The sequence below is a fragment of the Streptomyces sp. So13.3 genome, from assembly GCF_005860785.2.
In the GTDB taxonomy this organism is placed as follows: domain Bacteria; phylum Actinomycetota; class Actinomycetes; order Streptomycetales; family Streptomycetaceae; genus Actinacidiphila; species Actinacidiphila fildesensis.
Map to the genome: position 1 here is coordinate 6,591,564 of NZ_CP048835.1, position 57,671 is coordinate 6,649,234.

Below are 57,671 nucleotides of genomic sequence, written 5' to 3' on the forward strand. Positions count from 1 at the left end.
TCAGGAACTTGTCCCAGCCCGTGGATGCCTCGGCCTCGGGGCTGGTCGCTGCAGTGGAAGAGGTCACGGGGGCGGCGGCTGCGTCGGTGTTGCCGGGCAGGAGCAGCAGGTCGCCTTCCTTGGAGGGGGCGATCAGGTCGGGGATTCCGTCGCCGGTGAGGTCACCGGAGGTGACCTTGGTGGCGGGATTCCACGGGGCGTAGAAGCTGTAGGTGGAGGGGTCGGCGTTGCCGGCGCCGTCGACGGCCTGGACGTACAGGGTGTGTGTGCCCCATTGCTGGGCGGTGACGCTGATCGGGATGTCGGCTTGGGCGGCGCCGACGCTGTCGGCGGTGACGTTGATGGTGTGAGCCGTGTCGGCGCCGGTCGCCGGGACGGGGGTGTCCATGGACCATTCGAACTTGCGGATGTCACTGCGGACGCAGGACAAGGGCGCGCAAGTGCCGGTGGGCATGGGGTCGGTGCTGGTGGTGTGGATCGTGAGGCCGGTGTCTCCGGCGTGCTTGGTCGGTGCGGTGCCGCTGCCCAGCGGCGGGAAGTCGGAGGAGTCGGTGAACGCGGCTTGGGTGGGCGGGGTGAGGTCGGTCTTGAAGTGGCAACTGGTGGTCCATGGCCCGTACAGGGTGCCGTCCCAGGCGCGGACGCCCCACCCGTATTGGTGGCCGTCCTGGGCGGCGAAGCCGAGGTTGTGGTGGACGGTGGTGCCTGAGGCGACACCGGCGGTCAGGGGCGGGTTGATGACCGTGGCCTGGCCGTTGGCCTGCGGGAGCATGTTGTCCCACATGGCGTACTGGCCCTGCAGGTTCACCCCCTGCATGGGGGTGGTGAGGGTGGCATTGAGGGTGATGTTGCTGGTGCTGCCGGCCAGAGTGGTCTTGCCGATCCACCCGTCGGGGCCACCACCGCACGCAGCACCGGCGGGGTTCTGGCTGTCGGGGGTCGTGCTGGGAGCGCTGGGCGCGGCCGGGGGAATGTCGAAGACGGTCACGATGTATGGGTTGCTGTTGAAGCGCATGAACCCGTAGTTCGTCTCGTACTTGGTCTCGTTCCCGCGCAGGGAGAACGCCCAGGTGTCCTTGTCGATGGCGGCGTTGCCCTGGATACCGGCGGTGACATCGAAATTGACGTACCGGGTGCCGCAACCGGCGGCGACGTTGGCGCTGGCGACGTTTTGCGCGCCCAGGGCTGCGCCGACACTCGGCTGGTTGTCCCAGTCCAGCTTCCCTACGAATTGGGGGGTGTTGATATCGGCCGTCCCGTACAGCGTGACGGGCCAGGTGTGGGAACAGTCACCGTCGGCGCCGTAGACCTCGGCCAGCACCAGGGTGGACTTGGAGATGACCATGTTCTTGTGCAGATTGCTGGTGTTGATCTCGAAGAACGACCGCTCCAGCCCGTAGCAGGTCGAGGCGTAGTGCTGGTAGCCGATGCCCTCGCCGCCGTACTGCTGCGGGGTATCCCACTGCGGCGTGTCATGGCAGCCCTCCTGCGCCTCGGCGTAGTGGTTGGTGCCGCTGGAGACGGGGCTGACGGTCGGGTCGATGAACACCGGATACGTGGTGGTGGCTCCGGTCAGCAGCCCGGCATCCGGGGTGAGGGTGACCGCGTCCGGGGTAGCGGTCAGCGCGACCGGCTGGACCTGGGCGCCCGTGCCGGGGCCGTCGGTTGACGACACCGGCGCCGGATCACCTCCTGTTGCGGAGGTGGTGGCGGTGCGCGCGGACAGGGCGGACTTGGTGCTGGCCGGAGCCACTGCGGTGGTCGAGGAGTCCCACATCGTCGGGGTGGGGCTGGTGTAGGCCAAGGTGCCGTCGGGGGTGGTGGCGGCCAGGCGGCCGTGGGCGTCGGCGGCCAGGTTCAACCCCTGGGTAGTGGTGGCCAGGCGCAGGGTTTTCAGTGCGGGGTTCGCGGCAGCGGTCGCGTTGTGGACGATCAGCACTTCGCTGAACGCGCCCTGGTCACTGACGGACGCCTCCAGATCCACACCAGGCAGGACGTTTACGTACCGGGCGGTGTCACCGGTGACGGTGGGCGCGGGCAGGGTAGTGGGGAACGACAGGGCCAGGCGGTGCCCGTTGGTATCGGTGAGGGTAGCCAGCGGCCCGTTGCCGCCGCCGGACAGTGCCACGCGGGCCGGGGTGGCGGACGGCGAGTAGGTGCCGTCGCCGTTCCGTCCCAGCGTGGCGTCCACTGCGGCCCAGGTGTCGTTCTTCTTCACCCGCACGGCCTGCAGGTTGGTGGTGGTCGCCAGGGTGCCGTCGGGATTGGCGACGGTCTGCTCGGTCTGCGTGGTGAGCGAATCGACAACGACGGGTTTGCCGGTGGCCTTGGCCTGCAGCAGAGCTGCTTGCATGGGTCCGCCGGGTGTGAGCGGCGGGGCGGTGGTCATATCGGCCGGGACGGATGGCGGCACATCGTCGGCCGAGGCCGGGCCGGCCAGTGATAGGACGAGGCCGCTGACTGCGAACAGTGCTGCTAGTTGGATCGGGCTGCGGCGCCGGAATCGGCGCGCGCTGATGGAACCCCCCACGATTACCCCTCTCCAGGGTAAAGACTTGACCACTCACGGATAGGCCGTAATGGGTGTGATGGCTGAGCAGCCGCATTGGCGATGCTGTTTGTGAACCCCCGCATCCTCCTATGTCCCAGTGACACTCCCCCGGTGGCGAGTCTGAAGTGACTGATGTGACATCTGAGGATGCCGAGGAAGGCTATTGCGGCTCGTACGGGTGTGGCAATACGGTTCCGGAGGATCGTGGAGGCGCACCCGCCTCGCGAGTGGACGGCTCTTCACGGGCTGTCGGGGTGGGCTGGGGGGTCTGCGAAGTGCGTTCCAACGTGCGCTTGTTCACTGATGTCCGGACACGGGCTCGGCTACGTGGGGGGATCGTGGCTACGGCCACGCTCGCTGCGATGTCGTTGATCGTTCCGCTGGCGCAGGCGGACGTGATCGGCGGCTACCACTACACGGGCCAGGTCTGGGCTGACGGCCAGCTCCAGGCCCAACCAGTCGTCGACGGCCGGCCGGTATCTGCTGGGGCAGGTGTCCCGCGAGGGGCAGTGCCCAAGGGAGCACGTGCGCTGGTCGCCCATGCTCCCGTCGCCACAAAATGGCCGCCCGCCAGTGCCTCCACGGTCACCCTGGCCCCAGCAGCCGTAGTTACCCCACGCGTCGGTGCTGCCAGCCCTTCCTTCGGATCAGTCACGCCGCCCGGCGGACTGGTGCGAGCAGGAACATCACCAGTCTGGATCGCACCCGTCAGTGCTTCCGGAACATCAGCCCGAAGCACGCAGAGCGGCACGGATCCCGCCAGCGCCCCTTCGGCGGTTCGCGTACAAGTGGCCGGACAGGCCCAGGCGCAGTCCGCCAACATCGATGGACTCCTCATCGGCCTGACCCCCACCGGCGCGGGGAAGGCCGCCGTCACATTGGACTACAGCTCCATCGCTCAGGCGTACGGTGGTGGCTGGGCCTCGCGGCTGCACCTGGTGGAAATGCCGGGCTGCGCGATGACGACACCGGATGTTCCTGCTTGCCGGGTGCAAAAGCCACTGGCCACCACCAACGACACCACGAGCCGGAAACTGACGGCCACCGTCAGCCTGCCCGCCACGTCCCCAGGGCACAACGCTGCTGCTTCTCGCACCAGCACAAGCCTTGCGCCGCAACAGACATCTGTGTCGGTTGCGGCGGTATCCGGTACTGGCGGTTCCCAGGGCGACTACACCGCCACCTCCCTGTCGGCTTCCGGTACGTGGTCCCAGTCGTCCTCCGGAGCGTTTGTCTACAGTTACCCGGTCGCCAGTCCATCGGCATTGGGCGGGGGCGCACCGAGCGTGGCGCTCTCCTACGACTCGCAGTCCGTCGACGGGGAGACTTCCGCCCGCAACGCGCAGTCCTCGTGGATCGGTGACGGCTGGTCGTACTCTCCAGGTTTCATCGAGCGCTCGTACAAGTCGTGCAAGACGGACGGGATCGCCGACTCCGGAGATGAATGCTGGGGCGGTTACAACGCTGTCCTGTCTCTCGGTTCACGGACCAGCGAACTGGTACGTGGCAGTGACGGGATGTTCCACCTGGAAGGCGATGACGGAACCAAGATCCAGCGGATGACCGGGGCGGGCAACGGTCTGTGGGACGGCGAGTACTACAAAGTCACCACGACCGATGGCACCGCCTACTACCTGGGTCTGAACCACGCCCCTGGCACCACCGCCGACGCCGAGACCAGCAGCGCGTGGGGAGTTCCGGTCTACCACCCCAAGTCCGGCGACCCGTGTTACGACGCAGCCAAGGGCAACAATTCACAGTGTGACAAGCCGGTTGGCTACCGCTTCAACCTCGACTTCGTCGTCGATCCACACGGCAACGTGCAGCGCTACGACTACGCCACCGAATCCAACTACTACAACATGGGCTTGGGGCAGGTTGCCGCGTCTGGCGGCGGCGGCACACTGACCCCCTACATCCGCAGCGGCTATCCCAAGCGGATCTCCTATGGCTACAAGCTGGCCGACGCGGTGGCGGGCAGAGACCCGGCCGCCCGCATCAACTTCAACACCGCTCAGCGCTGCACGACCTCCGACACTGTCTGCACCTACGCCAATCTGTCCCCCACGACGGCCAACAACTGGCCGGATGTCCCGTACGACACCAACTGCCCTTCAACGGACAAGACGTCCGGCGAAGGCGATGATGTCTGCAAGGTAGCCGGGCCCACATTCTGGTCCACCTACCGGCTCAAGTCGATCTCGACCCAGGTCAAGGTCGGCGACGGCTACCAAGACGTCGACTCCTACAACTTGACCCACGTCTTCTCCGACGCGGGCGGCGTCATGGATCCGGTCACAGGTATGGAAGGGGACGCCAGTAACGCCGGGCACCTTCAGGCGATCATGTGGCTGTCGTCGATCCAACACACCGGCCTGGACACCACAGCCGGCGGCTCTGACCCCCTCACCTTGGACCCGGTGACTTTCGCCGGCATCGAGACAGACAACCGCGTTGACGGTCTGACGCCAGCCGCACCCCCGCTCTACCACCCGCGGATCGCCAGCATTCGCACGGAGAGCGGCGAGTCCACCGCCGTCACCTACCGGACCCCGGAGTGCTCGCGCGTCAACCACACCATGCCCGCATCGCCTGACAGCAACACCATGGCCTGCTTTCCGGTGAACTGGTACCCGGCAGGTGCCGCGACTCCCATCGCGGACTGGTTCCACAAGTCTTTGATCACCCAGGTCACCAACAGTGATCTCACGAAGGCCGGCTCGCACGCGAAGGTCGCCAACTACGTCTATGACACCCCCGCCTGGCACCGCGACGACTCGGATCTGACCGACGACCAGTACCGCACCTGGAACAACTTCCGCGGCTTCCGCACCGTGACCGTCACCTCGGGAGCCGTCCCGGATCCAGTCACCAAGAAAGTCACCACCTACCTACAAGGCATGGACGGCGACTACAAGGCGGACGGCTCCACGCGATCCGTCATCGTCAAGAACTCCCTCGGTGACGCTGCGACCGACCGCAACCTGCTGGCCGGCAGCATCCTGGAATCCGACACCTACACCGCAGACCAGGGCACGGTTGTCAGCAAAGTCATCAACGAACCGCTCGACACTGTTCAGACTGCGAGCCGCACGCGATCGGCCTGGACATCGAAGGAACCGGCCCCCTCGGCCTTGTCCACACTGCCGCCGCTGTCTTCCCAGCGATTGCAGTCCTCCGCTAGCCGCGTGCTGGTCCAACTGGCCAGCGGCGCCTGGCGCACCACGCGTGCGACCACGACGTACGACAATGCGGGTCGCATTACGCAGGTGAACAATCAGGGCGACATCGCCGACCCGAAACAAGCAACCTGCACCACAACGAGTTATGCCTCGGCTCCTGCCAGTAATCCGATGATGCTTACCTATCCGTCCCAGGTACTCACCGTTTCCGGGCCTTGTGGCACCGCCGCCGGCACCAGCACCACGATTGCCGATCAGAAGATCTACTACGACGGTGACGGCACCATCACCAACCCGGGCACCTTCGGGACCATAGGTCAGCTCTGGGCATCCGACGGCAAGACACACAGCGTCGGCTATGCCACGGCCACACAGTCGGTCAAGTCCTACAACGCTTCCGGCAGCCCGGTCTACACGACCATCGGCGCCTCCTCCTACGACGACTATGGGCGCATCACCAAGTCTGTGGACCCCGCAGGATCGGCCACCACGACCACGTTCTCGCCGGCAGCCGGGACACTCCCCACCACGGTCACTACCACTAACGCGCTGGGCTGGACCTCGCACCTTCTCCTGGCACCCGCTCGTGGGCTGGCCGTCGAGAGCGTGGATAGCAACAGCCGCGTGACCGACACGACCTACGACGCACTCGGCCGGCGTACCGCCGCCTGGCTGCCCGGCCGCGACAAGACCGAAAACCCTGACAGTCCCGACAAGAAATTCCTCTACGCTATCCACGGTGCGGGCACCAGCCCCGACCCGTCCGCCGTCACGACTCAAACACTCCGCGAGAACGGCAGCTACAGCACCTCGGTGACCCTGTACGACGGGATGCTGCAGATGCGTCAGCAGCAGTCCACCACCGCGGACGACTCGGCTGGGCGGCTGATCACGTCCAACTCGTACGACAGCCACGGCTGGCCCGTGTCCAGCATCGCGGCGTACTCGGACCCCAATAGCGGGCCGTCGACCACGATGTTCGCGGAGTTCGAGAACACCGTGCCGTCGCAGAGGAAGACGGTCTACGACGGGCTCGGCCGCCCGACCGCCAACCAGCTGTGGTCGCGCGCTTCGCTGCAATGGCAGTCCAGCACCGCCTACCCCGGCGCGGACGAGACCGACAGCACCCCGCCCAAGGGTGGCCAGGCCACCGCGACCTTCACCAACGCCCAAGGCCAGACCACCGCCAGCCGGGTCAAGGACACTACCCCGGACAAGACCCTGCCCGCTGGTAGCGTCATCGCCTCGGGCAGCACGGTGTCGTCCAACAGCGTGCGGCTGACCATGCAGGCCGACGGCAACCTGGTCCTGACCGGCATCACCAGCGGCGCCGTGCTGTGGGCGTCCGGCACCTCCGGCAAGCCCGGTGCCAGCGCCACCATCCGCACCGACGGAAGCTTGGTAGTCACCAGCACCACCGGCGCGGTCCTGTGGTCCTCCAACTCGGGGACCACCGGAACGACCGGGGCCTACGCCGTCATCAAGGACGACGCCAGCGTGCAGGTATACAACGCCGCAGGCACCAGCCGCTGGAGCACCGGCACGGCCGGCAAAGCAGCCGCAGCCGACATCACCACCCGCTACACCTACACCCCGGCCGGCCAAACCGCCTCGATCGCCGACACCGTCGGTAACACCTGGACCTACCAGTACAACCTGCAGGGTCAGAAGATCTCCCAGACCGACCCCGACTCCGGCACCAGTGCTTACGCCTACGACCAACTCGGACGCCTGACCCAGAGCACCGACGGCCGCCAGCAGACTCTCTCCTACACCTACGACATCCTCGGCCGCAAAACGGGCGAGTACGCGGGGACCAGTACCACCGACGCGACCAAGCAACTCGCCGGTTGGAGCTACGACGCCCTGGCAAGGGGCCTGCCCGCCTCCTCCACGCGTTACGTCGGCGGCTCCGGTAGCGGCGGCAGCGCTTACGTCAAGAGCGTCACCGGCTACACCACCTCCTACCAGCCCACCGGAACTACAACCACGATCCCCCCCGCCGAGGGGAAACTGGCCCGTACTTACACCGCCGCCGCTCACTACACGCCGACCGTCGGGCTTCTCGCTTCCACCGACTACGGCTCGGACGGCGGGTTGCCCACGGAATCGGTTGGCTACGGCTACGACCTGCAGGGCCTGCTCCTGGAAACAGGGTCGGAAGACAACCCTTACCTTGACACCGCCTTGTACAGTCCCCTCGGGCAGATCCAGCAGTCCACCTACGGCGTGTACGGCAAGCAACTGCGCACCGCGCAGACCTACGACGACGCGACTGGCCGCCTTGCCACCAACACCGTCAGCCTCCAGCCCAACGAGTTCGGCCCGATCGACGCCACCACCTACGGCTACGACCAGGCGGGCAACCTCAAAGCGGTCTCCGACACCCAGTCCAACGGCACCGCCGTCACCGGCACCGACACCCAGTGCTTCTCCTACGACGGCATCAACCGCCTGTCCGAAGCCTGGACCGACACCAAGGGCACCAGCACCCCCACCACCGGACAGCTGTCCCACTGCAACACCGGTGCCCCCACCCCCGCCACCATCGGCGGACCGGCCCCGTACTGGCAGTCGTTCACGTACAACCTGCTCGGTGACCGCACCCAACAGGTCAAACACGACACCACCGGCAATGCGCTGAAGAACACCACCCAAACCAGCAGCTACCCCGGTGGAGGCACCACCACCGCCACGCAGCCGAACACCGTGACCAGCGTGACGACCACCGATGCGACCGCCACCACCACGCTGACCCCGCACTACGACACTGCAGGCAACACCAGGAGTCGTGACACCAAGGTCGGCGCTGCGGCCGCCACCACGCAGACCTTCACCTACGACGCCGAAGGCCGCACCCAGAGCGTCACGCCCAAGGCGGGCTCCGGCACGGTCGCCTCCAGCTACCTGTATGACGCCGACGGCGGCCTGCTGATGCAAAAGGGCTCCGGCAGCAACATCCTGTACCTGTTCGGCGGCGCCGAACAACTCACCCTGGACACAGCCAAGAACACCGTCTCCGGGCTGCGCTACTACTCCCACCCCGACGGCACCAGCATCACCCGCTCCTCGACCGGCACTCTCGCCTACCAGCCGGCTAACCCCCAGCACACCGCCCAACTCCAGGTCGACCGCACCAGCCTGGCCGTCACCCGCCGCGCCTACGACCCCTACGGAGCCCCCCGCGGAACCACTCCCGCCAGCTGGGCCGACAACCACGGCTACCTTGGCAAACCCGCGGACACCACTACCGGACTCAACCTCTTCGGCGCACGCAACTACGACCCCGTTCTCGGCCGCTTCCTCACCGTCGACCCCGTCTTCGAAGCCGGCGACCCCAATCAAATGGGCGGCTACACCTACGCCGGCAACGACCCCATCAACGGCAGCGACCCCACCGGCCTTAAGAACGGAGACACCGGCGGCGGCGGCTGCTACGCCTCCTGCGCAGGGGAAGGAGCCGGCGGCGAACTCGGTGGCGGCGGCGCCCCAATGAGCCCCAGCGGCGACGACAGCGGCGACGCCGCGGCGCTTTACCGCGGCGGCAGCCCTCTCGGACAGTACACAGCCGGCTACGGGTCCAACGTCGACGAGGCTCTCAACGCGAAGGGGACCTTCAGCCAGGGTCCGGATGTAGTCCAAAAGTTCATGAAACTCAGCGCGGACGCGCTCGGTATCACGGACCTCAACAACTGCATCTACGGCTCCGGGAAAGAGCAACTACAGGCGTGTACCTCAACGGCGCTCATAGTTGTGCAATACCAGAAGATGAAACTAGCCAAGATGGCGGCAGAAAGGGCTGCCACGTACGCGCTGCAGCACGCGGCCAGAGAATATGAACAGGGCGCCGGTGCGATTAGAACTCACACCGAGCCCGAGGCTCCCGGAAAACCCAGTACTCCGAAGACAGGAACACCCAAGGACCCCGAACCGGGAGGGGCGCCGGCACGAAACGAAGAAGTCCCTGCGAAATCTGGCTGCAGTTTCAGCCCTGACACACAGGTCCTGATGGATCAAGGGCAGACCAAGCCCATCGCGGACATCAAACTCGGCGATCAGGTTGAGACCGCAGACCCCGACACGGGTCAACACGCCAGCACTCATACCGTCACTGCCCTGATCGTGAACTACGACACCGACCTAGTCGATGTCACCGTCCATGGCCAGGATGGCAAGGATTCAACGCTCCATACAACGTCAAAACATCCCTTTTGGGATGAAACAACTCATTCGTGGGTCCCGGCTGGGAAGCTTGAATCCGGGCACGTGCTTGCAACTGCTGAGAACCGACACGTACCTGTTGTTTCCGTCCACGTAACCCCCGGCGCGGCCAACCGCTACAATCTCACCGTCGCGGAACTGCACACGTACTATGTGCTGGCAGGGACCACGCCGGTGCTCGTTCACAACGTCTGCCCGAAGCGGGCGAATTATGATGGCGCCGAAGGGACGGGCTATGGACCAGCCGACCCTCCCACGAGGGTTGCCGGGCCATGGGTCAAGAACGATATCGGTCGCGGGACTCGCGGGTTGCGCCCGGATAGCTTGGGTGACCGCCTGCAGATACATCACGCGGATCAAGAGGCGGGATCCCCAACGCATGAACTCGATGAGAGCTTTCACCTGAATGCCGATATTCATCGAAACAAGTACAATCAGGGCGTCAGTAAGGGAATGAGAACGGAAGATACTCGACTTCACTGGTGGTATCGCTCCATGGAGCAAGGCTGGGATTCGACCTACGGACCAGAGGCATGGTTCGATAATTGGCCCGTTGCGGATGGGTGAGGGGTGACGCAAATGGAATTCGCTGAGTTCGTGGCGCTCATCGACGAGACGCGCAGGTCAAACCCTTGGTGGCTAGAGGGATTTGAGCCAGTGTATGCAACAAATGACGATTTGATCGATGTTCAACGACGACTCTCCGTCTCGCTTCCATCGGATTATTTGAGATTTTTGGCTGAGATTGGCGGAGGGGCATTTGGTTTCATGGATATTCTGCCGGCGCGGCTCGACTCTAATCAGGGTGACGACGCAATTAGCGTAAATGCGCGTCCCTGGTGGCCGGTGGACTTCTATGCGGTCGCACCCGTAGGAACCGGCGACCTGTGGGGATTCTCCTGCCCCAATGGTGCCGCATCCGACGAGATCTTTTTCCTGGATCACGAGGATGGATCATTGACAAGCGAAGAAATGGGCTTCTTGGACTTTCTTGCCGCGAAGGCATTGCGGCCAAGATAGAGATATTGGGAAGAATCCCTTCCTTAAAAATTCTTGAATCCTTGCAATTAGTAGACTGTGGCGAGCTATGGCGACGTAGCGGCTTGTACCAGTTCCAACTGGTCCGGTGTATTGTCACCGGCCATCAGGGGCGATTTGGCGTGGAGGTTGGGATAATCTCCACTGATTCCCGGAGAGACCCTTCGGGCTGCTTTTGTCGACTTTGTTCTTCTCGTGCAGGCTGGAGTCCCAGTGTCATCTGAGGATTTTCCCTGCATCCGGCACCATCCTGGACGCAAGGACCGTAGATTTTGGGCCTGGAATCGCATTCATCCACTTGTGTACATCTGGCGGCATTGTTGCGGCCCTCGAACGGGCCGCTGGGGTGTCTGACGGCAGTGGTTGAGCGATCGAACCTACGTGGCGGATGCTGCGCTCCGCACTGCTGCCGGGAATATCCAAGCGGTTCGAGGACTTCGACCTGGTCGGCCCACCGTCCCATCTGGTACGCCGACGCTGCCTGATCACTGCACGGCCGATGAGGCCGGGATATACGACCATACCTATGGCTACCTCGGCCTCGTCCGATGCCAGGTCCCGGGTCAGGCCGAGGGGGTGGCGTCGGCGGAGTGTGGGGCGGGGACGGCGGATCCGGCGGCCATCCTGAAGCCGCAGATGAAGGGGCTGGCGTGGGGCAGGGCGGAGTGCTTGGGCTGGGTGGAGGCGCGATCGCTAGTCGTTGACGTGCTGTTCGGGGCCATCAGGGGCCATTTGGGGGCAGTTAGGGGCGGCGGGTCGGGGCCGGGGATCCAAGCGCCGCCGGCTGGTCTGGTCCGGCTTCGAATGGTGTGGGCGTTGCGGTGGCGTCGGCGGATACGCGGGCTCGGGCCGAGTGAATGAGTACTTCGTCTGAAGCTGGGCGTCGTTGACTGACAAGCCGTTGCGCAGAGGCTCCAGGGCCGGTGGGCTGGCACATCAAGGACAAGTCGCCGGTTGAGTCGGGCGGTCACCATGGGTGCGAAGTGCCCACCTGGGCCTGGTCAGATTTTGATCACTCGGATACCGGGTCCGCACAGCACCAGGAGATCCTCGGGGTCGGACGTCAGGACGGTCACGGGAGCGGGCGAAGCGAGTGCGGTGACGGCCACGATGGCGTCGAGCGCGTACTTGTGGCCGTGCAGTCCCGCCGAGGCGAGCAGCTTGCTCGCGTGGCGGGCGATGGCCTCGGTGGGCGGGATGATGTTCACGCGTGAGACGGCGTGGTCGAAGCGGGCCTGGTTGGTTTTGGGGTCGCGGGCTTCGACGAGTGTGACGGAGCTGGTGACGACGCGGATGTCCTCGGCCTCGGCCGCGGCCAGCCATTCGGTGAGTTCCGGGGTGCGTTGGACGAGCTTCGACAGACCCTCGCAGTCCAGGACGAGGCTGCCGCTCACGCGGCGTCCGCCGAGCCGGACGGGGCGCCGCGCAGCAGCGCCCGCTTGGCCTCAACCGCGGCCTGGTCGACCGCGCCGTGCTCGGCTTCCGCGTCCTCGATGAGCTCGCGCAGCCGGTCCCGTTCCAGCTGGCGCTGGATGAGAGCCTCGACATACGCGGACATGCCCCGGTTGCCGGTGCGCGCCTTGAGGGCTGCGATGGTGCCTTCATGGAGCGAGACGGAGACCGGGCGGACGGGTCCTTCTCCGGGCGCTGGCGAGGTGGTCATGGCGCTACATTAACAAAAGTCTTGTTATTGAGTTCGGGTGATTCTGGGCGCCTATACCGCCAGACCCTCATTCCCGAGAGACCGGGGCTGGCGGAGGTGGAGCTCGAACAGCCTGGTCAGGTACCAATCCGCCAGGGATCTCCCAGGGACTTTTCAGGGACTTTCAGCTCTGTCACAGGGACTTTTCAGGGACGATCCGCCGTGCAAACGGAGATGGCCGTGACAGAGCTGAAAGAACCGAAACCGCTGATCAGGGGTGGTCCCGTCAGCACTCGATGACGTTGACCGCGAGGCCGCCGCGGGCCGTCTCCTTGTACTTGACCTTCATGTCGGCGCCGGTCTCCTTCATGGTCTTGATGACCTTGTCGAGAGACACGTGGTGCCGGCCGTCGCCGCGCATGGCCATTTTGGCGGCCGTGATGGCCTTCACCGCGGCCATGCCGTTGCGCTCGATGCACGGGATCTGGACGAGGCCGCCGACCGGGTCGCAGGTGAGGCCGAGGTTGTGCTCCATGCCGATCTCGGCCGCGTTCTCGACCTGCTCGGGGGAGCCGCCCAGCACCTCGGCGAGGGCGCCGGCCGCCATCGAGCAGGCGGAGCCGACCTCGCCCTGGCAGCCGACCTCGGCGCCGGAGATGGAGGCGTTCTCCTTGAAGAGCATGCCGATCGCGCCGGCGGCGAGCAGGAAGCGGACGACGCCCTCCTCGTCCGCGCCGGGCACGAAGTTCATGTAGTAGTGCAGAACGGCCGGGATGATGCCGGCCGCGCCGTTGGTGGGCGCGGTGACGACGCGGCCGCCCGCGGCGTTCTCCTCGTTCACGGCCATCGCGTAGAGGGTGACCCACTCCATCGCGAGAGCGGCCGGGTTGCCCTCGGCGCGCAGCTGGCGGGCCGAATTGGCGGCGCGGCGGCGGACCTTGAGGCCGCCGGGGAGTATGCCCTCGCGGGACATGCCGCGCGAGACGCACGCCTGCATGACGCCCCAGATCTCCAGCAGCCCGGTACGGATCTCGGCCTCGCTGCGCCAGGCCTTCTCGTTCTCCAGCATCAGGGCGGCGATCGACAGGCCGGTGTCGCGGGAGAGCCGCAGCAGTTCGTCGCCGGTGCGGAAGGGGTGGCGCAGCACGGTGTCGTCGAGCTTGATCCGGTCCTGGCCGACCGCGTCCTCGTCGACGACGAAGCCGCCGCCGACCGAGTAGTACGTCTTCTCCAGGAGGGGCGCGGCGTCCGCGTCGTAGGCGAAGAGCGTCATGCCGTTGGCGTGGTACGGCAGCGAGCGGCGGCGGTGCAGGATCAGCTGGGACGAGGCGTCGAAGGGGATCTCGTGGGCGCCGAGCAGGTTGAGGCGGCCGCTGGTGCGGATCCGCTCCACCTCGGCGTCGGCGGTCTCGACGTCGACCGTGCGGGGCGAGTGGCCCTCCAGGCCCAGCAGGACCGCCTTCGGGGTGCCGTGGCCGTGGCCGGTGGCGCCCAGCGAGCCGAAGAGCTCGGCGCGGACGGCGGCGGTGTGGGCGAGCAGGCCCTCGTTCTTGAGCCGGTGGGCGAAGATCCCGGCGGCACGCATGGGTCCGACGGTGTGCGAGCTGGACGGGCCGATACCGATCGAGAACAGGTCGAAGACCGAGATGGCCACGAGAAACTCCTTGGTTGCGCAGACGCCGTTGTCTGCCGGGTGGTGCGCGGGACAGGTGGTGCGGGAGGCATGGTGCGGGGCACCGGCTCACCTTCCAGTGTGCGCGGTGCCCCGACCTGACGCGTACGACGGTCCGATTACAGTCCGGGGTACAGCGGGTGCTTCGCCGCCAGTGCGGAGACGCGGGCGGACAGGCTCTTGGCCAGGTCCTCGTCGAAGTCCGGCTTCAGGACCTCGGCGATGATGTCGGCGACCTCGGTGAAGTCCTCGGTGCCGAAGCCGCGGGTGGCCAGCGCCGGGGTGCCGATCCGCAGCCCCGAGGTGACCATCGGGGGACGCGGGTCGTTCGGGATGGCGTTGCGGTTGACCGTGATGCCGACCTGGTGGAGCCGGTCCTCGGCCTGCTGCCCGTCGAGCTCGCTGCTGCGCAGGTCGACCAGGACCAGGTGCACGTCGGTGCCGCCGGACAGCACCGAGACGCCGACCTCGGTCAGGTCCGGCTGGACCAGCCGGTCGGCGAGGATCTTGGCGCCTTCGAGGGTACGGACCTGGCGGTCCTTGAACTCGTCGGTGGCCGCGGCCTTGAAGGCCACCGCCTTGGCCGCGATCACGTGCTCCAGCGGGCCGCCCTGCTGGCCGGGGAAGACCGCGGAGTTGATCTTCTTGGCGTACTCGGCCTTGGAGAGGATCACGCCACCGCGCGGGCCGCCCAGGGTCTTGTGGGTCGTGGTGGTGACCACGTCCGCGTACGGCACGGGCGAGGGGTGCAGCCCGGCCGCGACGAGGCCCGCGAAGTGGGCCATGTCGACCATCAGGAGGGCGCCGACCTCGTCCGCGATCCGGCGGAACTCGGCGAAGTCGAGCTGGCGGGGGTAGGCCGACCAGCCCGCGATGATCAGCTGCGGACGGTGCTCCCTGGCGAGGCGCTCGACCTCCTCCATGTCCACGAGGCTGGTCTTCTCGTCGACGTGGTAGGCCGCGACCTTGTAGAGCTTGCCGGAGAAGTTGATCTTCATGCCGTGGGTGAGGTGCCCACCGTGCGCCAGATCCAGGCCGAGGATGGTGTCGCCCGGCTTGATCAGGGCGAACATCGCGGCGGCGTTGGCCTGGGCGCCGGAGTGCGGCTGCACGTTCGCGGCCTCGGCGCCGAACAGCGCCTTGACCCGCTCGATGGCGAGCGTCTCGATGACGTCGACGTGCTCGCAGCCGCCGTAGTAGCGGCGGCCGGGGTAGCCCTCGGCGTACTTGTTGGTGAGGACCGAGCCCTGGGCCTCCAGGACGGCGACCGGCGCGAAGTTCTCCGACGCGATCATTTCGAGGGTGGACTGCTGACGGTGCAGCTCGGCGTCGACGGCGGCGGCGACGTCCGGGTCGAACTCATGAAGGGAGCTGTTCAGGAGCGACATGGGATCTTCCTGGTCGAGGTCGGTTTCGAGCTCCGGACCCGGGGGCCCGGATCGAGGTCCGGGAGGGATCAGCCGCCGGTGAAGGCGGAGTACTCCTCGGCGGAGAGCAGGTCCGAGGGCTCCTCCGTCGTCTTCACCTTGAACAGCCAGCCGCCCTCGAAGGGGGCCGAGTTGACGAGGGAGGGATCGTCGACGACGTCCTGGTTGACGTCCGTGACCTCGCCGGTTACCGGGGAGTACAGGTCGCTGACCGACTTGGTCGACTCCAGTTCGCCGCAGGTCTCGCCGGCGGTGACGACGGCTCCGACCTCCGGGAGCTGGACGAAGACGACGTCGCCGAGCGCGTCGGCGGCGTGTGAGGTGATGCCCACGGCGGACACTCCGGCCTCAGAGGCGGAGAGCCACTCGTGCTCCTTGCTGTAGCGCAGCTGCTGGGGGTTGCTCATAACGGAATTCTCCCGGATGTGAAGGGGTGCTCGCGCAGGGGTGGGCGGGTCGGTCAGCGCTGGCGCTTGTAGAAGGGCAGCGCAACCACCTTGTGCGGCTCTTGAGCGCCACGGATGTCGACGGCCACGCCCTCGGTGCCGGGCGTGGCGTGGGCCGCGTCGACGTAGGCGATGGCGATCGGCTGTCCGAGGGTCGGGGAGGGCGCACCGGAGGTGACCTCGCCGATCACGGCGCCGCCGGCGGCGGTGACCGCGAACCCGGCGCGCGGGACCCGGCGGCCCTCGGCGACCAGGCCGACCAGCTTGCGCGGCGGCTGCGCGGCGGCCCGCTCGGCGGCGGCGGTGAGCGCGGTGCGCCCGACGAAGTCGCCCGGCTTGTCGAACTTCACGACACGGCCGAGCCCGGCGTCGAACGGCGTGGTGGCGGTGGTCAGCTCATGCCCGTAGAGCGGCATGCCGGCCTCCAGGCGCAGCGTGTCGCGGCAGGACAGGCCGCACGGGATGAGGCCGACGCCGGCACCCGCCTCGGTGATCGCCTTCCACAGCGCCTCGGCGTGCTCGGGCGCCACGAAGAGCTCGAAGCCGTCCTCGCCGGTGTAGCCGGTACGGGCGATCAGCGCGGGGACGCCCGCGACGGTGCCGGGCAGGCCCGCGTAGTACTTGAGCCCGTCCAGGTCGGCGTCGGTCAGGCCCTTCATGATGCCGGGGGACTCGGGGCCCTGGACGGCGATCAGCGCGTACGCGTCGCGGTCGTCGCGGACCGTGGCGTCGAACGCCGCGGCGCGCTCGGTGACGGCGTCCAGGACGACCTGGGCGTTGCCGGCGTTCGCGACGACCATGTACTCGTCCTCGCCGAGGCGGTAGACGATCAGGTCGTCCACGATCCCGCCGTCCTCGGCGCAGATCATCGTGTAGCGGGCCCGGCCGACCGCGAGGGCCGAGATGTGGCCGACGAGCGCGTAGTCCAGCGCTTCGCCCGCCTCGGGACCGGTGACGGTGATCTCGCCCATGTGCGAGAGGTCGAACAGCCCGGCGCGCGTGCGGACGGCGGTGTGCTCGTCGCGCTCGCTGGCGTAGCGCAGCGGCATGTCCCAGCCGGCGAAGTCGGTCATCGTCGCGCCGAGCGCACGATGCAGGGCGTCGAGCGCGGTACGGCGCGGGGCGTCGGTGGGCGGCTGGCTCATCAGTCGGGCTCCCGGTGCAGGCGTGGCGAGACTCTCATGGCAATGACAAAGAATGACGAAACCCCGAAGGAAGGGGCCTCCCCATCTGTCATCGGAACCTGAGAGGTTCACCGCGGCCTGGTGGGGCCCCGGCTTGCACCTTGGGTGGGTCGGACCGTGAACGGGCCCGACCGCTTTTCAGATGTGCCTCGCCCGCGCGGTGACTGTGCCTGAGAGATTCAAGGGAGGACTTGCTCCTTCGGCGCCCTGCTCATGATGGCAGGGACTCTCCCGCGCGGCCTCGAACGGCCAGTATGCAAGTTGTGGCGCTCATCATTGCATGCGGCGGAAGCCACCGGGCCTCTGGGGAAACCCTTTGCTTGCCATTACCCTCTCTTTACTGACAGTGGCCGGGTTCCACCGGGGCCCGGTCGAGGCCGAGGCCGGCAGGCCGGCCTCGGGGAGGTGGGGGCTGTGCAGGGGGACGAGCGGTGGGCCGGGACGACGCTGCGCTACCCGGCGGGGGACGTGCTGGTCGTGTCGGGACTGCCGGGCAGCGGCAAGAGCACGCTCATGCGGCGCGCGGTCGACGAACGGGACGGCGCAGGGGATCCCGGAGGAGCGGTCCGCCGGATCGACTCGCAGGACGTACGGCTGCACTGGGAGGCGCTGATGCCGGCCCTGCTCCCGTACGCGGCGTACCGCCCGCTGGTACGGCTCGACCACTACGCGAGGCTGCGCCGGGCGCTGCGCACCGGCGCCAGCCTCGTCGTCCACGACTGCGGCTCGCTGGCCTGGGTACGGCGCTGGCTGGCCCGGGACGCCCGGCGCCGCGGCCGGGGGCTGCACCTGCTGGTGCTGGACGTCCCGGAGGACGCCGCCCGCGCCGGCCAGCTCGCGCGCGGGCGGATGGTGTCCGGGTACGCCATGGCCCGGCACCGCAGGGCCGCCCGGCGGCTGGTGGCGCTGGCCGGGCCCGGCGGACGGCCCGACGGCTGTGTCTCCGCGCTGCTTCTGGACCGGCCCGCGGCGGGTGCGGTGCGGCGGATAGTCTTCGGCGGCGGCCGGGCCGGATCCGAGGCGTCACCGGTGGCCGTTACCGCGGATCAGGGCAGTTGCCAACCGGGTTACCGCTAGGGTTCCGGCAGGGCGGCAGACGTCGGGAACGGCGGTCGCCGGCCGCACGCAGCAGACACTCAGGCCCTATCCCGCGAGGCACAGCGCAGTGAACACGCAGCTTCCGCCGCCCCCGGCCACCGCTGGAGGCGCCCCCGGCCCGGCCGACGCATGGCCGGCCAACGAACTCGAAGCCGTCCTCGCAGCGAGCGTCGGCACTCCGGGTGTGAACGCCCGGCTCCTCGAAGTGCTCGGCCGCTCCCAGCTGTGGGTTCCGCTGCCCAACGGCGGCGGGCCCGGCAGCCGGGACCTGGACCTGCCGTCCTTCGAGATCGACGGCACCCTGTACATACCGGTGTTCAGTTCCGAGCACCAGTTCCTGCGGGCCGCCCAGGGGATGGCCTGCACCGTCGCACCGGCCCGCGAGTTCGCCCGCGGGCTGCCCCCGGAGGTCGGCATCGCCGTCAATCCGGGCGGGACGGCCGGGATCCCGCTGCCGCCCCCCGCCGTCCAGGACCTCTGCCGGTCCGACCGCGACCCGCGGTCGGCGACCGGCGGCCGGGTCCGGCTGTGGGAGCCCGAGCCGGACGACGAGCCGGTCGACTTCCTCGCCGCCGCCGCGGGCGAGTTCGCGGTCACCCCGGTGGTGCTCTCCGCGCGGCGCGCGGTGGCCAGCGTCGAGGGCGCGCCCCCGCAGCTGTTCGTCGGCGTCGAGCTGGACCGCTGGCAGGACGAGGACCGGGCCGCCGCGATGGACGCGCTGGGCCGCGCACTCGGCGCCGTACCGCTGCCGCTGCCGGTGCAGCTGGTATTGCTGGACATCGCCCAGGACCCCGTCGGCGACTGGATGCTGGAGCGGGTCCGGCCCTTCTTCGGACGGGACTGAGCCCGTGCGCTGTCTGCGGGGGCGCACAACCTGGTTTGATGGCGGGCGGTGCACAGGCGTGCGCCGGACCCGGTGACACCGGTGACGGAGAGAAGGGGCGGACCCACGTGATCGCGGGCGCGCAAGGCGGTGCGGCGGCAGCCGGCCACGTCGAGCAGATGCTTCGACAGGTGGCGCCCGGACGATTCGACGCCTACGAGGATCTGCTCGTGTCGCTGGCCGGCGGCCAGGTCTGGATGCTGCTGTGGCACGGCTCACCCGGATCACCGGACGCCCAGTACGGGAACATGGAGATCGACGGCTACGGCTACGCGCCGGCCGTCACCTCCCCCCAGGAGCTCGCCACCAGCGGCTGGAACCGGGCCCATGAGATCGTCCAGGGCCGCGACATCGCGACCGCCCTGTTCCCCGAGCGCTGGGGACTGTGGCTGAATCCGCACGCCCCCGGCGGCGGCGTCGGCATCCCCTGGCTCGACCTGCGCCGGATCGCCACCGGCCTCGAACGGCTGCCCGCCGGACCGCTGCAGATCGGCGAGCCCGCCCTGCAGATCCCGCAGTTCTACGCCCTGCTCTCGCAGCACGCCCACCGGACGCCGGCCGTACGGTCGCTGCGCCGCGCCTGGGTGCAGCCCGCGCTGGGCGAGCCGTATCTCGCCATCGGCCTGGACATGTACGACTCCTCGCCACAGGCGGTGGAAGCGGTACGCCTGATGATGCAGCAGTCGATCAGCGGAGTGCCGGACGGGCTGGCCGTCTCCACGGTCGCCATGGCGGACGAGTACGACCCCGTCGCCATGTGGATGCGGATGAACGGCCAGCCCTTCTTCGACCGTGAGGCGCACGCCGCCTCGGGCCCGGCCCCCGCGGCCGCCTGGGGCTGGCCGCAGCAGGGCTGGCCGCAGGGCCAGGCGCCCCGCTAGGGGCCGGTCGAGGGTTCGCTACGCGCCGCTGAGCGCCGCGCCGATGAGGCCGAGCGGCGGGCTGCCGAGGTCCAGCAGCGCGCCGTGGAAGCGTTCCAGCGAGAAACCGGACCCCCAGTCGCGGCGGGCCCGCTCGCGTAGTCGCATGATCTCCAGCTTGCCCCAGGTGTAGCGCCCGTAGGCGGCGTCGAAGGTGCCGCGGCGGGCCTCGGAGGCGGCGCCGGCGCGGGCCAGGTGGGCATCGCGCATGAAGAGCTCGGTGGCCTCGTCGACCGTCATCGCGCCGGTGTGCAGACCGATGGCGCAGGACAGCCGGGTGACGCGTACCAGCGCCTCCAGGGCCACCCCGATGGCGAACCGCGGGTCGCGGGCCCGGAAGCCCTCTTCGAGGCAGACCTCCTCGACGTAGTGCGCCCAGCCCTCGCAGAAGGACAGCGAGTGCAGGACCCGCCGGACGGGCGTGGGCGCGCGGCGCAGTGAGCGCCCGTGCGCGAAGTGGCCGGGGGCGACCTCGTGCACGGTGATCGAGGGGAGGCTGGTGCGGCTGAAGACGGTCAGCCACTCCTCACGCTCGGAATCCGGCCAGTCCGGCTCCGGCGGGGTGACGTGGTACCAGGAGGCGGCGTCGGGTTCGCCGGGCGCGGCCCAGGACATCATCGCCATCGCCCAGCGGCGGGAGGGCGGTGCGGGGCCGACCAGGCAGTCGCCGTCGAGATGCGGCACCAGCCGCTTGGCCCGGGTGAACTCGATGACCTCCTCGGTCAGCCGGGCGGCCTCCGGGATGACGCCGTCGGCCGCCGGGTGGTCGGCGAGGAGCTCCGCGATCAGTTCGTCGACGTCGCGGTCCGGGTCGAGCGCGCGACAGGACTCGGTCAGCAGCTCCGTCAGCCGGTCCCGTTCGCGGGCCGCCTCGTCCGCCAGCGCCGTCAGGTCGACGGGCAGGCCCTCCTGACTGCCCATCAGGGCGGCCAGCGCGGCGCCGCCGAGCCGAGGGTCGGGATCGCCCGTCTTCGCCGCCCGGGCCACATGCGCCACCAGCCGCTCGTGCGCGGGGAGCGCCGCGGCGGCCTCGGGGCCCTGGTCCGGGTGGAGTCCCGCGGCCAGCCCGCGTACGGCGCCGAGGAGCGCGCCCGCGACCGGGGCGCTCACCCGGTCGAGCGAGCTGATCGCGGCGTCCACCGCCTCCGGCCACTGCGCCAGGTGCTTGAGCCGGGCGGCGGCTCGCTCCTGCCGGGGGGCGTACTCGCGGTCGTAGGAGGCCAGTTCCAGGTTGGACAGATGGGGGTACGGGTCGCGGCGGTGCAGCTCCAGCTCGCCGTACTGCACCTTCAGCGCGTTCTCGAAGACGGACAGGTGCGCGTCGTCATGGCGCTCGCGCGCGCCGTGCGGGGCCGGGCGCCCGCGCCGCGCGTGCGCGAGGGCGGACAGTCCGCGCCGGACGCCGGCGGGTGACAAATCCTGCACCCGCCCGTCGTACTCGTGCAGACCGGCCATTTCCCGGACAGTGGGGATCATCAGGTCGCACACCGCATGCAGCCGATCATTCATGTGCCGACGTTACATCCGGCGCGAGCCCCATAACGGACGATGATTCACCAGATCACAGTTGCGCATCCATTCGTTGTGAGGTCTGGCGGGTGATCGCGGACTGGATGAAGACTCTCGCCGCAAGGGGCTCGCGGCCCCGGCGAACACCTGCTCCGCCTGCACCAACAGCACCGCCTGCACCGCCTGTTTTCCCTGCAATTGAGCATGGCACAGCACCAGCAGCACGACTGATGAGTGAAGAGTAAAGCCGCTACAGCGGCGGGCGCGCGCCGGTTATCCGCCGGCGAGAGGGGTCAGTTTCACCATGACCGCACCGATCGAGACCACTGCCGCACAGGCCGGGGCGCAGCCCGAAGCCATTCTCAGTGGGGTCAAGAAGAGTCAGATCGAGGGACGTTCCCTCGGCCAGATCGCCTGGCTGCGCTTCCGGCGCGACAAGGTGGCCGTGGCCGGCGGCATCGTCGTGATCCTCCTGGTGCTGCTGGCCGTGCTGGCGAAGCCGATCGAGTCGATCTTCGGCCTGGACCCCAACGCGTTCCATCAGGACCTCGTGGACCCGGTGCTTCTCGCGCCCAAGGGCGCCTGGGGCGGCATGAGTTGGGAACATCCGCTCGGGGTCGATCCACAGTTCGGCCGCGATCTGCTGGCCCGGGTGATCGAGGGATCATGGGTGTCGCTGCTCGTGGCGACCGGCGCGACGATCCTGTCCAACGTCATCGGTACGGTGCTCGGCGTCATCGCCGGCTACTACGGCGGCTGGGTCGACAGCGTGATCAGCCGCATGATGGACACCTTCCTGGCCTTTCCGCTGCTGCTCTTCGCGATCTCCATTTCGGCTTCGCTGCAGGACGGCGCGTTCGGACTGGACGGACTTCCGCTCCGCATCTGCGTACTGATCTTCGTCATCGGATTCTTCAACTGGCCCTACATGGGTCGAATTGTGCGCGGGCAGACCCTCAGCCTGCGTGAACGTGAGTTCGTGGAAGCCGCCCGCAGCCTGGGTGCCCGCGGTCCGTTCATTCTTTTCCGTGAGCTGCTCCCCAACCTTGTGGCGCCGATCCTCGTGTATTCGACGCTGCTGATTCCGACCAACATCATTTTCGAGGCCGCACTGAGCTTCCTCGGGGTCGGAATCGCCCCGCCGCAATCGTCCTGGGGCGGCATGCTCACCAGCGCGATCGATCTCTACGAGGCCGATCCGCAATACATGATCGTGCCCGGCCTGGCGATCTTCGTCACGGTCCTGGCATTCAACCTGCTGGGCGACGGGCTGCGCGACGCCCTCGATCCCCGCAGCAAGTGACCCCGCGGCGCGACCTTCCGCGCGCGGCTGTGTATCTCCACCGAACGAGGGGGCTTTCCTCGGCATGAACAGCAGAAAAGCGACAGCGGTGCTGGCGCTTGCCACGGCTCTGGCCTTGGGAGCGTCCGCTTGCAGCAGCAGCGACAAGACCACCGACAAGGGAACGGGGACGAGCGCGGGTACCGACGCCGCCCTCACCCAGGTCGTCAACAAGAGTGACAAGGCCGGTGGGACGGTCTCGTACGAGCACTCCGACGTGCCCGACTCGCTCGACCCGGGGAACACCTACTACGGCTGGGTGCAGAACTTCTCCCGGCTGTACGGCCGCACGCTGGTCACCTTCAAGCCCGCCGCGGGCGCCGAGGGCCTGCAGATCGTCCCGGACCTCGCCACCGGTCTCGGCAAGGCCAGCGCCGACGCCAAGACCTGGACCTACACGATCCGCAAGGACGTGAAGTACGAGGACGGCACCCTCGTCACCTCCAAGGACGTCAAGTACGCGATCGAGCGCAGCAACTTCGCGCCCGAGGCGCTGTCCAACGGCCCGACGTACTTCAAGGCGTACCTGGTCGGCGGCGACGCGTACAAGGGTCCGTACAAGGACAAGAGCCCCGGCGGGCTCGCGTCCATCGAGACCCCGGACGACTCGACGATCGTCTTCCACCTGAGCAAGCCCTTCGCGGACTTCGACTACCTGGCGACGTTCTCGCAGACCGCACCCGTGCCGCAGGCCAAGGACACCGGCGCCCAGTACGTGAAGCACATCATGTCGACGGGCCCGTACAAGTTCGAGTCCTACGACGACGGCAAGAGCGCCGTCCTGGTGCGCAACCCGATGTGGTCGAAGGCGATCGACCCGCTGCGTCCCGCGCTCCCGGACAAGATCACGATGAAGTTCAAGGTGAACGGCGTCACGATCGACAAGGACCTGCTGGCCGGCACCATCACGGTCGACGCGGCCGGCGCGGGTGTGCAGCCCGCGAGCCAGCCGTCGGTGCTGAGCGCGGCGAACAAGAAGAACACGGACAACTCGTACGCGGGAGCCACGTCCTACGTGGCGCTGAACGTGAACGTGAAGCCGTTCGACAACCCGGACTGCCGTAAGGCGGTCCAGTGGGCGATCGACAAGACCTCGGTGCAGACCGCCGCGGGCGGCAATGTGAAGGGCGACGTCGCCACCACGCTGCTGCCGCCGTCGGTCAACGGCTACAGCAAGTTCGACCTGTACCCGACCCCGGGCAACAAGGGCGACACCACGAAGGCCAAGGCCGCGCTGACCGCCTGCGGCCAGCCCGGCGGCTTCACCACCAACCTGTCGGCGCGTTCCGACCGGGCCTCCGAGATGGCGGCGGCGACGGCGATCCAGAACTCGCTGAAGGCTGTCGGCATCACGGTCAACATCAAGAGCTTCCCGGCCGGTAAGTACTTCTCCAACTTCGCGGGTGTCCCGGACTACGTCCACTCGCACGGCCTCGGCATGATGATGATGGCCTGGGGCGCCGACTGGCCGACCGGCTACGGCTTCCTCGACCAGATCATCGACGGCAGCGCCATCAAGCCCTCGGGCGGCAACAACCTGATGGAGCTGAACGACCCGACGATCAACAAGGCCCTGTCGGACGCCATCGCGAACACGGACAGCGCCGCCCGCACCAAGGCGTGGGGCGACATCGACAAGCTGACCATGGAGAACGCGTCCGTGGTGCCGCTGCTGTACCGCAAGAACCTGCTCTACCGGCCGCCGTCCGCGACCAATGTCACGGTCACGCAGGCCTTCCTGGGCATGTACGACTACCTGCTGATCAGCTCCTCCAAGTAATCGGAAGGCAGGTGAAGGCATCGGTGTCCGCCGGGCCGGGTGACCCCCGGCCCGGCGGGCCCGGCGCCGCACGGCTGTGACTGCGTACATCATTCGACGCGTGATCGCCGCTTTGCTGCTGCTGCTGGTCGTCAGCGCGGTCACATTCGCGATCTTCTTCCTTCTGCCGCGCCTCGGCGGGCAAACCACCACCCAGTTGGCCACCCAGTACGTCGGCAAGGACGCCAACCCCGAGAGCATCGCGGCGGTCAAGAAGAACCTCGGCTTCGACCTGCCGCTCTACGAGCAGTACTGGCACTTCATCAAGGCCATCGCCGTCGGGGCGAACTACAAGTTCGGCCCGGACGCGTCGGTCTGCCACGCGCCCTGCTTCGGCTACTCCTTCAAGAGCCACATCGAGGTGTGGCCCGAGCTGAAGTCCCGTATTCCGGTCACGTTGTCACTGGCCATCGGTGCCGCCGTGATCTGGGTGATCTCCGGGGTGGCCATCGGTGTGCTGTCGGCCCTCAAGCGCGGCTCGTTCTTCGACCGGTTGTCGATGGGTGTCGCGCTGGCCGGCGTCTCGCTGCCGACCTTCTTCACCGGAATGCTCGCGCTGGGCTTCTTCCAGTACAACTGGCACATCTGGGACAACGTCCAGTTCGTGCCCATCTCCGACGATCCGTTCCAGTGGGCCTGGAACCTGGTCCTGCCCTGGTGCAGCCTGGCCTTCCTCTACTCCGCCCTCTACGCGCGGCTCACCCGCGCCGGGATGCTGGAGACGATGGGCGAGGACTACATCCGCACCGCGCGGGCCAAGGGGCTGCGGGAGAGCAGGGTCGTCGCCAAACACGGGCTGCGGGCCGCACTCACCCCGATCGTCACGATCTTCGGCATGGACTTCGGTCTGCTGATCGGCGGCGCCGTCATCACCGAGAACGTCTTCTCCTTCAAGGGGATCGGCGCCTACGCTGTCGACGGGATCAGGGACAACGACCTGCCCATCGTGCTCGGCGTGACCATGGTCGCGGCCTTCTTCATCATCATGTGCAGTCTCCTGGTGGACCTGCTGTACGCCGCTATCGACCCCAGGGTGAGGTACTCGTGAGCACCGCCGGCAGCGATCCGCTGCGGAAGGACAGCGACCGCGACCCGTTGCGCAAGGAGGACGGGCCGGCTCCGAGTGCGGGGGCCACGGTCGGCGAGCCGGTGCTCACCGCCCGGCCGGACACCGCGGAGGCCTTCCTGGCGGTACGCGATCTGAAGATCCACTTCAATACCGACGACGGCCTCGTCCGGTCGGTCGACGGGATCAGCTTCGATCTCCAGCGCGGCCGGACGCTCGGCATCGTCGGGGAGTCCGGCTCCGGCAAGTCCGTGACCTCGCTGGGCATCATGGGCCTGCACCGCACCGCCAAGGCCAGGATCTCCGGCGAGGTGTGGCTGGACGGCGAGGAGCTGATCGGCGCAGACCCCGACCGGGTACGGCGGCTGCGCGGCATGAAGATGGCGATGATCTTCCAGGACCCGCTCTCGGCGATGCACCCCTACTACACGGTGGGCGCGCAGATCGTCGAGGCCTGCCGGGTGCACCAGGACGTCAGCAAGCAGGTCGCCCGCAAGCGGGCGATCGAGATGCTGGACCGGGTCGGCATCCCCGAGCCGCACCAGCGGGTCGCCGACTATCCGCACCAGTTCTCCGGCGGTATGCGCCAGCGCGCGATGATCGCGATGGCGCTGGTCAACAACCCGGAACTGCTGATCGCCGACGAGCCGACGACCGCCCTGGACGTCACCGTGCAGGCGCAGATCCTGGACCTGATCCGGGACCTGCAGAAGGAGTTCGGCTCCGCGGTCATCATGATCACGCACGACCTGGGCGTGGTGGCGGAGCTCGCCGACGACCTGCTGGTGATGTACGCCGGCCGGTGCGTCGAGCGCGGTACGGCCGAGAAGGTCTTCACCGAACCGCAGCACCCGTACACCTGGGGCCTGCTGGGCTCCATGCCGCGCATGGACCGCGAGCGGACCGAACGGCTCAACCCGGTCAAGGGCGCCCCGCCCAGCCTGATCAACGTGCCGTCCGGCTGCGCCTTCCACCCGCGCTGCCCGTACGTCGGGCTCAACGGCGGTTCCAGCGAGACGATCGTGCCGGAGCTGCGGGAGACCGCGGCCGGGCACTGGTCGGCCTGCCACCTCGGCGAGCAGGACCGGGACCGGATCTGGACCGAAGAGATTGCGCCCAAGCTGTGAAGGACCAGGCCGTGCCTCAAGAAGACGTGAAGATCCCCCAGCAGTCCACCGCGGGGGCGGAGCCCCTGCTCAGGGTCACCGGCCTGGTCAAGCACTTCCCGATCACCAAGGGAATGCTGCGCCGGCAGGTCGGCGCGGTGCAGGCGGTCGACGGGATCGACCTGCAGGTGGCGGCGGGCCAGACGCTCGGCGTGGTGGGGGAGTCGGGCTGCGGCAAGTCCACCATGGGCCGGCTGATCACCCGGCTGCTCGAACCCACCGGCGGGAAGATCGAGTTCCAGGGCCGTGACATCACCCATCTGAGCGTGGGGGAGATGCGACCGCTGCGCCGCGATGTGCAGATGATCTTCCAGGACCCCTACTCCTCGCTCAATCCGCGGCACACCATCGGCACCATCGTCGGAGCGCCGTTCAAGCTCCAGAAGGTGGCGACGGAGTCGGGCGTGAAGAAGGAGGTGCAGAACCTCCTGGAGCTGGTCGGCCTCAACCCCGAGCACTACAACCGCTATCCGCACGAGTTCTCCGGCGGGCAGCGGCAGCGCATCGGGATCGCGCGGGCGCTCGCCCTCAAGCCGAAGCTGGTCGTCGCGGACGAGCCGGTCTCGGCGCTGGACGTCTCCATCCAGGCGCAGGTGGTCAATCTGCTGGACGACCTGCAGAGCGAGCTCGGGCTGACGTACGTGATCATCGCGCACGACCTGTCCGTCATCCGGCACGTCTCGGACCGGATCGCGGTGATGTACCTCGGCAAGGTCGTCGAGGTGGCGGACCGCGAGGCGCTCTACGGGCAGCCGATGCATCCGTACACCAACGCGCTGCTGTCGGCGGTGCCGGTGCCGGACCCGAAGCGGCGTACCGCGCGGCAGCGGATCCTGCTGACCGGCGATGTGCCGTCGCCGATCAACCCGCCGTCCGGCTGCCGCTTCCACACCCGGTGCTGGAAGGCGACCGAGGTGTGCTCCACGCAGGAGCCGCCGCTGATCGCGCTCGCCACGGGACACGAGGTGGCGTGCCACCACCCGGAGAACGCTCCGGCGAAGGCCCAGGAGAAGAACGCCCAGGGGAAGGGCGCGGAGAACGGCCCGGCGATCGGTAATCAGCCAACTGACCTTTAGTGCATGACCACTTAGCGAAAAGTCATGGTCATGACGAGGGGGGAGGGTGCAGAGTCGGCGCGTCACTGTTCGCGTCCGAAGGGCAGACCCCCATGGCACCCTCCCGTCCGGCCCGACTCCTCGGCACCGCACTCGCTGTCATCAGCGTCTCGGCCTGTCTGATCTCCGGCGCCCCCGCGTCGGCAGCCGCCTCGCACAGCCCCAAGCCCGGCGCCCCCGGCATCGGGGACCCGTACTTCCCCCAACTCGGCAACGGCGGCTACGACGTCGCGCACTACGGGCTCGACGTCTCCTACGACCCGGCCAGTGACCGGCTCGACGGCCGGGCGGCCGTCACCGCCCGCGCCAACCAGAACCTCTCCTCCTTCGACCTCGACCTGCAGCAGCTCACCGTCACCTCGGTCAGCGTGGACGGCAAGCCGGCGCGCTTCACCCGCAGCGGCGACGAGATCGTCATCACCCCGCGGCACGCGCTGCGCAAGGGGCAGGAGTTCACCACCACCGTCGTCTACGGCGGAGTTCCGGAGCCGCTGAGCGGCCCCATCGTCTTCGGTTCCAACTACGGGTGGATGAAGACCACCGACGGTGTCTTCGTCGCCTGTGAGCCGAACGCCGCCTCGACCTGGTTCCCCGGCAGCGACCATCCGGCCGACAAGGCCACCTTCGACATCCGGATCAGCGCCCCCAAGGGCCTCAAGGGCGTCTCGAACGGCGTGCTCACCTCCCAGTACGACAAGGGCTCGCGCACCGTCTCCACCTGGCGTGAGTCCCGGCCGATGGCCACCTACCTCGCGACCGCCACCATCGGGAAGTTCGACGTCAAGACCGGAACCACGCCGGGCGGCATACCGATCTACGTCGCCACCGACCCGGTCCTCGCCAACGGCCCGGTGGACGTCTACGCCGTCACCGCCGAGGCCACCGACTACTGGTCCCAGGTCTTCGGCCGCTACCCCTTCGAGGAGACCGGCGCGATCGTCGACGACATGCCGGAGGCCGGGTTCTCGCTGGAGGTGCAGTCCAAGCCCGCCTACTCCGCGGTCCGCAGCGAGTCCACGATCGTCCATGAACTGGCCCACCAGTGGTTCGGCGACTCGGTGAGCGTCGAGCAGTGGAAGGACATCTGGCTCAACGAGGGCTTCGCGACCTATGCCCAGTGGCTGTGGACCGAGCACCGGGGCACCCGCTCCGCCCACGACGCGTTCCTCGCCGCGTACAACGGCCGCCCCGCCACGGCCGCCTTCTGGCAGATCGACGTCGCCGACCCGCAGCGCGACACGATGTTCGCCGACGCCGTCTACACCCGCGGCGCGATGACGCTCCAGATGCTCCGCGAGAAGATCGGCGACGCCGCCTTCTTCAAGCTGCTCAAGACCTGGACCTCGCAGCACCGCTACGGCAACGCGAACACGGCCCAGTTCACCGCGCTCGCCGAGAAGGTGTCCGGACAGCAGCTGGACGATCTGTTCGGTACCTGGCTCTCCACGAAGGGCAAGCCGGCCCTGTCGTAGGAGACCATATGGCGTGATCTCGGAACTCTTCTCCCCCTCCGTCCAGCACACGCTCGATATCGTCGGCATCTTCGTCTTCGCGATCTCGGGCGCGCTGGCCGCCGTCCGCAAGAACTACGACGTGTTCGGCATGGCCGTGCTCGCCGAGGTGACCGCGCTGGGCGGGGGGATCTTCCGGGACCTGATGATCGGGGCGGTGCCGCCCGCCGCCTTCAGCGACCTCGGCTACTTCAGCACCCCGCTCTTCGCCACGGTGCTGGTGTTCTTCCTGCACCCCGAGGTCGAGCGGATCAACACCACCGTGAACGTCTTCGACGCCGCCGGCCTCGGCCTCTTCTGCGTGGCCGGCACCGTCAAGGCGCACGACTACGGCCTCGGCCTGGTGCCGTCCGCCGCCCTGGGGCTCGCCACGGCGGCGGGCGGCGGCGTGCTGCGCGACCTGCTCGCCAACGAGGTGCCGTCGCTGCTCCGCTGGGACCGCGACCTGTACGCGGTCCCCGCCATGGTCGGCTCGATCATGGCGGCGCTGCTGATCAAGTTCGACGCGCTCACCGGGTTCACCAGCGGCGCCGCGGTCGTCAGTGCCTTCCTGCTGCGGCTGTGCGCCATGTACTTCGGCTGGCGCGCGCCCCGCGCCTGGCACCGCAGGAGCAGGGCGACGAGCGAGGAGGAGGCGCGGCAGGCGATGTAGGGCGCCCGCCCGGGCTCCGGGCTACCGTCCCAGCGCCGCACCGCCGTTGATGTGCAGGATCTGGCCGGTGACGTACGCCGCCTCGGGGGAGGCCAGATACCGGATGGCCGCCGCGATCTCGCTGGGCGCGCCGGGCCGGCCGGTCAGGGTCTGGGAGACCCGCGACGCGACGAAGTCGGGCGTCGCACGGTCGCCGAAGAACTCGGTGTCGCCGACGAAGCCCGGCGCGACCGCGTTGGCCGTCACCCCGTCGGTGCCCAGCCGCTGCGCCAGCTCGAACGTGTAGGCGTGCAGGGCCGCCTTGGCGCCGCCGTAGGAGCCGGGGCCGCGGAGCGCGGCGATCGAGGACAGATGCACGATGCGCCCGCCGGGCCGCCGGATCTGCGGCAGCAGCGCCTCGGTCAGCAGCACCGCGGTGAGCACGTTGGCCTCGAAGTTCCTCCGGTAGCCGGCCGCGATCCCCTCCAGCGTCCCGTCCGAGGACGAGGCGACGTTGCCGCCCGCGTTGGTGACGATCACGTCGACCGGGCCGTCTCCTTCGACGAACCGCGCCGCGTCCCGTACCTGCTCCGGGTCGCTGAGGTCGGCGGCGGTCCAGCTGACCAGCCCGTCGCCGTGCGTGGCGTTGAGCTTGTCCGCCGTCTCCCGCAGCAGCTCGGCGCGCCGGCCGATGATGACGACCCGGTCGCCGTCGGCCGCGAACGCCTCCGCGGTCGCGAGCCCGATGCCTGTGCCCCCGCCGGACACCACTACCCGTCGTCCCACTGTGTACTCCGTCAGGTATATGAACTCGAGTCATGTCCTTGGTTGGAAACTAGGGAGCGGGCTCATCTGTGTCAAGGGTGTTCCGGTCGGTCGAATGAGGTCCAAGGAGCTGGACAAGACGGTGCTACTGGCGGGTAACATTCACGCCATGGCATATGCGGCAGCTCAGGCGACCATCGGGGACAGCGAATTCGACCGGGACACGGCGGTCGTCCCGCGACCCGGTGAACCCGGTGTCTACGACGCCGACCTCTCGGCGGGCTGGACCATCATCCAGGCCGTCAACGGCGGCTATCTGCTCGGCGTGATCGGCCGCGCCCTCCAGCAGGCGCTGCCGCACCCCGACCCCTTCACCGTCACCGCGCACTACCTCACCGCCTCCCAGCCAGGCCCCGCGACGATCCGCACCGAGACCGTCCGCGCCGGCCGCACCCTGTCCACCGGCCAGGCGTCGCTCTTCCAGACCGACGCGGAGGGCCGCGAGGTCGAGCGGATGCGGGTCATGGCGGCCTACGGCGACCTCGACGCACTGCCGGACGACGTGCGCACCGCCGCCGCCGTTCCGCCGATACCGCCCTACGAGGAGTGCTTCGGCGCCGACGCGGCGCCCGCGGGCGGCGGCGCCATCGCCGGCTCGACCGCCATCATCCAGCGCCTCGACCTGCGGCTCGACCCCGCCACCGCCGGCTGGGCGATCGGCGCCCCCTCCGGCAAGGGCGACATGCGCGGCTGGCTCGGCCTGGCCGACGGCCGCGACCACGACCCGCTCTCGCTGCTGCTCACGGTCGACGCCCTGCCGCCGACCGCCTTCGACCTCGGCATCAAGGGCTGGGTCCCGACCGTCGAGCTGACGGCGCACATCCGCTGCCGCCCCGCGCCCGGTCCGCTGCGCGTCTCCATCACCACCCGCAACCTGGCCGGCGGCTTCCTCGAGGAGGACGCCCAGGTCTGGGACAGCGCGGACCGCCTGGTCGCGCAGTCCCGTCAGCTCGCGCGGGCCCTTCTGTCCTGACCGTCGCCCGGGTCGGTCCCGACAGCCGGCCGGGCGACCGTAGAATCGGCGTCATCATGGCCTACCTCGACCACGCCGCCACCACGCCGATGCTGCCGGAAGCGGTGCGGACGATGACCGCGCACCTCACGGTCACCGGCAACGCCTCCTCGCTGCACGCACCCGGGCGGCGGGCCCGGAGAACCGTCGAGGAGTCCCGGGAATCGCTCGCCGAGGCACTCGGCGCCCGCCCCAGTGAGATCGTCTTCACCGGCGGCGGAACCGAGTCCGACAACCTCGCCGTCAAGGGCCTGTACTGGGCCCGCCGGGCCGAGGACCCGCGCCGGGTCCGGGTGCTGGCCAGCCCCGTCGAGCACCACGCCGTCCTGGACGCCGTCGACTGGCTCGTGGAGCACGAGGGCGCGCGCGTCGAGTGGCTGCCGGTCGACGCGTACGGCCGGGTGCATCCCGACGCGCTGCGCGAGGCGATCGAACGCGACCCCGGGACGGTCGCCCTCGCGACCGTGATGTGGGCCAACAACGAGGTCGGCACGATCATGCCGGTCCGCGAGCTGGCCGCGGTCGCCCGCGAGCACGGCGTCCCGCTGCACGCGGACGCGGTCCAGGCGTTCGGCCAGGTCGAGGTCGACTTCGCGGCCTCCGGACTCGACGCCATGACCGTGACCGGCCACAAGATCGGCGGCCCCTACGGCGTCGGCGCGCTCGTCCTGCGCCGCGAGCACACGCCCGTCCCGCTGCTGCACGGCGGCGGCCAGGAGCGCAGCCGCTCCGGCACCCTCGACGTCCCGGCCATCGCCGCCTTCGCGACGGCCGGGACGCTGGCCGCCGAGCGGCGTGAGCAGTTCGCCCGCGAGGTCGGCGCCCTGCGCGACGAGCTGGTGGCGAAGGTGCTCGCCGCCGTCCCGGAGGCCGTACTCAACGGCGACCCGGCCCCGGAGGGCCGGCTGCCGGCCAACGCGCACTTCACGTTCCCCGGCTGCGAGGGCGACTCACTGCTGCTCCTCCTCGACGCCCAGGGCATCGCCTGCTCCACCGGCTCCGCCTGCACGGCCGGCGTCGCGCAGCCCAGCCACGTCCTGATCGCGATGGGCCAGCCCGCCGACCGCGCCCGCGGCTCCCTCCGCTTCTCCCTCGGCCACACCACCACCCAGCCCGAGATCGACGCCCTGGCCGCGGCGATCGGCCCGGTGGTGGAACGCGCCCGCAAGGCCGGCCTCAGCTGACGTCCTGCGGACGGCTTCGGGAGGAAAGCGGCCGGGCTGATCCCGGCACGTTCAGCCGGCCCGGCGGAGCGGTTCCGGCTGGGCGCAGCCGCATCAGTCCCTGGGTCCAGTGACGTCAGCCTCTGCGGGCACCCCCGGACGAAGTCCGGGGGAGGACACCGATCGGCTCGGGGACGGCCCCAGCCACAACCAGCCCGCCCGGCGTTTGAGGGCGCCCTCCGCAGGCGCAGGAGACCCGCCGGGCTTCGGGTCGGACCCAGCCACGAAAGCCCGCCCGGCGTCTGAGGGCGCCCTTCCGGCCCGCGCCGGTAATCCCGTCGAACCGCGCCGGAGCCGCAACGTACTCTGGAGGGGTTATGACTGACTCCCCCCGCGACGCTCGTCGCCTGCGCGTCCTGGCCGCCATGAGCGGCGGCGTCGACTCCGCGGTCGCCGCGGCCCGCGCCGCCGAGGCCGGCCACGACGTCACCGGTGTCCATCTGGCCCTCTCGGCGAACCCGAAGTCCTTCAGGACCGGCGCCCGCGGCTGCTGCACGGTCGAGGACTCCCGTGACGCCCGGCGCGCGGCCGACGTCATCGGCATCCCGTTCTACGTGTGGGACCTGGCGGACCGCTTCCGTGAGGACGTCGTCGACGACTTCGTCGCGGAGTACGCGGCCGGCCGCACGCCCAACCCGTGCCTGCGCTGCAACGAGAAGATCAAGTTCGCGGCGCTGCTGGACAAGGCGATCGCGCTGGGCTTCGACGCCGTCTGCACCGGCCATTACGCGACCGTCGTGATCAACGACGACGGCACCCGTGAGCTGCACCGCGCCTCGGACGCCGCGAAGGACCAGAGCTATGTGCTCGGCGTGCTCGACGAGCGCCAGCTCGCGCACGCGATGTTCCCGCTCGGGGACACCCTCACCACCAAGGACGAGATCCGCGCCGAGGCCGAGCGCCGCGACCTGGCCGTCGCGAAGAAGCCGGACAGCCACGACATCTGCTTCATCGCCGACGGCGACACCCAGGGCTTCCTCGCGAAGCACCTCGGCAGCGCAGAGGGCGAGATCCTGGACGAGGACGGCACCAGTCTCGGCACCCACAGCGGAGCGTTCGGCTTCACCATCGGGCAGCGCAAAGGGCTGCGCATCGGCACCCCCGCCGACGACGGCAAGCCGCGCTACGTGCTCGACATCTCGCCGGTGAACAACACCGTCACCGTCGGCCCGGTCGAGGCGCTGGACGTCACCGCACTGACCGCCATCAAGCCCCGCTGGTGCGGCACCCCGCCCACCGGCCGTGCCACGTACACCGCGCAGCTGCGCGCCCACGGCGAGGACGTTCCCGTCACCGCCGAGCTGGTCGACGGCGAACTGCTGGTGGAGTTCGACGGCGAGCCGGTGCGCGGCATCGCGCCGGGGCAGGCCGTGGTGCTCTACGACGGCACCCGCGTCGTGGGCTCCGCGACCATCGCCACCACGCAGCGGGCCCGCGCGGGCGTCGGTGCGGGCGCCGGTGCCGGCTCCGGTGGTCAGGCTTAGGACCCGCCGCGCCGCCTCGTAGGGTGGCGGGCATGAACATCTGTGTCTTCATGTCCGCCGCCGATCTCGACGAGCGCTACACCGTCCCCGCGCGCGAGTTCGCCGGGCTGATCGGCCGTGGCGGCCACACCCTCGTGTGGGGCGGCTCGGAGTCGGGCCTCATGAAGGTGGTGGCGGACGGCGTGCAGGAAGCGGGCGGCCGGCTGGTCGGCGTGTCCGTGGAGTTCCTGCACACCAAGGCGCGCAAGAACGCCGACGAGATGCTGATCACCGCGGACCTCGCGGAGCGCAAGGCGCAGCTGCTGCTGCGGTCGGACGCGATCGTCATCATGGTCGGCGGTACGGGCACCCTGGACGAGGCGACCGAGATCCTCGAGCTGAAGAAGCACGGCCTGCACACCAAGCCGGTCGTGCTGCTGAACGCGGCGGGGTTCTACGACGGCCTGAAACTGCAGTTCCAGCGGATGGACGCCGAAGGCTTCCTGCCGCTGCCCCTGAGCGACCTGGTCTTCTTCGCCGAGGACGGCGCCGAGGCCATGGCATACCTGGAGGAGAACGCGTGAGCACGCATCTGATCACCGGCGCCGGTTCCGGCATCGGCGCCGCTGTCGCCCGGCGGCTGCTGGACCGCGGCGACGAGGTGCTGCTCCTGGCGCGGGACGCCGGCCGGGCCAAGGAGCTGGCGTCGCGCTTCGCCGGCGCCCGCACCCTCGTCGGCGACCTGGCGGAACCGGCCCGGCTGTCGTGGGCCTTCGCCCACCAGCCGATGCCGGACCGGCTCGACTCGCTGCTGCACATCGCGGGCATCGTCGAGCTCGGCGGCATCGGCGAGCTCACCGCGAAGGTCTGGCAGCAGACCCTCGCCGTCAACCTGATCGCGCCGGCCGAGCTGACGCGGCTGCTCCTGCCGCAGCTGCGGATGTCGCAGGGCCACGTGGTCTTCGTGAACTCCGGGGCAGGGCTCAACGCGCATGCGAACTGGGGGGTGTACGCGGCGAGCAAGCACGGCCTGAAGGCGGTGGCGGACTCGCTGCGGCAGGAGGAGCACGGGAACGGGGTGCGGGTGACGAGCGTGTACCCGGGGCGGACGGCGACCCCGATGCAGGAGAAGGTGCACCATCAGGAGGGGGCGGAGTACGACGCTTCGCGCTGGATCGACCCGGAGTCGGTGGCGACGGCGATGCTGGCGGCCATCGATCTGCCGCGGGATGCGGAGATCAACGATCTGACGATCCGGCCGGGTCGCTGAGGCGGGTTGGTCGGTCGGGGGCCGGGCCCTCCGGGGTGGGGCTTCGAAATCGACTATTTACGAGCCTGGCGGCTCACAAATAGCTCGGCAGCATTTCGAAACCCCACCCCTGCGGGCCCGGCCCCCTCACGTTCGTGCCTCGGACGTGCCGGTCTCTTCGGGGTGCGGGCCCGGCCCCCTCACGTCACCGCACTGCTGCGGGTTGGGGTGGGAGTCCGCGACCTGTGGGTCTCGTACGCTTCGTGCGTGAGTACGGATGCGAAGTTCACGCTGCCCGCTGGTGCCGCTACCGGTGTCGGGTCGATGCCCGGAGGTGATGCGCGGGAGGCCGCGCGGACCGCTACCGGGGCGGTGGAGGCGCTGCCGTTCCTGCCGGAGCTGCCTGCGAGGGGGCCCGGGGCGGACATGATCGGGCGTTCGCTCGGGATGCTGGTCGATCTGTACGCCCGGGTGGAGCCCAGCGGATGGCGGTTCGGGGACCGGCCGGGGCGGGACAGCCGCCGGGCGGTTGCCTGGCTGGGGGAGGACCTGGATGCCCTGGAGGAGTTCACCCAGGGGTTCCAGGGTCCGCTGAAGGTGCAGGCCGTCGGCCCGTGGACGCTGTCCGCGTCGGTGGAGCGGCCCAACGGCGAGGCCGCGCTCGGCGACCCCGGCGCCGTCCGGGACCTGGCCGGGTCGCTCACCGAGGGGCTGCGGCTGCATCTGGCCGACCTGCGCCGGCGGGTGCCCGGTGCCGAGTTGGTGCTGCAGCTGGACGAGCCGTCGCTGACCGCCGTGCTGCGCGGGCACGTGCGGACGGCGAGCGGGTACCGGACGTACCGGGTGGTGGACCGGCAGGTGGCCGAGGACATGATCCGCGGCCTGGTCGAGGCCGTGGACGTGCCGGTGGTCGTCCACTCGTGCGCGCCGGACGTCCCGTTCCGGATGCTGCGGCGGGCCGGTGTCTCGGGCATCTCGTTCGATTTCGCGTTGCTGACGGAGAGTGACTGGGACGCGTTCGGTGAGGCGGTCGAGGGCGGTACGGCGCTGTTCGCCGGTGTCGTGCCGGGCACGGACACCGGATTGTCGGACCCTGCCGGTAGCGTGAGTGGTGTTCGGGCGCTGTGGCGCAGGCTGGGGCTGGATCCGGGGGCGTTGGGCACCTCCCTGGCGGTCACCCCTTCCTGCGGTCTGGCGGGGGCCTCGCCGGCCTATGCCCGTGCCGCGCTGGTGCACTGTGCCAAGGCGGCACGATCGCTCGTCGACAACCCTGAGTGAGGAAGGACAGGACCGCCGTGGAGATTCCTGCCGAAGTGCGCGAACAGCACGCTCAGTTGGCCGAGCAGGTCGAGGAGCACCGCTTCCGCTACTACGTCAACGACGCGCCGGTCGTCAGCGACGCCGAGTTCGACCGGCTGCTGCGGCAGCTGGAGGCGATCGAGGACGAGCACCCCGGCCTGCGCACTCCGGACTCGCCCACGCAGAAGGTCGCGGGGGCGTACCAGACGGATTTCACCTCGGTCGTGCACCGCGAGCGGCTGCTGTCGCTGGACAACGCGTTCGACGACGAGGAGCTGTCCGGCTGGGCGGACCGGGTCGCCGCCGAGCTCGAGGGCATCCCGTACCACTTCCTGTGCGAGTTGAAGGTGGACGGCCTCGCCGTCAACCTCACCTATGAGTACGGGCGGCTGACCCGCGCCGCGACCCGCGGCGACGGCCGCACCGGCGAGGACATCACGCCGAACGTCCGCACCATCTCCGACATCCCGGACCGGCTCTCCGGGAGCCGGATCCCGGAGCTCGTCGAGATCCGCGGCGAGGTGTACTTCCCCGGCGAGGAGTTCGAGGCGCTCAACGCCCGGCTGGTGGAGGCCGGCGACAAGCCGTTCGCCAATCCGCGCAACGCCGCGGCCGGCAGCCTGCGGCAGAAGGACCCGCGGGTCACGGCCTCCCGGCCGCTGCACATGGTGGTGCACGGCATCGGCGCCCGCGAGGGCTTCGACATCGACTGCCAGTCGCACGCCTACGAGCTGCTGCACGAATGGGGTCTGCCCACCGCGACGCACAACAAGGTCGTCGGCTCCCTCGACGAGGTGCGGGAGTTCATCGCCTACTTCGGCGAGCACCGGCACGACGCGGTGGAGCACGAGATCGACGGCGTCGTCGTCAAGGTGGACGAGATCCCGCTGCAGGGCCGGCTCGGGTCGACGTCCCGGGCGCCGCGCTGGGCGATCGCGTGGAAGTACGCGCCCGAGGAGGTCAACACCAAGCTCCTGGACATCCGGGTGGGCGTGGGCCGCACCGGCAGGGTCACTCCCTACGCGGTCGTCGAGCCGGTCACCGTCGCCGGCTCCGAGGTCGAGTTCGCGACCCTGCACAACCAGGAGGTCGTCAAGGCCAAGGGCGTCTTCATCGGCGACACCGTGGTGCTGCGCAAGGCCGGTGACGTCATCCCGGAGATCCTCGGCCCGGTGGTCGATCTGCGGGACGGCAGCGAGCGCGAGTTCGTGATGCCGGCCGAGTGCCCGGACTGCGGTACGGCGCTGCAGCCGATGAAGGAGGGGGACATCGATCTGCGGTGCCCCAACGCCCGGTACTGCCCGGCGCAGTTGCGCGAGCGGATCTTCTACCTGGTGGGCCGCAAGTGCCTCGACATCGAGAACTTCGGGTACGTGGCGTCCACCGCGCTCACCCAGCCGCTGGAGCCCTCCGAGCCGCCGCTCAAGGACGAGGGCGATCTGTTCGACATGAACATCGAGCAGTTGCTGCCGATCCGGTCGTACGTCCTCGACCAGGACACCGGGCTGCCCAAGCGGGACGCCAAGACCGGCGACGAGAAGATCGTCACCTTCTTCGCCAACCAGCAGGGCGAGCCGAAGAAGAACGCGCTGGCCATGCTGGAGAACATCGCCGCGGCCAAGGACCGGCCGCTGGCGCGGATCATCACCGGGCTGTCGATCCGGCATGTCGGGCCCGTCGCCGCTGAGGCGCTGGCCAGGGAGTTCCGGGACCTCGACCGGATCAGGGACGCCGAGGAGGCCGAGCTGGCCGCGGTGGACGGGGTCGGCGGGACCATCGCCGCCTCGGTCAAGCAGTGGTTCGCCGAGGACTGGCATCTGGAGATCATCGAGAAGTGGCGTGCCGCCGGGGTGAAGTTCACCGAGGAGGGCTCGGACGAGGGCCCGCGGCCGCTCGAAGGACTCACCGCCGTCGTGACCGGCACGCTCACCGGCCACACTCGGGACGGGGCGAAGGAGGCGCTGACCTCGCTCGGGGCGAAGGTCACCGGATCGGTCTCCAAGAAGACGGACTTCGTGGTGGTGGGGGACAACCCCGGCTCGAAGTACGACAAGGCCGTCCAGCTGAAGGTGCCCATCCTCGACGAGCCGGGCTTCGCGGTGCTGCTGTCCGAGGGTCCGGAAGCCGCCCGGGAGGCGGCGGTCAACCCGGCCGAATAACCCGGCGCCAATCACCCGTTCGGCCTATATCCGAACGTTCCGGGTGCGGGGATCCCATTCGGGCAACCACGGTCGATCGGTGCCCGAGGCAGCCTTCTGCGGCCTACTGTTGAGAGGCGCGCCGGAAGGGCATGAACCTTCCAGCAGCCTTTGCGGGTATCCGCTGCGGGCACGGCGCGGTGGACCCGGGTGTCGCACCAGGCTGTGAGAGGGACAGGAATGGAACCGACGGAGGGCGCCGGACCGGCGCAGCGGCTGCGTTGGCCGGCCGCGCCGGTACTGCCCCCGGCGGTTTTACGCATCGCGGTGGTGGCGGTCGCGGGACTCGCACTGGCGGCCGGCGTCCTGGGCGCCGTCCATGAGGGCCGGGCGCTCTTCCCCGGCGGCACCGTCGGCTGGGCGTTCGCCGTCCTGACCGGCATCATCGTCGGCCATCTGGTGGCGATGGGCCGCGACCGGTGGTGGGGCGGCACCGGCTCCGGCGCGGCCCTCACCCTGGCGATGCTGCTGCTCTACGGCTGGGTGCCGTCGGTGCTGGTCAGCCTGGCCGTCGTGGTGCTGGTCGGCGCCGCCCGCCGGCACCGCTGGCGGCAGGCGCTGCTGCACGGCGCCGTGGACATACTCGGCGTCGGCACGGCCTCGCTGACCCTGGCCTGCTTCGGTGTGCACCCCTCGGTGGCCACGCCCTGGCACCCCGAGGACTGGGGTCTGGCGGCCGGTCCGGCGATCGTCGTCACCGCTCTGGCCTATCTGACCGCCACGCGTGCGCTGCTCTGGTACGCGGTCGCCCCGCGCGGCGGCGGTCTGCCGACGGTGGCCCGCACCGCGCTGATGCGCCAGGGGATGGTGGGCGTCGCCCTGCTGGGGCTCTCCCCGCTGATCCTGGTCGTCGGCTGCGACATGCCGGTCCTGCTGCCGCTGTTCGCCGTCCCGCTCATCGCCCTGGACTCGACGCTGTGGATCGCGCACGCCCGCGCCGAGGAGCAGCTGCGCGACCCGCTGACCGGGCTGCCCAACCGCCAGTGGCTGCTGGAACGCGCCTGGACCGCACTGGACGACGCGGAGCGCAACGGCGAACGCACCGCCCTGATCCTCATCGACCTCGACAAGTTCCGGTCGGTCAACGACACCCTCGGGCACCTGGCCGGCGACCGGCTGCTGCTCCAGGTCGCCGACCGGCTGCGGCTCGCGCTGCCCCGCGGCGCCGAGGCGGCCCGGCTGGGCGGCGACGAGTTCGCCGTCCTGCTGCCCTGCTGCGACTCCCCGACCCGCGCCCAGCGCATCGCCCGCGCCCTGGTGGCGGCCCTCGGCTCACCGCTGAGTCTCGACGGGCTGACCCTGGTGCTGGAGGCCAGCGCCGGTGTGGCGGTCTTCCCCGACCACGCGGTGGACGCCGAAGGGCTGCTGCGCCGCGCGGACGTGGCGATGTACCAGGCCAAGCGCGACCGCAGCGGCGTCGAGGTCTACGAGGCGACCCGGGACGGCAACACCCCGGACCGGCTGGGCCTGTTGGGCGATCTGCGCCGGGCGCTGGACTCGGGCGACGTCGAACTGCACTACCAGCCGAAGGTCTGCTTCGACGGGAAGATCGCCGGCCTGGAGGCGCTGGTGCGCTGGGAGCACCCGCAGCGCGGCCGGGTCAATCCCGAGGAGTTCATCGCCATGGCGGAGACCTCCGGGCTGATGCCCCAGCTGACCGAGTACGTGCTGGAGACGGCGCTGGGCCAGGTCGCCCGCTGGCGCAAGATGGGCCTGGACGTACCGGTCGCGGTGAACGTCTCGCCGCGCGATGTGCACAGCCCCGGCTTCGCGGGCGCGGTCGCCGCGCGGCTCGCCCGGCACGGCGTCCCGCCCGGCTCACTGCAACTGGAGATAACCGAACACGTCCTGCTGGAGGATCCGCAGCGGGCCGCCGACACCATGGCCGGGCTGACCGGGCACGGCGTGAAGATGTCGCTCGACGACTTCGGCACCGGCTACTCCTCCCTGGTCCACCTGCGCAAACTGCCGGTCAGCGAGCTGAAGATCGACCGCTCGTTCGTGGCCCGGCTGGTCCTCGACAACGAGGACGCCGAAATCGTCCGCTGCACCGTCGACCTCGCACACTCGCTCGGCCTGCTCGTCGTCGCCGAGGGCGTGGAGGACGACGAGACCTGGGAGCGGCTGCGGGACCTGGGCTGCGACGCCGTACAGGGCTGGCTGGTCGCCGCCGCGATGCCGCCCGACGAGGCGACCGCCTGGCTGCGCGCCCGCGGTGAGCACGGCTGGCGGCGCCCCAACGCGCTGGAGCGCGAGCCGGAGCCGGAGCACGCACCGGTGGCGGACGCGGACCAGCCGTCCGGGCAGGCCGTGCCGTAGTACGGGCCGGTTCCCGCCACGCTGTGGGCCGCACCGGCGGCCCGCGGCCTTAACCGTTTCGTCGCCAGGGGGTCCGCCCCCATAGGATTGGGCGCGAAACCATCGAACTCACCCCCAGAGGATCGCTGCATGCCTGGCATCACACGCGAGGAGGTCGCCCACCTCGGCCGGCTGTCGCGTCTTGAGCTGAAGGACGAAGAGCTCGACCACTTCGCCGAGCAGCTCGACGTGATCATCGGCGCGGTCGCCCGCGTATCCGAGGTGGCCGGCGAGGACGTACCCCCGACCTCCCACGCGCTGCCGCTGACCAATGTCATGCGCCCGGACGAGGTCCGGCCGTCGCTGACCGCGGCCGAGGCGCTCTCCGGCGCCCCGGCGCAGGAGCAGCAGCGCTTCAAGGTGCCGCAGATCCTGGGGGAGGACTAATCACCATGACTGACCTGACCAGGCTCACCGCGGCCGAGACCGCCGACGTCGTCGCCACCGGCAAGGCCTCCGCCGTCGAGGTCGCCCAGGCGCACCTCGACCGCATCGGCGCCGTCGACGAGAAGGTGCACGCCTTCCTGCACGTCGACACCGAGGGCGCGCTCGACGCCGCCCGCGCCGTCGACGAGCGGCGCGCCAAGGGCGAGAAGCTCGGCCCGCTGGCCGGCGTCCCGCTCGCGCTGAAGGACATCTTCACCACGAAGGGGATCCCGACCACCGTCGGCTCCAAGATCCTCGACGGCTGGATCCCGCCGTACGACGCGACGGTGACCAAGCGCCTCAAGGACGCGGGCATCGTCATCCTCGGCAAGACCAACATGGATGAATTCGCCATGGGGTCCTCGACCGAGAACAGCGCCTACGGCCCGACCGGCAACCCGTGGGACCTCACCCGGATCCCCGGCGGCTCCGGCGGCGGCTCGTCCGCGGCGCTCGCCAGCTACCAGGCGCCGCTCGCGATCGGCACCGACACCGGTGGCTCGATCCGCCAGCCCGCGGCCGTCACCGGCACGGTCGGCGTCAAGCCGACCTACGGCGGCGTCTCCCGCTACGGCATGGTCGCCTTCTCGTCCTCCCTCGACCAGGGCGGGCCCTGCGCCCGTACGGTCCTGGACGCGGCGCTGCTGCACGAGGCGATCGCCGGCCATGACCCGCTGGACTCGACGTCCATCGACGCACCGGTCCCGGCCGTCGTCGAGGCGGCCCGCAACGGCAACGTCAAGGGCATGCGGATCGGCGTCGTCAAGGAGTTCGGCGGCGAGGGCTACCAGGCCGGCGTCATGCAGCGGTTCAACGAGTCCGTGGAGCTGCTGCGCGAGCTGGGCGCCGAGATCGTGGAGATCTCCTGCCCCTCGTTCAAGCTGGCGCTGCCCGCGTACTACCTGATCGCGCCGTCCGAGGCCTCGTCCAACCTGGCCCGCTTCGACGCCATGCGCTACGGCCTGCGGGTCGGCGACGACGGCACGAAGTCCGCCGAGGAGGTCACCGCGCTCACCCGCGAGGCCGGCTTCGGCGACGAGGTCAAGCGCCGCATCATCCTCGGCACGTACGCGCTCAGCTCCGGCTACTACGACGCGTACTACGGCTCGGCGCAGAAGGTCCGCACGCTGATCTCGCGCGACTTCGAGGCCGCCTTCGGCACCGTGGACGTGCTGGTCTCGCCGACCACCCCGACCACTGCGTTCCCCATCGGCGAGCGCGTGGACGACCCCATGGCGATGTACCTCGCCGACCTGTGCACCATCCCGTCCAACCTGGCCGGCAACGCGGCGATGTCCGTGCCGTGCGGCCTGGCTCCCGAGGACGGGCTCCCGGTCGGGCTGCAGATCATCGCCCCGGCCATGGCCGACGACCGGCTCTACCGGGTCGGTGCCGCGGTCGAGGCCGCGTTCACCGGACGATGGGGTCACCCGCTGCTTGAGGAGGCACCCGCGCTGTGAGCACCCTGAAGAAGGCCAAGGGCTTCAAGAAGAGCAAGCTCGGCCTGTACATCTCGATCGGCACCACGCTCTTCGGCGCCGTGAGCACCATCAAGCAGGCACGCAACGCTCAGGGCGAGCACGACCGGTTGATGCTGGCCGACGCCGTGATCAGCGCCGCCGCCATCGCCACCGGCCTGGCACTGCTCGTCCGCGAGCTGCGCAGCCTCGCCGACGACGACGTCCTGGCGGACTGAGAGGTAGTGGAATGACCGTCATGGACCTGGAGTCCTACGAGGACGCCCTGTCGGTGTACGACCCGGTGATGGGCCTTGAGGTCCACGTCGAGCTCGGCACGAAGACCAAGATGTTCTGCGGCTGCTCGACCACCCTCGGCGCCGAGCCCAACTCCCAGACCTGCCCGACCTGTCTGGGCCTGCCCGGCTCGCTCCCGGTCGTGAACGCGATCGGCATCGAGTCGGCCATCAAGATCGGTCTCGCGCTGAACTGCGAGATCGCGACCTGGTGCCGCTTCGCGCGGAAGAACTACTTCTACCCGGACATGCCGAAGAACTTCCAGACCTCGCAGTACGACGAGCCGATCGCCTTCAACGGCTATCTGGACGTCGCACTGGAGGACGGCGAGATCTTCCGGGTCGAGATCGAGCGCGCCCACATGGAGGAGGACACCGGCAAGTCCCTCCACGTCGGCGGCGCGACGGGCCGTATCCACGGCGCCTCGCACTCGCTGCTCGACTACAACCGGGCCGGTATCCCGCTCATCGAGATCGTCACCAAGCCGATCGAGGGCGCGGGGGCGCGGGCTCCCGAGGTCGCCAAGGCGTACGTCGCCGAGCTGCGCGAGCTCATCAAGGCGCTGGACGTCTCCGAGGCCCGGATGGAGCAGGGCCAGATGCGCTGCGACGTGAACCTGTCGCTGCGCCCGCACGGCCGTGAGAAGTTCGGCACCCGCTCGGAGACGAAGAACGTCAACTCGCTCCGTTCGGTCGAGCGCGCGGCGCGCTACGAGATCATGCGGCACGCGGCGGTGCTCAACTCCGGCGGCACGATCGTGCAGGAGACCCGGCACTTCCACGAGGAGGACGGCTCCACGACGGCCGGCCGCATCAAGGACAACGCCGAGGACTACCGGTACTTCCCGGAGCCCGACCTCGTCCCGATCGCCCCGGCCCGTGACTGGGTCGAGGAGCTGCGCGCCGGACTTCCGGAGCTGCCGCGGGTGCGGCGGGACCGGCTGAAGACCGAGTGGGGCATCTCCGACCACGAGATGCAGTCGGCGCTCAACGCGGGCGCGATCGATCTGATCACCGCGACGATCGACGCGGGCGCCCCGGCCGACCAGGCCCGTAAGTGGTGGATGGGCGAGCTGGCCCGTGCCTCGAACGAGACCGGCAAGGAGCTGGCCGATCTCGGTATCTCGCCGGCGCAGGTCGCGCGCGTGACGGCGCTGGTCGCCGAGGGCTCGCTCAACGACAAGCTGGCCCGCCAGGTCATCGAGGGTGTCCTCGCCGGCGAGGGCGGTCCTGACGAGGTCGTGGAGAAGCGCGGTCTCAAGGTCGTCTCGGACGAGGGCGCGCTCGGCGCGGCCGTGGACGAGGCGATCGCGGCCAACGCCGCCGTCGCCGACAAGATCCGCGCCGGCAACCTCGCGGCCGCCGGCGCCCTGATCGGCGCGGTCATGAAGCTGACCCGCGGCCAGGCCGACGCCAAGCGCGTTCGGGAGCTCGTCCTGGAGAAGCTCGGGGTTCAGGGCTGACCCGAGCAGTCGAAGACGCGTTCGAACGGTGAAAAGGCGGTCCCCGGTGGGGGCCGCCTTTTCCCTGTGAGGAAGCGCACGAAACCACCAAAGGATCATTTTTCGCTGCAAGAGTGACAGCCGCACCTGAAGTGTTCTTTGAGGGCTATTCCCTGAAAGATCCACCCGAGATACCCAGGGAAGCAGGGAATGGCCGCACTCGCCCGGTGGTGTCTCCGCCGTCGTCTCACCGTCGTTCTGCTGTGGATCGTCGCGCTCGCCGGCCTCGCCGCCGGTGCCGCCCTCGCCGGTTCCGCCTACTCGAACGACTACGGGATACCGGGCACCGAGTCCGGCCGGGCGACCGCCCTGCTGGAGCAGGCCTTCCCGCACCAGGCCGGCGACTCGGACACCATCGTCTGGCACACCGACGGCACCGGCAGCGTCCGCGCCGACGGCGTCGAGCAGCGGATGACCAGGACCCTCGACCGGATCGCGAAACTCCCCGGCGTCGCCTCGGTGACCAACCCGTACAGCCCCGAGGGCGCCGGACGCATCAGCCATGACGGCCGGACCGCCTACGCCGACGTCACCTTCGGCAGCGCCGCCGACGACATCGGCGCCGGCCAGGCCAAGGCCGTCGTGGACACCGCGAAGGCCGCCGAGGGCGGCGGACTGCGGGTCGAGCTGGGCGGCACCGCCGTCGCGGCCACCGAGAGCGGCAGCGCCCACCTCAGCGAACTGATCGGGATCGGCGTCGCCGCCGTGGTGCTGCTGCTGGCCTTCGGCTCCTTCGCCGCCATGTGCCTGCCGATCGCGACCGCGCTGATGGGCGTCGGCACCGCTTACATGGGCATCGAGCTGCTCGGCCATGTGATGACCGTGGCCGACTTCGCACCGATGCTCGGCATGCTCATCGGCCTCGGCGTGGGCATCGACTACGCGCTGTTCATCGTCACCCGGCACCGCAGAGGTCTCAAACGCGGCCTGTCGGTGCGCGACGCGGCCGAGCAGGCCGTCAGCACCACCGGCCGCGCGGTGGTCTTCGCGGGCGGCACGGTCTGTGTGGCGCTGCTCGGCATGCTCATCCTGCAGCTCAGCTTCCTCAACGGGGTCGCCGTCGCGGCGGCGCTCACCGTCATGCTGACGGTGGCCGCCTCGATCACCCTGCTGCCCGCCCTGCTCTCCATGATCGGCATGAAGGCGCTCAGCCGCCGGGAGCGGCGCCGGCTGACCGAGCACGGCCCGCAGCCCGAGGTGCCCACCGGGCTCGCCGCCCGCTGGTCCGCCTTCGTGGAGCGGCACCCCAAGCTGCTCGGCAGCCTGGCCGCGGCCGTGATGCTCGTCCTCGCGCTGCCCACCCTCTCGCTGCACCTCGGCACCTCCGACCAGGGCAACAATCCGGCCGCCAGCACCACCCGGCAGGCCTACGAGCTGCTCGCGGACGGCTTCGGCCCCGGCACCAACGGGCCGCTGACCCTCGTCGCGGACCTCCAGGGCGCCGATGCCCGGCTCGCCCTCGACCAGCTGCCGCAGACCCTGCGCGACACCCCGGGCGTCGCGTCGGTGACCTCCGCGACCGTCAGCGGCGACACCGGCGTGATCACCGTCGTCCCGGACACCGCACCGCAGTCCCGGGACACCTCCGAGCTGGTGAACCGGCTGCGCGACGACGTGCTGCCGCAGGCCGAGGACGGCTCCTCGCTCCAGGTGTACGTGGGCGGCCCCACCGCGAGCTACGACGACTTCGCGTCCGTCATCATCGGCAAGCTGCCGCTGTTCATCGGGGCGGTCGTCGGCCTCGGCTGTCTGCTGCTGCTCCTGGCGTTCCGGTCCATCGGCATCCCGCTGAAGGCGGCGGCGATGAACGTCGCCGCGGTCGCGTCGTCCTTCGGGATCGTCGTCGCGATCTTCCAGTGGGGCTGGGGGAGCGAGTTCCTGGGCCTGGGTGCGGCCGGCCCGATCGAGCCGTTCCTCCCGGTGATCATGGTCTCGGTGCTCTTCGGACTGTCGATGGACTACCAGGTGTTCCTGGTGAGCCGGATGTACGAGGAGTGGCTGGAGACCAAGGACAACCGGCGCGCGGTACGCGTCGGGCTCGCCGAGACCAGCCGGGTGATCAACTCGGCCGCGGTCATCATGATCGCGGTCTTCCTGGCCTTCGTGCTCAGCGGCGACCGGGTCATCGCGATGTTCGGCATCGGCCTGGCAGCGGCCGTCGCGTTGGACGCGTTCATCCTGCGCACCCTGCTGGTGCCGGCGCTCATGCATATGCTCGGCGGCGCCAACTGGTGGCTGCCGGGGTGGCTGGACCGCCGGCTGCCCAGAATCAGCATCGAACCGCCGGCGGCCCCGGCCCCCGCCCTGGCCCCCGCTCCCGTCCAGCTGCCCGGACCCCGGACAGCCGAACGGGAGCCGACGCCTACTTCTTGAGCATCGGGTTGCCGAGCGCGGCCGTGCCCTGGTCCTCGCAGTACTGAGCGGCCGTCTTCCGGTCGTACTCGATCCGCAGGCGCAGCGCGCCCTTCACATCGACGGTGATCTTCTCCGTCGTGCCGAGCACGAGCTTCTTGAGGGCCAGCCGCTTGCCGTCCGCGGTGATGGTCAGCCCGACCGCCGCGTTCTTCGAGGTGTCGAGCAGCCCGGCGTCGACGGTGAAGGTCGTCCACGCCCGGTTGAGGTTGAACTCCTCGAAACCGGTCTCACAGGCCGTCGTCACCTTGGCGTCCGTGTACTCCTTGGTGTTGACGGTCGCCGGGATCTCGTCGAACGCGTCGTTCCCGGAGGCGTCCACCCAGTTCATGGCCGTCAGGGAGACGTTGTCGCCCTCGGTGATCGAGGTCGGCTTGCCCGAGCCGGAGTCCGAACCGGACGGTTCGGGGGAGGATGCCTCGTCGGACGGCGACGCACTCGTCGGGTCCGCCGTCGTCGTGGGCGGCGAACTGATCTGCTGCTGCGCGGAGGTGCTGGTCTTGGGGTCGGCCGCGTCGTCCTTCTTGTCGTCGCCCATGAACTTGACGGCGACCAGCGCCCCGGACGCCATCAGGACGACCGCGAGGACCGCGGCCAGGATCAGCGGGCCCTTCTTGCCGCGCTTGGGCGGCAGCGGGGTCGCCGCCGTCGCCGGACCGGGGCCGGGACCCGGGCCCTGCGGCGGGGGCTGCTGGTGGAACGCGGCCACCGGCGGCTGCACCTGCTCCGGTACCTGCGTCGGTGTCGGCGCCTGCGCTCCGAGCACCACCGTGGGCCTGGTGTCCGTCACCGGGTCCCCCTCTGGCGGCGCCGGGATGTACGAGGGCGGCGGCGTGTGCACCGGCGGTGCGTGGACCGGCACGGGGACGGGGGCCGGCCGGTCCGGGAGCGGCGGTACGGCCGGCGCCTGGCCGGGCGGCGGCGGGGCGGCGTCCGCGACCGGGACCGCGTCCTTGGGTCCCGAGGTGCGCGGAGTGCGCGTCGTCGAGATCACCGCCGGGCGCAGCTCACGCACCCACGCGGAGAGCGACTCCGGCCGGTTCGCCGGATCCGTGGCGAAGACCGCCGCGATCCGTGCCGCCCGCTCCGGCTCAAGACCGGCCAGCTCGGGCAGCGCCAGCAGCGCGGCCCTGACCTGCTCCGGCATGGTGGCCGGCGACTCCCCGCTGAGCAGGAAGTACGCGAGGGCGCCGAAGGCGTAGCGGTCGGTGGCCGCGCTGCGCTTGCCCTCGAAGACCTCCGGCGCGGCGAACCCGGGGGTGAACCACACCTCGGCCGTCTGGTGGTCCGCGGTCAGCTTGCTCAGACCGAAGTCGACCAGCGTGGCCTGGCCGTTGGCGTCGATCATGACGTTGCCGGGGGAGAGGTCGCCGTGCACGACCGAGCGGCCGGAAGGAGTGGCGGAGCCCGTGTGCAGCCAGTCCAGGACGTCGGCGAGCTGCTCCAGGCAGCGCACGGCCTCGCGGCGTTCGGCGGGGGTGTCCAGGGCGCGCTCGGCGCGCCAGTCACGCAGGTCGAGGCCCTCCACATGGTTCATGACCAGGTACAGGGCGCGGCCCGCCGCCTCCGGGGCGGCCTCACCCGTACGGTGCGCGGACGGACCCTCGAAGTGCTCGCGGATGCCGACCACACCGAGGCGGTTGACGAACCGCAACAGCTCGGCCTGCTCACGCCATTTGGAGCTGATCCGGTCGAACTGTTCCTGCGACAGCGTCGTTTTCGAATCGAGCACCTTGACGACGACAGGTTCGGTGCCACCGCCGAGTTCGATCTCGGCGAGGTAGAGCACGGCCTCGCCTCCGCGGCCGATGGATCGCAGCAGGCGGTAACGGTCGGGTGCGCCGTCAGGGCCGATGTACAGACCGGTGTCCACTTGGTGTTTCTTCCCTCCCCCTATATCCCTGGAGTCCCGCGGAAAACATTGCGGCCAGGGGGAGTTCAGGTTGCCGCGCACGACTCGGGCAGGTCAAGCGCAGTTGCCGGGCCGTAACACGGGGATCGCACTCAGCGAGCTCTCAGGCTCCTCTCAGAAACGGAACCTACGGTTTCGTCCCATGGACACCACGAAGACCGACGCACTGGACAAGGCCGTCACCGACCCGGAGACCAAGGACAGCACGGAGAGCACGGACTCCACGGCCACCGCGGCGGACGACCGGGACGCGGCCGTCCCGGCGCAGGGCAGCACCGAACCGGACGCACGCGACGAGGACGGCTTCGACGAGGACGACCTCGACGACGAGCCGGCCGGAACGCAGGGCGCGACCGGTGTGCTGGCCGCCGCGGGCTCGGTCGTCGCGGTCGGGCTGGGCATCTCGTCGCTCACCGGCACCTGGATCGGCGACCTCATGAAGGACCGCGAGCAGCTGATCGGCCAGATCAAGACCTCGGGCGGCTCGGTGCACGCCCAGCTCGCCGCCGGCTACGGCACCCCCTGGCACACCGTGGCGCTCTTCAACGGCATCTTCGCCCTGGTCGCCATCCTGGTCGCCGCCGTCGTCCTGTTCCGTCCGGGCCGGCCCGCCGCGGCCGGGAACCACTGGAGCCAGGCGCTCGCGTGGGGCGGTCTGATCCTCGGCGTCCTCGGCCTGCTGATCGCCGGCGTCATGTGGTTCGACGTCTTCACCGACCTGCCGGTGGTCGCCGCCACGCCTCAGCAGTGAACGCCTCAGCAGAGAACTCCTCAGTGGTGAACCCCTCAGCTGTGAACCCCTCAGCAGTGAACTAAGGCCCCCCGTGCTGGTAAGGCACCGGGCCTAAGTACCCCCGGCGACCGGAGTTCGGGCAGCTGCCCGATGTGGCGCACCCCCCTTGGGGACGAGGCTTGTCCCAGCGGAACAAGCCGCACAGCCAAGGGGAACACACCATGTACGAGCTCGAACTCCACAAGGTCCGCGCCACCGAACTCCAGCGCCGGGCGCGGGACGAGAACCAGGCCCGCGCGGTCATCGCCGTCCGCCGGAGCGAGCGCCAGGCGCAGCGCGCGGCACGCCGCGAGGGGCGGGTGAACACGGACGCCGGCCGGGTGGGCCGCGCACTGCGCGGCGTACGGCACCACGCGGCGTCGTGAAGTGATATCCGGTACTGCGCTGTCGGACTGCCGTGCGATGCTCAGCAATGTGCAGACCCAGTCCGTCAGCCCCGTCTTCGTCGGCCGCGACAGCGAAATGACCCGCCTCGCCGATGCGCTCGCCCGCGCCCGAGCGGGCGAGCCGCAGGGCCTGGTCGTCAGCGGTGAGGCCGGCGTCGGCAAGACCCGCCTCACCGAGGAATTCCTCGCGGCCGCCGCCCTGTCGGGCGCGGTCACCGCCGTCGGCGGCTGTGTGGAGATCGGTGCGGACGGCCTGCCCTTCGCACCGGTGTCCACCGCCCTGCGCTCGCTGTACCGGCAGCTCGGGGACGAACTGACGGCCGCGGCCGGCAACCAGGCCGGCGAGCTGTCACGGCTGCTGCCCGAGCTGGGCGAGCACCGCGAGATGACGCGCGAGGGGCGCGATTCGCAGGACGACGACGGCCGGGTACGGCTCTTCGAGCTCACCGCCCGGCTGCTGGAGCGGCTGGCCGCGGACCGCACCGTCGTCCTTGTCCTGGAGGACCTGCACTGGGGCGACCGCTCCACCCGCGAGCTGCTCGCCTACCTCTTCCGGTCGCTGCACCGCGGCCGGCTCGTGATCGTGGCCACCTACCGGTCCGACGACATCCACCGCAGGCACCCGCTGCGGCCCTTCCTCGCCGAGCTGGACCGGCTGCGCACCGTCGACCGGATCGAGCTGTCCCGGTTCAGCCGCGCGGAGGTCCGCTGCCAGATCACCGGCATCCTGGCCGCCGAGCCCGAGGGCGGCATGGTGGACCGGGTCTTCGAGCGCTCCGACGGCAACCCGTTCTTCGTGGAGGAACTGGCCGTCAGCATCCAGCAGGGCTGCAGCTCCGGGCTGAGCGACTCGCTGCGCGACCTGTTGCTGGTGCGGCTCGAAACGCTGTCCGAGGATGCCCAGCGCGCCGCGCGGATCGTCGCCGAGGGCGGCACCACCGTGGAGTACCCGCTGCTCGCCGCCGTCGCGGGGCTCTCCGAGGACGACCTCATCGAGGCGCTGCGCGCCTGCGTCGGCGCCAACATCCTGCTGCCCTCCGAGGACGGCGACGGCTACCGCTTCCGGCACTCCCTGGTCCGCGAGGCGGTCAGCGACGATCTGCTGCCCGGTGAGCGCAGCCGGATCAACCGCCGGTACGCCCAGGCCCTGGAGGCCGGCCCCGGCCTGGTCCGCACGGACGAGCGGGCCGCCCGGCTGGCCAGCTACTGGTACTACGCGCACGACCCGGCCAAGGCGCTGCCCGCCGTGCTGCGCGCCTCCGTGGAGGCCCGGCACCGGCACGCCTACGCCGAGCAGCACCGGCTGCTGGAGCGGGCCCTGGAGCTGTGGGAGGACACCCCCGAGGAGATCCGCGGCGAGCTGCGCCCCGCGGACTACGCCGAGGTCTATCCGCCGTGCGGCTGCCACCCCGACACCCCGCTGAGCTTCCTCGACCTGCTGGCCGAGATCACCGTGTCCGCCCGGCTCAGCGGTGAGCCCGAGCGCGCCTTCGCCGTGGCCAAGCGCGCGCTCCGGCTGATCGACGACACGACGGACGCGCTGCGCGCCGCCTGGTTCCGGGCCCAGCGCTCGCGACTGGTCCAGGACCTGGGCCGCGGCGACGGCTGGGAGGACGTGGGCCGCGCCCAGGAGCTCCTGCGCGGCCTGCCGCCGTCCGCCGTGCACGCCGACGTCCTCGCCTTCGCCGCCGCCTGGATGATGATCCACAAGTCCGGTGAGGAGGCCATCGCCACGGCGGAGCGGGCCGTGGACCTGGCCCGCCTGGTCGGCGCCCGCGAGACGGAACTGAACGCCCGGCTGACCCTCGGGCTGCTGCACGCCGACTCCGGGGACGTCGAGGGCGGTCTGGTGCTGGCCGAGGACGTCTGCCGCGAAGCGCGCAAGCTCGGACTGCCCGGGCTCATCGGCCGCTCCCACGGCAACCTCGCCTCGGTCCTGGAGGGCGTCGGCCGGTCCCATGACGCCATCGCGGTCGCCACCGAGGGCATCGAGCTGGTCCGGGAGATCGCCACCCGCAGCGTCCGCGCCTATCTGCGCGGCAACGAGGGCGAGTCGCTGTTCTCGCTCGGGCAGTGGGAGCGCAGCGAGGCGGCGGTCCAGTGGGCCCGCACCAACGGGTCCGGAAGGATGGCGGCCGGCGGACAGACGATGTACCTGGGCTTCCTCGCCCTGCGCCGAGGCCGGACCGGGGCGGCCGACGAGTACGCGAAGTCCGCCCGTGAGAGCTTTCTGCACGACACCCAGCCGCAGCACCTGATCCCGATCCGCACCCTGACGCTGGAGATCGCCGTCCGGCGGGGGCGCTTCGACGAGGCGCGTACGGTCCTGGCCGACGCCCTCGACGAGGGCCTGGTGCCCGGCACGTCCCGCTACTGGTGGCCGCTGCTGGCCGCCGGCGCCGCCGCCGAGGCGGACGCGCCGTGGATGACCGTCGACGACCAGGACCGCGCGGCGCACCTGAGGCGCATCCGCACCACCGCGGCGTCGCTGCCCCGGCTCGCGCCGGTCTGGGAGGCGTACGCGCTGCTCGTCGAGGCCGAGCTGGCCCGCGCCGAGGGGCAGCCCGCGCCCGAACGGTGGGCCGCCGTGGTCCGCGCCTTCGAACCGGTGGGGCGCCCGTACGAACTGGCCCAGAGCCGCTACCGGTGGGCCGAGGCGCTGCTGGCCACCGGGCACGAGACCGGGGAGGCCCGCGAGGCCAGGGAGAGCCGCGAGGAGGCCGGCGCGCTCCTCACGCTCGCCCACACGGCCGCCGGGACGCTCGGCGCGCGCCCGCTGTCCGACGAGGTCGCGCTGCTCGCCCAGCGCGCCCGGCTGTCGCTGCACGAGCCGGACGGCAGGGACGCACGGGACGGCGCGCGGGCGGTCCCCGCAGCGGACGAACCCGCCGACCCGGCCGAGGCGCTGGGGCTGACGGCGCGCGAGCGCGACGTGCTGCGGCTGGTCACCGACGGCCGGACGAACCGTCAGATCGCCGAGGAGCTCTTCATCTCGCCGAAGACGGCGAGCGTGCACGTCTCCAACATCCTGGCCAAGCTCAACGTCTCCGGCCGGGGCGAGGCGGCGGCACTGGCGCACCGGCTGCGGCTGTTCACGGTTCCGTCCGTATGACGACCGTCCCGGACTCGAGGTCTATCGACCCGCGTCCGGGATCGTTGTCGCCGGTGTCCTCGCGGGACAGCGCCAGCCGGTTCCGCTCGTCGTCGGTGTGCTTGCGTCCCGGGGTGAACAACTCATCGAGGGGATTGAACATCGCGCACCTTCCCGCTGTCAGCCGACCTTGAGCCGCAGAATGCGGTCGTCGCCGGGCTTGGGGGTGCCCCGCCCGTCCGTGTTGCTCGTGGTCAGCAGCAGGGTGCCGTCCTCCACGGTGACCACGGTACGCAGCCGCCCGTAGGTTCCTGTGAAGAACGCCTGCGGGGCCGCGGCGGCCTTCGTGCCGTCCAGCGGGATGCGCCACAGCCGCTCGCCCTTCAGCGAGGCCATCCAGATGCAGCCGGCGGCGTAGGCGATGCCGCTGGGGGAGGCATCGTCGGTGTGCCACTGCGCGACGGGGTCGACGTACCCCGCGCGGTGCGCCTGGCCCTCGACGACCGGCCAGCCGTAGTTCTTGCCCGGCTCGATGAGGTTCAGCTCGTCCCAGGTGTTCTGCCCGAACTCCGCCGCCCACAGCCTGCCCTGGGCGTCCCACGCCAGGCCCTGCACATTGCGGTGGCCGTACGAATAGACCACGGAGTCGGCCTCGGGGTTGCCGTGCGCGGGCTGCCCGTCCGGGGTCATCCGCAGGATCTTCCCGCCCAGCGACGTCTTGTCCTGGGCCAGCGGCTGGTTCCCGCTCTCACCGGTCCCGGCGTAGAGCATCTTGTCGGGGCCGAAGGCGATCCGGCCGCCGTTGTGGTTGGTGCCGCTGGGGATGCCGCGCAGGATCGTGTCCGGCGCCCCCAGCTGCTGGCCGACGGGCCGGGACGGGTCGTAGAGCATGCGCGCGATGCGGTTGTCGTCGGCGGTGGTGAAGTACGCGTACACCAGCTTGTCCGCGCCGAACGACGGGGAGATCGCGAGCCCGAGCAGCCCGCCCTCGCTGCCCGGCGTCCCGCCGGCCACCCCCGGCACCGAGCCGACCTCGGTGGTCTTCCCGGTGGCCGGATCGGTCCTGAGGATCTTCCCGGTGTTCCGGGAGGCGACCAGCAGGGCCCCGTCCGGGAGTTCGGCCACTCCCCAGGGCGTGGTGAGGCCGGTGGCGACGGTCCCGGTCACGGTGGCGGTACCGGTCGCGGGAGCGGCGGACTCGGAATCCGACGGCTCGGCGGTCGCCGTGGGAGCGGCGGCGGTGGAGGTGGCGGGCCGTGACGTGGCCGGCGGCTCCGGCACCGCGCCGTCGGGGGAGGAGCAGCCCGCGAGCAGCGCGGCGGCGAGCACGGACGTCACGGCGGTCACGGTGGTCGCGGTGGTGGTACGGCGGTGCACGGTGGGTCCTCCCTCGTGGTGTCCCGCGGCGGCATCACCGGGCTCCGCCCCGCGATGCCGGCCTGGGACTCGGGGACGACCCCCGGGAAATTGCAGCACACAACGGGCCCACAGCGCCCGGCTCTTCGCGGTTCCCATGGCCCGCCTCCGGTTGTCGTCGGTCCGCCCGCGGCCCCCGCGACCCGGTCGCCCGCCGCCTCTCCCGCCCGTCCGTCCCAGTCTCCCGCCCGCCCGGCGAGCCCGCACCGTCAGTCCCAGGAGCCCCGTACGGCGGGCAGCCCGGCGATCTCCGCGAAGTCCGCCGGCTCCAGGCGCAGCGCCGCCGCCCCCGCGTTCTCCGCCGCCCAGCGCTCGGTCTTGGTGCCCGGCACCGGGACCACCGCGGGATTTCCCCCTGGCCCAGCACCCAGGCGAGAGCGACCTGGGCCGGAGTCGCGCCGTGCCGTCCCGCGATCCGCCGCAGCCCCGCCACGATCGGCTGGTTGGCGGCCATCATCTCGGCCGTGAACCGGGGGTGCCGGGCCCGCAGATCGTCCGGCTCGAAGCCCTGTCCCGGGGTGAGGGTGCCGGTGAGGAAGCCGTTGCCGAGCGGCATCGCCGCCATGAACCCGACGCCGCGCGCCGCGCACCACGGCACGAGCGCCTCCAGCGCCTCGGTGGACCACACCGACAGCTCCGCCTGCACACAGCTCACCGGGAAGACCTGCTGCGCGCGCACCAGCTGCCGGATCGTTTCCTCGTGCATCCGCCCGCCCGTCTCCCGCCGCCACCCCTCTGAGGATGCGCTGCGCGCGCCCCCCTTATTGGTACGCCGGTTTCCGCGCGCCCCGACCGCGCACAGCCCCAGCGAACGCACCTTGCCCGCCGCCACCAGCTCCGCCATCGCGCCCCAGGTCTCCTCGACCGGGACCTCCGCGTCGATCCGGTGCAGCTGGTACAGGTCGATGACATCGGTCTGCAGCCGCCGCAGCGACGCGTCGCAGGCCCGTTTGACGTAACCGGGCCGCCCGTTGGCCACGATGTGCTGCTCGCCCACCAGCAGACCGCACTTGGTGGAGACGAACACGTCCTGACGGCGCTCCCGCAGCACCCGCCCGACCAGCAGTTCATTGGTGAAGGGCCCGTACATGTCGGCCGTGTCCAGCAGCGACGTCCCGCTGTCCAGCGCCGTGTGCACCGCCCGCAGGGACCCCTCGCCGTCCTGCCGCGAAGCGCTGTACGCCCAGCTCATGGGCATGCATCCCAGGCCCACGGCGCCCACTTCGAGAGCTGCTGCACCGATTGTCCTGCGCTCCACCTGGCCTGCCCTCCTCACAGCGCCCCAACAGGGGCGTGGACCAAGGTAACGTCCCCCTCGGACAGTGCATCGCATAGCCTCCTGACCATGGCTGACACGTTGCTGAACCACCGGCCCCAGGTCTGGCTGCCCATCGCGGCCGAGGAGATCGGCCCGCTGCCCACCGACCTGGACTACGTCTTCTGGGACGGCGCCGACGCGTACCCGGCGGACCCGTCGACCGCCGCGTTCTACGTCGTCCCGTACATGAAGGGGGCGGAGGTCGCCGCCCGGCCGCTGCCCCGGATGACGGGCCTCCGCGTCGTACAGACCCTGAGCGCCGGCACCGACCAGGTCGCCGGGCATCTCGGGCACCTGCCGCCCGGCGTACGCCTCTGCAACGCCCGCGGGGTGCACGAGGCGAGCACCGCGGAACTCACCCTCGCGCTCACCCTCGCCTCGCTGCGCGGCATCCCGCGCTTCGTCCGCGGCCAGGACGCCGAGGAGTGGCACGACGGCTTCTACCCCGCGCTCGCCGACAAGAGCGTGCTGATCATCGGTTACGGCTCGATCGGCAGTGCGATCGAGGACCGGCTCACCCCGTTCGAGTGCGACGTCGTACGGGTCGCCCGCACCGCGCGCCCCTCCCCGCGCGGCCCGGTGCACGCCCTCGCCGAATTGCCCGAACTGCTG

42 protein-coding genes, 1 pseudogene and 1 riboswitch (2 of these 44 cut by a window edge) are annotated in these 57,671 nt (G+C 70.0%); of the genes and pseudogenes, 29 read left to right on the forward strand and 14 right to left on the reverse strand.

All coding sequences use genetic code 11. From position 1 onward, the window contains the following. Positions 1 to 2,353 carry the 5' portion of a LamG domain-containing protein gene (locus C8250_RS44510; protein ID WP_138354906.1) on the reverse strand. Its footprint begins 1,799 nt before the window's first position, so 2,353 of the gene's 4,152 nt are visible here — the first part of the coding sequence; it begins with the start codon at positions 2,351 to 2,353; its stop codon lies off the left edge, out of view. A 560-nt stretch (positions 2,354 to 2,913) separates the two neighbouring features. On the opposite strand from C8250_RS44510, the gene C8250_RS29590 reads away from it, so the two are divergent. After that, positions 2,914 to 10,521, forward strand: coding sequence for a polymorphic toxin-type HINT domain-containing protein (locus tag C8250_RS29590; RefSeq protein WP_138354907.1), 7,608 nt, complete (start codon positions 2,914 to 2,916; stop codon positions 10,519 to 10,521). A 12-nt stretch (positions 10,522 to 10,533) separates the two neighbouring features. Further along, a complete protein-coding gene (locus C8250_RS29595; protein ID WP_138354908.1) occupies positions 10,534 to 10,974 on the forward strand; it encodes an SMI1/KNR4 family protein in 441 nt (146 codons plus the stop codon). A 1,019-nt stretch (positions 10,975 to 11,993) separates the two neighbouring features. Here C8250_RS29595 and C8250_RS29600 read toward each other — a convergent pair. The 6 genes from C8250_RS29600 to gcvT all read right to left on the reverse strand — a co-directional run bounded on the left by C8250_RS29600 (position 11,994) and on the right by gcvT (position 17,324). Continuing rightward, a complete protein-coding gene (locus tag C8250_RS29600) occupies positions 11,994 to 12,386 on the reverse strand; it encodes a PIN domain-containing protein (RefSeq protein WP_138354909.1) in 393 nt (130 codons plus the stop codon). After that, a complete protein-coding gene (locus C8250_RS29605) occupies positions 12,383 to 12,655 on the reverse strand; it encodes a hypothetical protein (RefSeq protein ID WP_138354910.1) in 273 nt (90 codons plus the stop codon). The genes C8250_RS29600 and C8250_RS29605 overlap by 4 nt, the downstream gene beginning before the upstream one ends. 265 nt (positions 12,656 to 12,920) lie before the next feature. After that, on the reverse strand, positions 12,921 to 14,288 hold the full coding sequence (locus C8250_RS29610) for an L-serine ammonia-lyase (RefSeq protein WP_138354911.1): 1,368 nt from the start codon (positions 14,286 to 14,288) through the stop codon (positions 12,921 to 12,923). Positions 14,289 to 14,425: 137 nt separating this feature from the next. Beyond that, a complete protein-coding gene (glyA, locus tag C8250_RS29615; RefSeq protein ID WP_138354912.1) occupies positions 14,426 to 15,694 on the reverse strand; it encodes a serine hydroxymethyltransferase in 1,269 nt (422 codons plus the stop codon). A 68-nt stretch (positions 15,695 to 15,762) separates the two neighbouring features. Next, positions 15,763 to 16,140: a glycine cleavage system protein GcvH gene (gene gcvH / locus C8250_RS29620; RefSeq protein ID WP_138354913.1), complete on the reverse strand. Its 378-nt coding sequence runs from the start codon at positions 16,138 to 16,140 to the stop codon at positions 15,763 to 15,765. A 53-nt stretch (positions 16,141 to 16,193) separates the two neighbouring features. Beyond that, on the reverse strand, positions 16,194 to 17,324 hold the full coding sequence (gene gcvT, locus C8250_RS29625; protein ID WP_138354914.1) for a glycine cleavage system aminomethyltransferase GcvT: 1,131 nt from the start codon (positions 17,322 to 17,324) through the stop codon (positions 16,194 to 16,196). A 187-nt stretch (positions 17,325 to 17,511) separates the two neighbouring features. Further along, positions 17,512 to 17,607, reverse strand: a riboswitch (glycine riboswitch). Between the two features lie 161 nt (positions 17,608 to 17,768). On the opposite strand from gcvT, the gene C8250_RS29630 reads away from it, so the two are divergent. From C8250_RS29630 to C8250_RS29640, 3 genes are all read left to right on the forward strand, one after another. Beyond that, the gene (locus tag C8250_RS29630) at positions 17,769 to 18,440 is read left to right on the forward strand and encodes an ATP-binding protein (protein WP_244809440.1); all 672 of its coding nucleotides are present in this window, start codon (positions 17,769 to 17,771) and stop codon (positions 18,438 to 18,440) included. 88 nt (positions 18,441 to 18,528) lie between these two features. After that, on the forward strand, positions 18,529 to 19,305 hold the full coding sequence (locus tag C8250_RS29635) for an enhanced serine sensitivity protein SseB (protein WP_187145030.1): 777 nt from the start codon (positions 18,529 to 18,531) through the stop codon (positions 19,303 to 19,305). Between the two features lie 158 nt (positions 19,306 to 19,463). After that, on the forward strand, positions 19,464 to 20,225 hold the full coding sequence (locus C8250_RS29640) for an enhanced serine sensitivity protein SseB C-terminal domain-containing protein (RefSeq protein ID WP_138354947.1): 762 nt from the start codon (positions 19,464 to 19,466) through the stop codon (positions 20,223 to 20,225). A gap of 18 nt (positions 20,226 to 20,243) precedes the next feature. Here the strand turns inward: C8250_RS29640 and C8250_RS29645 are convergent, their stop codons facing one another. Together C8250_RS29645 and C8250_RS29650 are read right to left on the reverse strand one after the other, a co-directional pair. Then, positions 20,244 to 21,773 (reverse strand): DUF885 family protein, encoded by a 1,530-nt coding sequence (locus C8250_RS29645; protein WP_138354916.1) that lies wholly within the window; start codon positions 21,771 to 21,773, stop codon positions 20,244 to 20,246. 9 nt (positions 21,774 to 21,782) lie between these two features. Further along, positions 21,783 to 21,998, reverse strand: a complete 216-nt coding sequence (locus tag C8250_RS29650; RefSeq protein ID WP_138354917.1) for a hypothetical protein — start codon at positions 21,996 to 21,998, stop codon at positions 21,783 to 21,785. A 79-nt stretch (positions 21,999 to 22,077) separates the two neighbouring features. Here C8250_RS29650 and C8250_RS29655 point away from each other — a divergent pair, with 79 nt between their 5' ends. The 7 genes from C8250_RS29655 (at position 22,078) to C8250_RS29685 (ending at position 30,444) form a co-directional block, all read left to right on the forward strand. Further along, positions 22,078 to 23,076: an ABC transporter permease gene (locus tag C8250_RS29655; protein ID WP_138354918.1), complete on the forward strand. Its 999-nt coding sequence runs from the start codon at positions 22,078 to 22,080 to the stop codon at positions 23,074 to 23,076. Positions 23,077 to 23,140: 64 nt separating this feature from the next. Further along, the gene (locus C8250_RS29660) at positions 23,141 to 24,895 is read left to right on the forward strand and encodes an ABC transporter substrate-binding protein (RefSeq protein ID WP_138354919.1); all 1,755 of its coding nucleotides are present in this window, start codon (positions 23,141 to 23,143) and stop codon (positions 24,893 to 24,895) included. Between the two features lie 76 nt (positions 24,896 to 24,971). Beyond that, a complete protein-coding gene (locus C8250_RS29665) occupies positions 24,972 to 25,982 on the forward strand; it encodes an ABC transporter permease (RefSeq protein WP_138354920.1) in 1,011 nt (336 codons plus the stop codon). 101 nt (positions 25,983 to 26,083) lie between these two features. Next, positions 26,084 to 27,127, forward strand: a complete 1,044-nt coding sequence (locus C8250_RS29670; RefSeq protein WP_138354949.1) for an ABC transporter ATP-binding protein — start codon at positions 26,084 to 26,086, stop codon at positions 27,125 to 27,127. A gap of 11 nt (positions 27,128 to 27,138) precedes the next feature. After that, positions 27,139 to 28,242, forward strand: coding sequence for a dipeptide ABC transporter ATP-binding protein (locus C8250_RS29675; protein WP_244809441.1), 1,104 nt, complete (start codon positions 27,139 to 27,141; stop codon positions 28,240 to 28,242). A gap of 92 nt (positions 28,243 to 28,334) precedes the next feature. Further along, a complete protein-coding gene (locus C8250_RS29680; protein ID WP_138354921.1) occupies positions 28,335 to 29,753 on the forward strand; it encodes a M1 family metallopeptidase in 1,419 nt (472 codons plus the stop codon). Between the two features lie 13 nt (positions 29,754 to 29,766). After that, positions 29,767 to 30,444 carry a trimeric intracellular cation channel family protein gene (locus C8250_RS29685; protein WP_138354922.1) on the forward strand — a complete coding sequence of 226 codons (678 nt, stop codon included), beginning with the start codon at positions 29,767 to 29,769 and terminating at the stop codon, positions 30,442 to 30,444. A 21-nt stretch (positions 30,445 to 30,465) separates the two neighbouring features. On the opposite strand, the gene C8250_RS29690 is transcribed toward C8250_RS29685, so the two are convergent. Beyond that, complete coding sequence (locus C8250_RS29690; RefSeq protein ID WP_138354923.1) at positions 30,466 to 31,209, reverse strand: SDR family NAD(P)-dependent oxidoreductase; 744 nt, start codon at positions 31,207 to 31,209, stop codon at positions 30,466 to 30,468. A gap of 148 nt (positions 31,210 to 31,357) precedes the next feature. On the opposite strand from C8250_RS29690, the gene C8250_RS29695 reads away from it, so the two are divergent. The 13 genes from C8250_RS29695 (at position 31,358) to C8250_RS29755 (ending at position 48,104) form a co-directional block, all read left to right on the forward strand. Then, on the forward strand, positions 31,358 to 32,221 hold the full coding sequence (locus C8250_RS29695) for a thioesterase family protein (RefSeq protein WP_138354924.1): 864 nt from the start codon (positions 31,358 to 31,360) through the stop codon (positions 32,219 to 32,221). 56 nt (positions 32,222 to 32,277) lie between these two features. Then, entirely contained in the window at positions 32,278 to 33,444 is a 1,167-nt protein-coding gene (locus C8250_RS29700; protein ID WP_138354925.1) for a cysteine desulfurase family protein, read from the forward strand. A gap of 356 nt (positions 33,445 to 33,800) precedes the next feature. Continuing rightward, positions 33,801 to 34,967, forward strand: coding sequence for a tRNA 2-thiouridine(34) synthase MnmA (mnmA, locus tag C8250_RS29705; RefSeq protein WP_138354926.1), 1,167 nt, complete (start codon positions 33,801 to 33,803; stop codon positions 34,965 to 34,967). A 32-nt stretch (positions 34,968 to 34,999) separates the two neighbouring features. After that, on the forward strand, positions 35,000 to 35,530 hold the full coding sequence (locus C8250_RS29710; RefSeq protein ID WP_138354927.1) for a TIGR00730 family Rossman fold protein: 531 nt from the start codon (positions 35,000 to 35,002) through the stop codon (positions 35,528 to 35,530). Continuing rightward, positions 35,527 to 36,216, forward strand: coding sequence for an SDR family oxidoreductase (locus C8250_RS29715; protein ID WP_138354928.1), 690 nt, complete (start codon positions 35,527 to 35,529; stop codon positions 36,214 to 36,216). The genes C8250_RS29710 and C8250_RS29715 overlap by 4 nt, the downstream gene beginning before the upstream one ends. A 246-nt stretch (positions 36,217 to 36,462) precedes the next feature. Next, positions 36,463 to 37,473, forward strand: a complete 1,011-nt coding sequence (locus tag C8250_RS29720) for a methionine synthase (RefSeq protein WP_138354929.1) — start codon at positions 36,463 to 36,465, stop codon at positions 37,471 to 37,473. 17 nt (positions 37,474 to 37,490) lie between these two features. After that, positions 37,491 to 39,653: an NAD-dependent DNA ligase LigA gene (gene ligA, locus C8250_RS29725; RefSeq protein WP_138354930.1), complete on the forward strand. Its 2,163-nt coding sequence runs from the start codon at positions 37,491 to 37,493 to the stop codon at positions 39,651 to 39,653. Positions 39,654 to 39,872: 219 nt separating this feature from the next. Continuing rightward, entirely contained in the window at positions 39,873 to 42,011 is a 2,139-nt protein-coding gene (locus C8250_RS29730; protein ID WP_138354931.1) for a bifunctional diguanylate cyclase/phosphodiesterase, read from the forward strand. A gap of 129 nt (positions 42,012 to 42,140) precedes the next feature. Then, positions 42,141 to 42,437 (forward strand): Asp-tRNA(Asn)/Glu-tRNA(Gln) amidotransferase subunit GatC, encoded by a 297-nt coding sequence (gene gatC / locus C8250_RS29735; protein ID WP_138354932.1) that lies wholly within the window; start codon positions 42,141 to 42,143, stop codon positions 42,435 to 42,437. A gap of 5 nt (positions 42,438 to 42,442) precedes the next feature. After that, entirely contained in the window at positions 42,443 to 43,936 is a 1,494-nt protein-coding gene (gene gatA, locus C8250_RS29740; protein ID WP_138354933.1) for an Asp-tRNA(Asn)/Glu-tRNA(Gln) amidotransferase subunit GatA, read from the forward strand. Further along, the gene (locus C8250_RS29745) at positions 43,933 to 44,172 is read left to right on the forward strand and encodes a hypothetical protein (RefSeq protein ID WP_138354934.1); all 240 of its coding nucleotides are present in this window, start codon (positions 43,933 to 43,935) and stop codon (positions 44,170 to 44,172) included. The genes gatA and C8250_RS29745 overlap by 4 nt, the downstream gene beginning before the upstream one ends. Positions 44,173 to 44,183: 11 nt before the next feature. Then, a complete protein-coding gene (gatB, locus tag C8250_RS29750) occupies positions 44,184 to 45,692 on the forward strand; it encodes an Asp-tRNA(Asn)/Glu-tRNA(Gln) amidotransferase subunit GatB (RefSeq protein ID WP_138354935.1) in 1,509 nt (502 codons plus the stop codon). 189 nt (positions 45,693 to 45,881) lie between these two features. After that, positions 45,882 to 48,104, forward strand: coding sequence for an MMPL family transporter (locus C8250_RS29755; RefSeq protein WP_138354936.1), 2,223 nt, complete (start codon positions 45,882 to 45,884; stop codon positions 48,102 to 48,104). On the opposite strand, the gene C8250_RS29760 is transcribed toward C8250_RS29755, so the two are convergent. Further along, entirely contained in the window at positions 48,094 to 50,016 is a 1,923-nt protein-coding gene (locus tag C8250_RS29760; protein ID WP_138354937.1) for a serine/threonine-protein kinase, read from the reverse strand. The genes C8250_RS29755 and C8250_RS29760 overlap by 11 nt on opposite strands. A gap of 181 nt (positions 50,017 to 50,197) precedes the next feature. Between C8250_RS29760 and C8250_RS29765 the strand changes: the two genes are divergently transcribed. The 3 genes from C8250_RS29765 (at position 50,198) to C8250_RS29775 (ending at position 54,346) form a co-directional block, all read left to right on the forward strand. Further along, positions 50,198 to 50,806, forward strand: a complete 609-nt coding sequence (locus C8250_RS29765; RefSeq protein ID WP_138354938.1) for a hypothetical protein — start codon at positions 50,198 to 50,200, stop codon at positions 50,804 to 50,806. A gap of 203 nt (positions 50,807 to 51,009) precedes the next feature. Next, on the forward strand, positions 51,010 to 51,213 hold the full coding sequence (locus C8250_RS29770) for a hypothetical protein (protein ID WP_138354939.1): 204 nt from the start codon (positions 51,010 to 51,012) through the stop codon (positions 51,211 to 51,213). Between the two features lie 37 nt (positions 51,214 to 51,250). Then, entirely contained in the window at positions 51,251 to 54,346 is a 3,096-nt protein-coding gene (locus tag C8250_RS29775) for a helix-turn-helix transcriptional regulator (protein ID WP_138354940.1), read from the forward strand. Here C8250_RS29775 and C8250_RS29780 read toward each other — a convergent pair. The 3 genes and pseudogenes from C8250_RS29780 to C8250_RS29790 form a co-directional block, all read right to left on the reverse strand. After that, positions 54,327 to 54,488: a DUF6191 domain-containing protein gene (locus tag C8250_RS29780; protein WP_187145031.1), complete on the reverse strand. Its 162-nt coding sequence runs from the start codon at positions 54,486 to 54,488 to the stop codon at positions 54,327 to 54,329. The genes C8250_RS29775 and C8250_RS29780 overlap by 20 nt on opposite strands. A gap of 17 nt (positions 54,489 to 54,505) precedes the next feature. Further along, positions 54,506 to 55,702, reverse strand: a complete 1,197-nt coding sequence (locus C8250_RS29785; RefSeq protein WP_244809442.1) for a PQQ-dependent sugar dehydrogenase — start codon at positions 55,700 to 55,702, stop codon at positions 54,506 to 54,508. A gap of 248 nt (positions 55,703 to 55,950) precedes the next feature. Then, a pseudogene (locus tag C8250_RS29790) lies at positions 55,951 to 56,999 on the reverse strand (aldo/keto reductase). Positions 57,000 to 57,086: 87 nt separating this feature from the next. Between C8250_RS29790 and C8250_RS29795 the strand changes: the two are divergent. Beyond that, positions 57,087 to 57,671 carry the 5' portion of a 2-hydroxyacid dehydrogenase gene (locus tag C8250_RS29795; protein WP_138358730.1) on the forward strand. It continues 369 nt past the right edge of the window, so 585 of the gene's 954 nt are visible here — the first part of the coding sequence; its start codon is at positions 57,087 to 57,089; the stop codon falls past the right edge of the window.

Excerpts from the sequence above, each read along its gene's own strand:
- gatB (WP_138354935.1), top strand. The coding sequence starts at position 44,184 with ATGACCGTCATGGACCTGGAGTCCTACGAGGACGCCCTGTCGGTGTAC.
- C8250_RS29695 (WP_138354924.1), top strand. The coding sequence starts at position 31,358 with ATGGCATATGCGGCAGCTCAGGCGACCATCGGGGACAGCGAATTCGAC.
- C8250_RS29775 (WP_138354940.1), top strand. The coding sequence starts at position 51,251 with ATGCTCAGCAATGTGCAGACCCAGTCCGTCAGCCCCGTCTTCGTCGGC.
- C8250_RS29640 (WP_138354947.1), top strand. The coding sequence starts at position 19,464 with ATGCTTCGACAGGTGGCGCCCGGACGATTCGACGCCTACGAGGATCTG.
- gatC (WP_138354932.1), top strand. The coding sequence starts at position 42,141 with ATGCCTGGCATCACACGCGAGGAGGTCGCCCACCTCGGCCGGCTGTCG.
- C8250_RS29755 (WP_138354936.1), top strand. The coding sequence starts at position 45,882 with ATGGCCGCACTCGCCCGGTGGTGTCTCCGCCGTCGTCTCACCGTCGTT.
- C8250_RS29700 (WP_138354925.1), top strand. The coding sequence starts at position 32,278 with ATGGCCTACCTCGACCACGCCGCCACCACGCCGATGCTGCCGGAAGCG.
- C8250_RS29590 (WP_138354907.1), top strand. The coding sequence starts at position 2,914 with ATGTCGTTGATCGTTCCGCTGGCGCAGGCGGACGTGATCGGCGGCTAC.
- C8250_RS29645 (WP_138354916.1), bottom strand. The coding sequence starts at position 21,773 with ATGAATGATCGGCTGCATGCGGTGTGCGACCTGATGATCCCCACTGTC.
- C8250_RS29660 (WP_138354919.1), top strand. The coding sequence starts at position 23,141 with ATGAACAGCAGAAAAGCGACAGCGGTGCTGGCGCTTGCCACGGCTCTG.
- C8250_RS29655 (WP_138354918.1), top strand. The coding sequence starts at position 22,078 with ATGACCGCACCGATCGAGACCACTGCCGCACAGGCCGGGGCGCAGCCC.
- C8250_RS29780 (WP_187145031.1), bottom strand. The coding sequence starts at position 54,488 with ATGTTCAATCCCCTCGATGAGTTGTTCACCCCGGGACGCAAGCACACC.
- C8250_RS29730 (WP_138354931.1), top strand. The coding sequence starts at position 39,873 with ATGGAACCGACGGAGGGCGCCGGACCGGCGCAGCGGCTGCGTTGGCCG.
- gcvH (WP_138354913.1), bottom strand. The coding sequence starts at position 16,140 with ATGAGCAACCCCCAGCAGCTGCGCTACAGCAAGGAGCACGAGTGGCTC.
- C8250_RS29765 (WP_138354938.1), top strand. The coding sequence starts at position 50,198 with ATGGACACCACGAAGACCGACGCACTGGACAAGGCCGTCACCGACCCG.
- C8250_RS29680 (WP_138354921.1), top strand. The coding sequence starts at position 28,335 with ATGGCACCCTCCCGTCCGGCCCGACTCCTCGGCACCGCACTCGCTGTC.
- glyA (WP_138354912.1), bottom strand. The coding sequence starts at position 15,694 with ATGTCGCTCCTGAACAGCTCCCTTCATGAGTTCGACCCGGACGTCGCC.
- C8250_RS29770 (WP_138354939.1), top strand. The coding sequence starts at position 51,010 with ATGTACGAGCTCGAACTCCACAAGGTCCGCGCCACCGAACTCCAGCGC.
- gcvT (WP_138354914.1), bottom strand. The coding sequence starts at position 17,324 with ATGAGCCAGCCGCCCACCGACGCCCCGCGCCGTACCGCGCTCGACGCC.
- C8250_RS29595 (WP_138354908.1), top strand. The coding sequence starts at position 10,534 with ATGGAATTCGCTGAGTTCGTGGCGCTCATCGACGAGACGCGCAGGTCA.
- gatA (WP_138354933.1), top strand. The coding sequence starts at position 42,443 with ATGACTGACCTGACCAGGCTCACCGCGGCCGAGACCGCCGACGTCGTC.
- C8250_RS29710 (WP_138354927.1), top strand. The coding sequence starts at position 35,000 with ATGAACATCTGTGTCTTCATGTCCGCCGCCGATCTCGACGAGCGCTAC.
- C8250_RS29605 (WP_138354910.1), bottom strand. The coding sequence starts at position 12,655 with ATGACCACCTCGCCAGCGCCCGGAGAAGGACCCGTCCGCCCGGTCTCC.
- mnmA (WP_138354926.1), top strand. The coding sequence starts at position 33,801 with ATGACTGACTCCCCCCGCGACGCTCGTCGCCTGCGCGTCCTGGCCGCC.